Origin of the sequence: Bradyrhizobium sp. S3.12.5, assembly GCF_040548225.1 — a bacterium.
Classification (GTDB): Bacteria; Pseudomonadota; Alphaproteobacteria; order Rhizobiales; family Xanthobacteraceae; genus Bradyrhizobium; species Bradyrhizobium cytisi.
On the sequence record NZ_JBEPRF010000023.1, the window covers coordinates 57,672 to 115,342 of the forward strand.

The following is a 57,671-nucleotide window of genomic DNA, read 5'->3' on the forward strand; positions in this document are numbered from 1 at the left end:
AGATCGCACTCTGAGTTTCAGGATTTCTTTTCCCAATGAATGCAATCCCAAGGATGCGGATCTGCCGCTGCCGCAAAGCCTCTATCGAGAGCAGGGAGTGATTGATGGTTCCGAGTTCAGTGCTTGCGCAGAGCACGACCGGAAGCTGCCACCGCTGGAAGACGTCAATGAAGAGGGTGCCAGGAGCCAGCGGCACCATCAGCCCGCCGGCGCCCTCGATCACGAGCGGTCGTCCTCCGGACGCCGGTACACGCAGCGACTCTACATCGATGCGAATTCCGTCGATCTCCGCTGAACAATGTGGCGAGACGGGCGTTCGAAGACGGTAAAGCTCCGGCACGATCCGGTCAGCTGAGAGACCGCCAAGGCGTGTGACGAGCTCAGTATCGGTCTCTCCTTCGAGGCCCGCTTGAATCGGCTTCCAATAGTTTGCATCGAGAAGATGGGCCAGGCCTGCTGAAAACACCGTCTTTCCAATGCCGGTATCCGTACCGGTCACGACGATCCGCCGACTCATCGAGACCAGCTCCTCGTCTCGTCGACGAGGGCATCGAGCATTGCACGGATGGCATCTTCGTCGACGTTGAGTGTCAGTGAAATTCGCAAGCGGGCCGTGCCTGCCGGCACGGTCGGGGGCCGGATCCCCCGGATATCGAAGCCGCGAGCCTGCAGCGCAGAGGCGAGCTGCATCGCGCGGGCATTGTCGCCGACGATATAGGGCACGATCTGCGAGCCCGAAGAGCTCCGAATGCCGCGGGATCGGATCTCCCGGTGCGCAAACGCAATGAGATTGGCCAGACGCTGCTGTCGTTCAGGTTCCTGCTGCAGGATAAGGAGCGCCTCCCGGACAGCGACGGCCATCAATGGGGACGGCGCGGTGGCGAAAATGAATGGACGGCAGCGATTGACCAAGAAGTCGCGCAGCGCTCGTGCGCCGGTCAGCAGCGCGCCGGCAGCCCCCAGAGCCTTGCCACACGTGTGAAGCACCAGGACATTCTCCCGCTTCTCATAGGGTGCCGTCAGTCCGCGTCCCTGCTCACCGTACACGCCCGTAGCGTGGGCCTCATCGACCATCAGAAACGCGTCATACCGATCGGCTATCGCTACCAAGTCCTTGAGCGGCGCGAAATCGCCGTCCATGCTGTAGAGACTTTCGACGACGATCCAGACGCGGCCGACGCCGCCTTTCGCGCGCCACTCGCGTATCGTGCTTTCGACGGACTCTGGATCATTGTGCTCGCTGATCCGAGAGTCGGCCCGCCCGGCTCTCGCGCCTTCATGTATGCTTGCGTGCACGAGAGAATCGAGAACCAGGAGATCGTCCCGCTGTGGTAAAGTCGTCAAAACAGCAAAATTTGCGACATAACCGCCCCCGAAGAAAAGCGCCGTCTCCGCTCCGAAAAATCGAGCCGCTTCTGCTTCGAGAGCCTCGTGTTCCTCGCAATTGCCGCGCAGAAGCCGCGAGCCACCGGCTCCGATCGGCGTGCCGGCCTCGAGCGCAGCGGAGATTGCCTTTTTGATGCGCGGCGCGCTCGCCAGCGCCAGATAATCGTTCGATGTAAAATCGATCCCACCCCGGGGCTTGAGGCCGCGGAGCCGATCGTCTTCTTTCAGGGCATGCAGCGCCGCGACATAATCGCCGAATTTGGCTGCGTGGATCGACGTCATTGTTTCACTCGCGCTCTGGTTTTGCCAAGCTTGTGGCGGTCGGAAAGATCAAACGCCTCAGCAGATCTCTCAGATTTGACCGATCAGAATCCGATTTTCTCGGTCGACCCGAACCACTCGCGGCCTGAAGATCTTGGCTTCGGCCTCGTCAAAGGAGGCATATGCAACGATGATGACTTTGTCTCCAGGCAGGGCGAGTCGCGCAGCAGCACCGTTCAGGCTTGTCGTGCCGGATCCTTGGGGCGCCTCGATCGCGTAGGTGGCAAACCGGGCTCCGGTTTCGACGTTGTAGATCTCGACGCGCTCGTTGATCAGGATTCCTGCCGCCTCCAACAGTGTCCGATCGATCGAAATCGAGCCTTCATAGTGCAGATCAGCTTCGGTCACCGAGGCGCGATGGATCTTGCCCTTCATCAGGGTAATTTGCATTTTTCACCTGAACTGGAGTTTGCGCAGAGCGTATTCATTCGGCCTGTTTTGTCAGGCAAGGCCGGAGGCGATCCCGAGCCGATCCAGCAAATCTGCGTCGCGATCGGCCTTCGGGTTTCTGGTGGTCAACAGAACATCGCCGATGAAGATCGAATTCGCGCCGGCGAGAAAACACAGCGCCTGGAGTTCATCGGTCATGTACTGCCGTCCTGCGGATAAACGCACGACGCTCTTCGGCATCATGATCCGCGCCGTTGCGACCAAGCGTACCAGGGCGATCGGATCAGGACGTTCCGCAGTGTCATTGACGGGCACGCCCTCGACTTCGTTCCACAGGTTGATCGGTACGCTTTCCGGATGGCTCGGGAGGTTGGCGAGCAACACGAGCATGGCGAGGCGGTCCTCGACGCGCTCGCCCATTCCGACAATGCCGCCGCAGCAGACCTTGATACCGGCCTTCCGCACATGTTCGAGAGTTTCGATCCGATCCTGCAAGGTGCGGGTCGTGATGATCCTGCCGTAGAACTCCGGCGAGGTGTCGACGTTGTGATTATAGAAATCGAGCCCGGCCTCGGCGAGCCGTTCGGCCTGTCCGAGTGTCAGCATGCCGAGCGTGACGCAGCTTTCCAATCCGAGAGCTTTGATCGCGCTCACCATGTCACAGACCTGCGCGAGATCACGGTCCTTCGGACTACGCCAGGCCGCGGCCATGCAGAAGCGAGTTGCGCCGGCAACCTTGGCGCGTTGCGCGGCTGCCACCACATCGGCGCAATCCATCAGACGGGTGACTTTCACACCGGTGTCGTAATGCGCGCTCTGAGAACAGTAGCCGCAGTCTTCCGGACACCCGCCCGTCTTGATGCTGAGCAGGCTTGCGATCTCGACGCGATTTGAATCGAAATTTTGGCGATGAACGCTCTGTGCCCGAAACATAAGCTCGGCAAAAGGAAGCTCATAGAGCGCTACCGCCTGGGCGCCCTCCCAACCACCGCGAGCAAGCCCGCGATTGCTCCTCTTTGTTTGCTGCACTCCCGGACCAGAAACCACTCGGCACCCACGCAAATCATAGATAATCGCAATAATTATCTATAGTCATCACCCGCGAACGAATGCTAATTGAGCGCCTTCGTGAATGCACTCGTTTTTGTGGTAGATAATCTATGATCGCCGATGAGAGCGCGACCGTCGTAGCGCGCATAGCGGAGTCGGTCGGTGGGCGCATTATGAGCGGCGAGCTGCAGCCTGGTGCCCCACTCCGCCAAGACCATGTCGCCCGCGAATTCAATTCCAGCCACGTCCCGGTGCGCGAGGCCTTCCGACAACTGCAGGCCCAGCATCTGGTCGTGGCAGTGCCGCGTCGCGGCGTCCGAGTTGCCCCACTCGATATCAATTCAGTGAAGGAGATCGCCGAGATGCGAGCCGCGCTCGAAGTGGTCGCGTTGCGCAACTCGGCTCCAAAGCTCACTCCGGCCCATCTGGCACGGATCGAACTCGCCTTGACCGAGGGAGACAATGCCCAGACCATCGAGGCGTTCGAGAGGGCCAATCGCGCGTTTCACCAAGCGCTGGTGGCGCCCTGTGGGATGCCACGCCTGCTCGCCAACCTCGAGGGACTACAGCTTGCAAATTCTCGACTGGTGTTCGCCATGGCGCGGTCTGCCGGCTGGCGCCCCCGGTCCAATCAGGATCACCGCCTTATTCTGCAAGCGCTGCGGGCGCGGAACCTCGATCAGGCCTGTCACCTGCTCTCGCGTCACATTCAAACGATCGAGCGCCTCTCCCTTCCCGCCTGATGACCACGAACCACATTCGACGAGTTCGTCGCGGACCGCCTGGCTGCACGCGTGTCGAACGGCGAGGCTCTTGCCGGTCGAGGCGGTTTGCGGCGGTACGTTGCAGTCGGCTCGATCCCGAGATAGTCATGTGACCTACCTGCGAGATCAATCTGGGGCCGTCGATAATTCGTCATATCGTCTTGTTCACCGCCAAGGAGAGGGCCCATATCGACCAGATCGTCGAAGGTCTATCGGTTCTCACTACGATTCCTCATGCGCGCCGGCTCGAGATTGCTCGCAACCGCAAGACCGACCAACTCGGCAATGACATCGATGTTGTCGTCTATGGCGAGTTCGACGATGAGACCGAACTCGCGGCCTACAAAGCGCATCATCTCTATCAGGAATCCATCCGGCGGGTTCGACCACTTCGGGAGCTGCGGTTCGCGGCCGACTTCGATGTACCAATAGAAGCGCGTTCTTCTTGAACGGCATGATGACGAACTTGATCGGCGCATCGCGGTCCATTGCGGAGAACAAATAATGATCGGTTTCGCCAGCTTGCGGACTCGTGGTCAAAATCGATGTGCGCCAGATCGTACCTCAGTCAAGGCCGATTGATCCACGATGCACGTCCGCGAGCTGCCGTGGATTGACCCTGCCACAGCGATGCCAGCTCTGGCGCATCGATCGCACCTCACGTTTCTCGACAGTGCCACGAGAGACGAGGCGCTTGGGCGCTACTCATATCTGACCTGCGATCCGTTCGGGACCTATATGGTCGTGGACGGAGGAGCGAGTTGGAATGGAGAGGCTCTCGAGGGCAATCCATGGGAAGCTCTCCGAGGGCTTCTCGCCAGGTATCCGCAGGAGCATCGCCCGGATCTTCCCACGTTCCAAGGAGGCGCGGCTGGCTTCTTCGCCTACGATCTGAACAGGACATTGGAGCGATTGCCGCGGCCGGCGGCTCCGGGTCAGCATTTGCCCGAATCGATTGTGCACTTCTATGACGTCGTCATCGGCTTCGACCACCTTCACGACAGATGCTGGATTGTTTCCACTGGGTGGCCGGAGGGGGATCCCGCACGACGTATCGAGCGCGCACGCCGTCGAGCCGATGAATTTGCAGCTCTCCTCGCGAATCAAAAGTCGCCGTCGAACAACTCGACAGCCATAGCGGGCACATGGCATTCGAGCTTCGGCCGTGGGGGTTATATCGCCGCGGTACAGCGCGTGATCGACTTGATCTTGGCTGGCGAGATCTTTCAAGCGAACATTGCGCAGCGCTTCAGCGCCAGGCTATCGACCTCGTTCGATCCATTTGCCTTCTACTGCCGACTCCGGTCGATGAACCCGGCGCCCTTTGGGGCCTTGCTCCGCTACGGCAAACTGACGATTGCATCGAGCTCGCCGGAGCGATTTTTGAAGCTTGAAGGACGTCAAGTCGAAACTCGGCCGATCAAGGGCACGATTGCGCGTTCTATTGATCTCGGGGAAGACCAGAGCCGCGCAAAGATCCTACTGATTTCCGAAAAAGACCGCGCCGAGAACACGATGATCGTCGACCTGTTGCGCAACGACCTGTCGCGGGTATGCACTCCGGATTCTGTCGAGGTTCCCGCCCTTTGCAACCTTGAATCCTATGCTTCGGTGCATCACCTCGTTTCGATCGTCAGGGGGCAACTTTCAGGCGACCACGACGCGGTCAGCCTGCTTCGAGCTTGCTTTCCAGGTGGCTCCATCACCGGGGCGCCCAAGGTCAGATCGATGCAGATCATTGCGAATATCGAGGGTATCGCGCGAGAAGTCTACTGTGGCGCGATCGGCTTCATCGGATTCAGCGGTTACATGGACTCGAACATCGCGATCCGGACCGTGACGTTGGACGACAGTCAGGCTGTTTTTCATGCAGGAAGCGGGATCACCGCGATGTCGGACCCCGAGGCCGAGTATGACGAGACGCTCGCCAAGGCGCAGCGAATTTTCGACGCATTTCGTGCTTAGACATCCGGTGCATCTTGATCGTCATCATCGACAACTACGACTCCTTCGTCTTCAATATTGCGCGCTATTTCCACAGACTTGGGCAAGTGACGGAGGTGACCCGGAACGACGTGGTCAGCGTCAACGATATTGTTGGCCTCAACCCGCGCGCAGTGGTGATCTCCCCCGGACCATGCTCACCAACTGAGGCCGGAATATCGACCGCTGTCGTCCGCGAGCTTTCAGGTCGCGTTGCTATTCTTGGCATCTGCTTGGGGCATCAGTGCATCGGCAGCGTCTTTGGTGGACACGTGGTGCGTGCACGTCGGCCCATGCACGGCCGCTCTTCGCATGTATCGCATGATGGCCGAGAGCTATTCAAAGGGCTTCCCTCCCCACTTCGCGTCGGACGCTACCATTCTCTTGTTGTTGAACTTGATCAATCATGCGCGCCGGATCTCGCGGTGACGGCACGTTCGGACGAGGGTGAGATCATGGCCCTCGTACACCGCCGCCACCCGACATATGGCGTGCAGTTCCATCCGGAATCGATATTGACCCAGCACGGCGACGTGCTGTTTGCAAGGTTCTTGCGGCTCGCAGCCGAGTTTCTTTCTTGACTGGGGAAGAGATCGACTTCACGTACAATCAGATGCAGAACCGGATGTATATCTTCGGTGCCCGCCTTGGCTTGGTTGCGGCTCTGCATTGACCGTGTCGCTTTTGTGGAGGTGATTCTGTCCAATACTCGCCAGAAGCCCCTGCCATCCTTAAAATTCGGCGGTTCGAACGATCGATTGAAGTCGAGCAATGCCATTTGATCGCGGGTCGCTTTGACTGTCTCCTGAAGGTCAGGACATCCGACACGATAAATACAGGCGAGTTCGGGGCGAGAAGACTTCCAGTCGGGTGCCCGTGGCAAGCACCTCGATGTCGGTCGCCATGCAGTCGATAAAGGACGTATGGTGCGATCCAGGACGAACGCGAGCTTATGTCTAGCCGGACCGCCAAGCCCGCTCACTGCACATGTTTGCTCGTCTTTAGCGACATGGCGCGTACGGCCGTGTCAAAACGCATGAGATCTTCGACGTCCTTGGTGAGTGGCTCGCAATGAGATTACCTGAAGTCCTTTTCGGGCTGGCGCAGGGTGCGCAATTCCTGACACAGAAAAATGGGCCACTTCCGGGACCAGCAGCGGCCCAGTCCAAGTCGGGAGAAAGTAGCAGACGATCCGGTCTGCCAGCGGATTCTCTAAACCATCGCGCGCGATTGGGACCGTAAGAACGATATAGGGCACAATCTGGGAGCCCGAAGGGCGCCGAATACCGCGGGATCGGATCTCTCGTGCGCAAACGCTACGAGATTGGCCAGACGCTGCTGTCGTTTAGGTTCCTGCTGCAGGATAAGGAGCGCCTCCCGAACAGCGATGGCCATCAATGGGGACGGCGCGGCGGCGAAAATGAATGGACGGCAGCGATTGACCAAGAAGTCGCGCAGCGCTCGTGCGCTGGTCAGCAGCGCGCCGGCGGCCCCCAGAGCCTTGCCACACGTATGAAGCACCAGGACATTCTCCCGCTTCCCAAAGGGCGCCGTCAGTCCTCGTCCCTGCTCGCCATACACGCCCGTGGCCTCGTCGACCATCAGAAACGCGTCATACCGATCGGCTATCGTTGGGGGTACCTCGCGCCGCGCACGAGGCCCTCCCATGGACTTCGGACCAACCCACCAGCCTTGACCAGGAGACCATTTCCAGCACACACAAACCCGTCAGCCGTGTTCGCCTCCGCATCTGATCGCGATCATTGGAATCCGCGACCACCATGGCCAGGAACACCTGATCACCATCCCTGGAATGCGCATTCTGGCCAGGTATCCGCAGGAGCATCGCCCGTATCTTCCCCCGTTCCAACGAGGCGCGGCTGGCTTTGACGTGACATTCACACCGATGCGAAGCTCCTGAACCGGGCGCGCGAGAAGCTGGTGCGGCTGGCGAGGCTTCGCGGAATGGCGTTGCGCCAGTCCTATGCGCGGGTGGGCCAAGTTCGCCCTGATCCAGCATCAGCGCTATGCCCACGCCAAGCAGATCAAGCGCGCCACGTCCAGATAATACCTTTGGCACTGTCTTTTCTCTTCGTTGGAGTCACCTTTCTCAAACCATGCAGCACCCGGTTAACACGAGCGTCGCAAAACCGTTAACCGCATCAGCACGGTATTGATGTTTCGGGGATACGCTGGTGCTGCCGGACATGATTGAAGTGTACGGTTTTTGTCAGGCTGCTGGATTCACATCACCGATGTCCCGTCAAAGGCCGAGCTGAGTCGCGGAGCTACTTGAGCTGCGTCTGTAGCGAGACATGGTCGAGTTCGCCTTCCCACCAGGACACAAACACGGCGGCGACACCGTTCCCAATGATGTTGGTAAGCGCGCGCACCTCGCTCATGAACTTATCGATCGAGAATACGATCGCAATGCCCGGGACAAGCTCAGGACTGACCACCGTCAACGTTGCGGCCAGGGTGACGAAGCCGGCACCGGTAACACCGCTTGCGCCCTTCGAGGTGAGCATCGCCACAGCCAGTATCGTGAGCTGCTGGCCGAAGTTGAGGTCGACCCCAAGCGCCTGTGCGATGAACAAGGTCGCCAACGTCATGTAAATGTTGGTCCCATCCAAATTGAAAGAGTATCCGGTCGGCACCACTAGGCCCACGACCGGCTTGGAACAGCCCAGCCGTTCGAGCTTTTCCATCAAGTGCGGCAGTGCGCTCTCGGACGACGATGTTCCGAGCACGATCAGCAGCTCGTCCTTAATGTAGACGATGAACTTTATGATAGAAAAGCCGACCAAGCGCGCGATCAGGCCAAGCACAATGATCACGAAGAGCCCGGCTGTCACATAGAACAGCGCAACTAATCCGATGAGTTTACCGAGCGCGGAGGGGCCGAATTCGCCGATGGTGTAGGCCATTGCGCCGAACGCTCCGATCGGCGCGGCCTTCATCACGATCCTAATGACACCAAACACCGCGTGCGCAGCATCGTCAACCAGACCGCGCATCCGCTCACCCCGCTCGCCAAGCGCCATCAGCGAGAACCCGAATAGGATGGCAAACAGCAGCACCTGTAGCACGTCGCCTCGTGCCAGGGCGCCAACCACGCTATCAGGAATGATATTGAGGAGGAAATCGACCGCCTTCTGCCCTTCCGCCCTTTTGACGTAGTTGGCTACCGCCGCAGCATCAGCCCTGGGAGCGAGCCCATGACCGGCCTGAACGAGATTGCCCATCACGAGACCCAGGACGAGCGCGAAGGTTGATACGATCTCGAAGTAAAGCAGCGCCTTGACGCCGACTCGGCCGACCTTTCGTGCATCCTGAACATGCGCAATTCCGGACACAACAGTGCAGAAGATGATCGGCGCAATCACCATTTTTATTAGCTTGATGAAACCGTCACCAAGCGCTTTGACCCAGCTGCTCGTCCCCACAGCAGGCCACAACCAGCCAACGAGAATGCCAACCAGGATCGCGATGAGTACCTGGATGTAAAGAACTTTGTACCAGGGGCCAGATGGCTGGAACAGGGCGGCGGCTTTGACAGAACGGCACTGGCGGTGAATGTAAATCATGCTCGCCCCGGCGCCGTGGTATCAAAGAGGGGGGACAATGAAGGTACGGCTTCGCTCAGTGTTCCTTCGTTGCGGGGCGCAGGAGAATCTGACCGCCCCAGATGGCCCCGTCCATTGCCGCGGATTGGCGCCTCTCCCGAGTCGGCTTGTGGTCGAAGCGAAACGAAGTTCTGAATCGCTTCTGAGAGCAACCATAGAAACTTGAGAAAGCTTCCTTGAGAGCTGGAAAGCATCGGCGTCACCACCCATTTCTATTTTTTGTTGTTCGAAGATGCCATCCAGCATCTTCTAAGACGCCAGCCTTAGCAGCCGGCGACCACTCTTCACCTGGACAGGCACCCTCGCCGCTATCACACCCAAGCGTGGCGCATCTTGAAGAAACATTCGCCGTAAATATCTTGTGGTGGTCGGCTCGCCCGCGTTCAACCGCTCACTCGTCTTATCCTCACTTCAAGGTGAATGTCCCGACATTCCCAAGAGGCATCGATTTTGATCGCAAACCACCAGGCCGAAGAGACACGGCAAGCAGCATTGCTCACGCTGCCTCCCTTGGCGATCTCGGTTCCGGTTTCTCGGGAGCCGCGTTTTGCGCGGCTGAACAACACTTTTCGTAACAGAGCTTCTCACTCCTGTAGCTCGCCAAAGCCTGCAGAGAGCACTGCACGACATCCCGTTTCGCTACATCCGAGGCAGGCGCTGCATCCAGCCACTTCAGCGCCGCCTCGACCAATTCGATCGCGCGACCCCTTTTACCGGTCTCGTAATAGTACTGAGCGACCGCCCCGTACGACAGGAACTTCGCGCCCTCGCTGCCTTGGGGCGGATTCGCCGCCAGGATGTGTTCGGAGAGGTCCTTGCCCATGGCAAAGCGCTCGGCATGTGGGAAACCGAAGTAGTCTTTCGCGGGGTCGAACAGTTGGCGGATGGCCACGCTCATCCAAACCACCGATTTCTTCTCGATCGCGTCGCGAACCAATTGGCGCAATACCGGCAGGCCGGCCCCCATGTCGCGTATCTTGTGAAGCAACAATTCCGCATGAAGCCCACGGAAGGCGACCTCGTCCGGCATCGCACCGAGTGCCTCCTCAACCGCTGAAAGGGCTGCCGCCCAATCCTTACTCTTGATGGCGGGGTCAAGTCTGGCAAAGATCGGCTCCACCAGCGCTCGCTTCTTCGATAGTTCGCGCTTTCTGCGTCGACCCGTGTTTAAGCTCGCCGCATCCAGCGCTTTGGCTTCATCGCTCACTGCCCAGGAGCCGTTCAGAATTTTGGGCAACGCGTTATCGAGTTGCGTCGGATGGCCGATAAAGGCCAAGCGGCCGTCACGGTCGACCACGAATGACGTGGGAATTCCGACAGAAAAGCTGGGATCCATCCAAAGCTTGCTCATTTCGCCCGCGTAGTCGAATGCGATCGCGTGGTTCAGCTTCGGCACGCTCTTCGTCAACCAGGCGTCCAGGCTGGCTCGCGCTTCATCTGCCGTCAAAGCTTGTTCGTGAGCCGCGATGCCCACCACCTCAACTCCATTGTTCCTGTATTTGTCTTGCAGGATCACCAAATTCGCCATCGAGGCGATACATGCTCCGGACCACGTCGCCCAAAATTCGACGATGTATACTTTCCCAGGCTCGAACTTTGTAACCGGATGGCCACGCAGCCAGTCCTCAACTTTGATCGAGGGGGCCCGCGAACCGACGCTCAGCACATTCGCCGCACCGACTTGACTTGCGCTCTCAGTCAGACTGGTCATTGCTCAAACTCGCTTTACCTGGCTCTGCCGAGAAAAATAGCAAGTCGCATGCCAGCCAGCGCTCATTGATATTACGCATTTTTCGTATCGTCCCTGTCGACCTCGCGACGCATGTCGCAGATCCGACCAGCTGTTTGGAGCATCTCAGGCAATCAGTCGGCCGGACGTTCTTGACGCACCTGTAGACCGACGAGGCGGGAAGCCAGGCAGCGCATGGCCGAGTTCACCACTCCACATCCTGATCGGTTTCCAGGATGACCATTTCAGCGCTCGGGATCACGACGTGAACTGACCTGCTTTGGTCCGTCGCCTTGCGCTTGAGGGCGATCTGAGATTTCCAGTTCAACTCTCTGAGCCAAGGGGCGATGAACCAGATCAGCGCGGCCAGCTGCAGCAGCACATTGATACTGAACGCCGTCTGATACGCGATTGAGGCCGCCGGAAGCCGCCCGACGTGTCGCCGAATGCGAGCGAGAGACCTGTCACGATGATGATGATGACCGCGATGATCTTGGCGACGGGTCCTTCGACCGATTGCATGATCTGGTTGAGCGGCTGCTCCCAGGGCATGTTCGAGCCGGCGGCCCAGGCCGTGCTACTCACCAGGTACAGACAAGCGAATGCCGCAACTGACGTGAAACCTCGCCCGAGAGATGATCGTAGGTTCATGACTGATCTCCGATTTTCGAAAGGGTGTAGTCGCCTGATGAGCCAAGCCCGGTGACAGAAGCGAGTTCGCTCAAACGCCGTTCGGCACCACGGCCAGAGAGCACGGCGATGACGTTGATGGTCTCGGCGATCAGCGCGCGCGGGACCGTTACGACGGCCTCCTGGATGAGCTGCTCGAGCCGGCGGAGCGCGCCAAGCGCGGTGCCGGCGTGGATCGTGCCGACACCGCCGGGATGGCCCGTGCCCCAGGCCTTGAGCAAGTCGAGCGCCTCGGCCCCGCGCACCTCGCCGATCGGGATACGATCAGGGCGCAGACGAAGCGACGAGCGCACAAGCTCAGACAGCGAGATGACGCCATCCTTGGTCCGCAGCGCCACGAGGTTCGGTGCCCTGCACTGAAGCTCCCGCGTATCTTCAATGAGAACGACGCGATCCGAACCTTTGGCCACTTCCGCCAGAAGCGCATTCGTCAGCGTCGTCTTGCCGGTTGAGGTGCCGCCGGCGACCAGGATGTTCTTTCGCGCGGCAACCGCATCACGAAGCGCGTTCGCCTGCTCCAAGTTCAGGATGCCGACAGCGACATAGTCGTCCAGGCAGAAGACAGCGACCGCGGGTTTGCGGATCGCAAACGCCGGCGCGGCAACAACCGGCGGCAGCAGACCTTCGAAACGTTCTCCCGTTTCCGGCAGCTCGGCCGAGATCCGCGGCGAGCCGGGATGAACTTCCGCCCCTACATAGTGCGCAACCAGCCGGACAATTCGCTCGCCGTCGGCCGCGGAAAGGCTTTCGCCGGTTTCGGTAAGGCCGCTCGAGAGCCGGTCGATCCACAGCCGGCCATCGGGGTTCAGCATCACCTCAACGATCGACGGATCTTCCAGAAAGCCTGCGATTGCCGAGCCAAGCGCCGTGCGGAGCATGCGCGCTCCGCGCAACTCGGCTTCCGAATGAAATGAATGGATCGTCACGACTACCGCCAGTTGACTGAGGCAGCTAGCGTCTAGCCACCTCACATGAGGACAACTACAAAAAGCGGAACCTGCGCGAGAGCAACAATGGGACCATGTCAATCGTAGTCTGGCGTAGAAGAAGAAAGATTCGGGACGATCGCTTTCGACGCGACGAACATCATGACTCCGGACATCAGCCCGGCGACAAGCCGGCTTCACCACTCCACATGATCGTCCGCCTCCAGGATGGCGAGCTCGGCTGGTGCAATAACGGCCTCAACCGAGTTCCAACCACCCGCCGGTTGACGTGTGACCGAAGCGCCACCCTCCCGTTTCCGTCGCTTGAGCCACGGGACGGCGGCGAACCAGACCAGCGCTGCCAGCTGCAGCAAAACGTTCACACCGAACGCGGTCTGATAGGCCGTTACAGGATAATGCCCCGCCTCTAGAGGCCATTGCTCCAGAATCAGTCCCGTCCCGTACTGCACGACGAAAGCCCAGCCAAATTGCAGGACATTCAGACCGCCATTGGCACGCGCAACCAGCTCGGCCGGGAAATAATCCGCTATGATGGCGTAGGTCAGAGCAGTGGCTGATCCGGCCATCGACAGCACGCACCACGGCAGGAGTGATGGCCAGGGCGGATGCAGGATCAGCACCAGCTCCGCCAGAATCAACATCGCCGCGACCAAGCCAAACAGGGCCTCGGTCTTCTTAGCCCGGCGGCGCACCCAGTTGGCAAGGACGCCCAAGACCAGAGCGCCGAGACTCAGGGCGACCGCCATCACGAACAATTCGTTGACGAGTCTCGTTCGATCCAGCCGCTCCACATCGGAAAGCCAGGGCGCCGCCCATAAGGATTGCAGTGCCCAAGCGGACCCGATGCAGGTCGCCGATAAGGGCGCCATTCTCCAGAACCGCGCATCCGAGTAGACGGTTTTCAGAGTGGCGGGCGTCCTGGTGCCCTGTGGCCCAGTGGTTCGTTCGGGAACCACGAGATAGATCAAAATGGCAGCAAGCGCGCTTGCGGCGGCCAGCACGCCGAATAGACCCCGCCATCCGATCCAGTCCAGGAGCGCTTCGGCAGGAGCCGTTGCGGTGACCGCGCCCAATGAGCCCAGCATAATCATGTAGCCATTGATCAGCGCCAAACGTTCTCTTGGAAACCAGAGGACGATTATTTTCAGCCCGGACATCAGGGCTGCTGCACTCCCAAGTCCGACCATGGCGCGAGCAAAAAGAAGCGACAGGAATCCCGTCGATAGCCCAAAGAGCGCGGCACCCCCTGCAGCAACAGCCAAGAGCACGCTCTGGACCCGGCGCGGCCCGAAGCGATCAAGTAACATGCCGATGGGAATCTGGGCCGCCATAACGACCAGAAAATAGATTGACGTGAGCAGCCCGACATCGGCAGCGCCAAGCCCGAGATCAGAGGCGAGGCGCCCAGCAATGAGCGTATTGATGGTCCGGAACAGGTACGAAAGGTAGTACCCGGCCGCGAAGGGAAGAAACACGCACGCGATGAGCCCCCACAAGGGACAAGGCTCAAGGCGTTTTGCGGGCGATGTTTGCGCCCTCATTTGCTTCGGCGCGCTTCTGCCGGCCTGCTTAGTCGCCTCAACAAAAGGAATTCGGCAGGTTTCGAAAGTTTGGATTGCTGCCGCCCTCCTCGGCGGCAGCGCTCGGCTCGGAGTTTCCATCCGCCGCGACTGCGGACAGACCTTCCTTTCTCGGCTGTTCTTCTGCCGCGCGTTGTGACGCACCGCCATGAGCTTCACTGGCAGGTCGACTGCGCCTGCCCAGCCGATCGATCGTCTCCTGGATCAATGGATGACCGAGCCGTACCCGCCGTTCGACCTGCTCCGCCAATATCTTGAAACGCTGCTGCCCGAGCAGGCACGCCTCCCGCTGCCCGGATGGCAGCATGGGCGGCGTCACGGTGAGGTGATAGCGTGCATGCAGGGCTACCGTCTCGGCGATGATCGCGATCTCGCGCTCGAGCCTGGCCATCTGGCCACTTATCCGGTCCAGAGCCTCATGAACGAGCCCCTCGATGGGCGGTGCAGGATTCAGGAATCGTTCAAGCGCCGTCTCGATGACCATGCTCTTGCCGAGCCCCGGGCGTTCGGTCGCAACTTCAAGCCGCTGAAACATGCTCTCGGAGAGCTGAACTGTGACCTTCTTGGTTCGCGTTCCTTCGCTCGGGCTCGGCTGCGCATCGCAGTCGGCTTGACTCACAATCGAGCTGGGTTGGCCTCCAAGCTCTCCATCGACTTGCATTGCTTGTTCACTCCCCGATTGGCGACCGCGACCTGCCCGCGCACCGCGGCACGCGCGGCGTGGGTCTCGGAATCGAAACGGCTGAATCGCCCCCAGCGATGGACTTGACAGAAGGGCCAATCCGAATGTCACTTCAACCGCACCGACATCTGCGTCGTAGTCTGGCGTAGCCAAAGAAAGACAAGGCGGTCTCAAGAAGAGCTGGATCTGTCAGTCTGTGTCATTCGCGGGCAGCTAACAGCCTTTGCGGCGGGGCCCCGGAGCCTTGACTACGCGGCCATTGGTTGTTGCTTATTGGCGTGCTGTCGATTTGCGGATCGGCTTATCTAACCCAGCGCCGCATATTGCCATAAGCTGCGAGGGCGCATTTGGGGCGCGCGTACTGATTACTCGGGCTTCTCAGAGGCGTGCATGTCGATGCTCACCTCTTTCAGGACGGTGGATCCGCTTGCAAGCCGCCGTCCGAGCGCCTCAACAAAGCGATCGTAACGTTCCGCGCCCTTGGCGCGCGCGGCGGGCGTCGAATGTTCGGGGAGCGCCGGCGTTGAGGTCAGCCAGAAACGGATGAAGAGCGCGATGGTCTCAAGCGCGATGCCATCATTGCGCTCCAGACGTTCAAGCACGCGCGCGATCCGGTCCAGACGTTTGGCGATCGCCGCCTCGCGCCGATCGGAATCCTCGGGAGAAAAAAACGCGCCGATTGCGGCCTCGGCGACCAGCGACTTGGGCTGACCCCGACGTTGTGCGAAGGCCTCAACGGTTTTGAAAATTTCCGGATCGAGATAAATACTGAGCTGAATCTTTTTCACGCTGCCCCGATCATAGGTCCATCCCATCGTCCGCGTCGAGGCTGACGGTCCGCGCAACGCCCTGCATCGAGCGGCTCAGAGCTTGTGCCTGGACGGCATCGGCATCACCCTCATCGAGGTCGGCGTCGAACTCATGTTCGCCGAGCGGTGCCTTGATCTCGATCTCCTCATGTTCCGGCAATTCCGGCTCGCGACGCAAACCGCCGTTCGCCTCGTCACTCCTGCGCTTGCGTCTGGTCAGTAGCGCGACTGATGGCGGAATTGGAGCGCCGGCCGACCAGTCATCCGGTCCTGCGGACAAGTTACGCGGTTCGAAGCGGGGCGGCTTCAACACACGTCGCTGGAACTGCGGATCCTCATAGTAGCGAACTTTCGTGGCGCGCACCGGGTGCACCCCGGAAATCATGACGATTGCGTCTTTAGGCGAGAGTTGCATGACCTCGCCTGGCGTCAGCAGCGGCCGTGAGGTCTCCTGACGGCTGACCATGAGGTGTCCAAGCCACGGGCTCAAACGGTGCCCGGCATAGTTCTTCATGGCGCGCAATTCGGTCGCGGTTCCAAGCGCGTCGGAGACGCGCTTGGCGGTCCGCTCATCGTTGGTCGAGAAGGCGATGCGGACGTGGCAATTGTCGAGAATGGCATGGTTCGGCCCATAGGCGCGTTCGAGCTGATTGAGGCTCTGGGTGATCAGAAAGCTGCGGATGCCGTAGCCTGCCATGAAGGCGAGTTGGCTCTCGAAGAAGTCGAGCCGGCCGAGTGCTGCAAACTCATCGAGCATGAGAAGGAGTTTTCGCCGGCGCCGGTCTGGATCCAGGCTTTCGGTCAACCGCCGCCCGATCTGGTTGAGGATGAGCCGCATCAAGGGTTTGGTGCGGACGATGTCGGATGGAGGCACCACGAGATAGAGTGAGACGGGCTCGGCGGCGTCGACGAGATCGCGGATGCGCCAATCGCTTCGCGCGGTGATCTTGGCAACCACCGGATCGCGATAGAGCCCCAGGAAGCTCATCGCGGTTGAGAGCACGCCGGAGCGCTCGTTCTCGCTCTTGTTGAGAAGCTCGCGCGCGGCCGAAGCGACAACGGGATGAACGCTACCTCCAAGATGCGGGGTTGCGAGCATGGCGTTGAGCGTAGCGTCGATCGGGCGGGAGGGATCAGACAGGAAATTGGCAACGCCTGCGAGGGTCTTGTCGGCTTCAGCGTACAGGACATGCAGGATTGCGCCGACAAGGAGAGAGTGGCTGGTCTTTTCCCAGTGGTTGCGGCGTTCGAGTGCCCCTTCCGGATCGACAAGGATATCGGCGATGTTTTGGGCATCTCGCACCTCGCAATCACCACGACGGATCTCGAGAAGCGGGTTGTAGGCGGCGCTGGCCGGATTGGTCGGGTCGAATAAGAGCACTGGCCCAAATCGCGCGCGCCAGCCGGAAGTCAACTGGAAGTTCTCGCCCTTGATATCATGAACAATCGTGGAGGCCGGCCAGGTCAGAAGAGTCGGTATGACGAGGCCCACGCCCTTGCCCGAGCGCGTCGGAGCAAAGCAGAGCACATGCTCCGGTCCGTCATGCCGTAGATAACGGCCCTCAAAACGTCCGAGCACGACGCCATCAGGCCCCAAGAGCCCCGCGCGCCTGACCTCGCGCGAATCGGCCCAGCGCGCTGAGCCGTAGGTGGTGACGTCCCTCGCCTCATGGGCCCGGAACACCGAGAGCATCATTGCCAGCGCGATTGCCGCAATTCCTCCGCTTGCGGCGATGGCGCCGCCCTCAAGGAAGATCACAGGCGCGTAAGCATCGAATTTGAACCACCAGGCGAAGAAGGCAGCCGGCTGGTAGATCGGCCACCCCCCGAGGCTGAACCAGGCGGGTCCAAGCTGCGGCTGGAAGGCAAGCCGCCAAGCGGTCCATTCGGTCGCCGCCCACAGGAAGGCGAGCACGATGAGACAGACCAGGATAACTTGGTGCCAAATGATCTTTGTCGCGGACATTTTGGAGATCTGGACGGCATCCACGAGCTGCGCGCAACCACATCGCCGGGATGTCGCAGTCCCGCGCATAAAACTGTAGCGATCGGCGGGTCTGGGTGGCACGTGTTCGGAGCTGACCTCTGGGCGAGCGACTGGGAGGACACAAGTCCAGACCAAGAAACGTGATCGAGCGGCCAGAGTCTGGGAAGAACATCATTCTGTTGCACGATGCCCAGGCCTGGACCGCCGCGATGATACGGCCCTTCCTGCGTTGCCTGCATGACAAGGCCTATCGGGTTGTGGATTTGGCACCGGCGGCCTCGGCCGGGACGAACGCCGAGATGGCCCGTTGATCGTGGCCCGGGGTCACGGTGGCGCGCATACCGCGCCATCGAATTAGCGCGTCAAAGTGAAAGGCCGCTCCTGCCTGAGCTGGCGATCGCCACACGATCTCTTGTCGATGTTGGCGTCCTCGCGGGATGCGACGACGGCTCTCACTCTGGGGATGAGAAGCAGCGGCTCCAGCCGACGTTCTGGTGCGCCCCTTGTGCCGCAGCAGGAGTCTCAAAAATGGCCCACATCTTGCTTCGACGATCGCAGATGAAACGGGACTCGTGAAGGCGACCACCGAACCCAAAACGCATTTCGCATGTCTTGCAGCACGGAGACGAAAGGAATGAACGATGCAATGGCCGATCTGTTGTTTTTCGCCGCGTCGAGCGGAAACGAGGTGGCTAACCCGGTTCCGGACAAAAATCTGAATCGCGTTGCTGCCAAGGAGCGCGCGTTGAGGAAAGGCTGGATCGTGCCCAAGCGTAAGGTGAGAGATCCGGCTTGTGGTGGGCAGGTTGAGGTCTTCCGCGTGACCGACGCCGGCAGAGCGCGCCTGGAGGAGCTTGGTGCTTGCAATGGTGCCGTCGAACGCTTCAAAGCGATGTTAAACTGAGCGATTGGCCGCCAGATCACGGATTCCGCAGAGATCGTCGGATCAAATCGAAAGTCCGCGCTTCCGACCAAAGCTCCACTCCACCCCTCCGGGACCAGCAATACCGTTCACCTGGCGACCCAGTTCGTGCTCTAGCTTGGGTACCCAGGGCACGAGCTGAAAGCCGAGGCCGTTGTCGATCATGGCAAAGCGGCCCGACGCAAGCGATAATCTCTGGCGATAGATTCCCGAAACAGATTCGCCTGCCTCCGCAGGCAAGTGCGCCAGCCCCGTCTCGCAGGCCAAACGCCGGCCTACCCCCTCGATTTCGCGGCGGCGGAGTGTCTCGATCAAGTTGCGGCCAAGCGTCACCTTGTCTCCGGCCCGGCGTGCCAGCCCCTGTCCTGCCAGCACGTCGATGCGCCGATCAAGCGCATCCCGCACCTCGGCACCAAAACCGGCACGCGAGAAATCGGCAGATTGGCGCGCCACAAGCTGCCGGTCGAGCCAGGTCGCGCCTTCCGCTGCGACCTGCTGGTCAATGGCGAGTTCGGAGCGTACCGCGAGCGCGATCCGTGTTCGGCCACGCGCGTCCTCGAACCGCCGGAGCTCCACAATCCCACCGATCGGCCCATCGCCGGCCGCCTCGATCTCCGAAAGCTTCAGGTGATGCACGCGACCGTCGACACCGTCGACGATGGCAAACGCCGAGCCCTTCAGCTCGTCGTCGTGGCCGCGTGCGAGGAGACGGCCGACAATAGGCTCGCCGTGGCGTTCGCCTTCGAGCGCCCAAGTTGACGGTGCGCGCGCGGCGCCGTCGTTCGCGAGGCTCTTGTGAAGCCGCTTGATGACATCGCCGCGCTCGCCCAGGATACGCAAACGCGGTTCCGCGTCCCCGGGGAGTACCCAGCGTGCAGGCCCCGCAGGCTCCGCCAAGCCGAGCCGCTCGAGCGTCCGCATCCGCCCGATTCGTATCTCCCGTAACGGATCGCGCCCGGCATCCCGGTCTGGCCTCAAATCAATCACTCCGTCCGCCGCGCCAGCTTCCCGAGCCAGCGCCCGGTCAAGCCTGGTCCAGCGTTCGGCCGTCACCTCCGCTTCAAGGACTTGGCGGATCTCGAGCTCCGATCGCGGGCCAAGCTCGCGCGTGACGAGATCGCCAGCGCGGGCGCGCAAGCCGGTTGCGATATAGTCGCGGCTGATGACGAGGTCTTCTCCATCATCGGCCCGGCCGCGCACGAGAATATGGATGTGCGGATGCTCGGTGTTCCAATGATCGACCGCAACCCAATCAAGTCCAGTACCGAGGTCGCGAGAGGCCTGAACCATGAGCTCACGCGTGAAGCTGCGCAAACTGGCGAGTTCGCCCGCATCGTCGGGCGAGACGATGAACCGAAAATGATGCCGGTCGCTTTCACACCGCTCGGCGAAGGCACGTCCGTCTGCAGCATCTCCCCCTGCATCAAAGAGTTGGCCTGGCGCCCCATCGCGGGTCACCCCGTCGCGCTGGAGATAACCGATATGCGCCCGCAGCGCGCCCGGCGAACGCATCCGTCGCACGACCCGCGCCTTGACCATGGCGGATCGCGCACGGTTGTTGAGGAGCCGCGTCGCTGCAAGGCTCGCCGCGCGACCGCGCCCAAACTTGCTGCCACGGCTGCGGCTGCCCCGCGAGAGACCGCCGCCCTTCTGAGCAGCCTTGAGCGCCTGCGCCAAGAACGGCTTTGTCCGAGGCGCGCGCGTCGAACGGATGCGGCCTGGGCGGATGCGGAAATCGTCGTTACCGGTCATCTTGCTCAACGGAACGTGTCGAAAATCGAGCCACCACGGGGAGTTGTCGGAAATCGCAAGTTGTGTCGGCCATTCGCAATGTTTTCCGGATCATTGAAATCGATGCAGTTTCTGCCCACAACCGACCGGCCGCACCTTGCGGCTTTTATCCTGCCCTCCCCGGTCGCTCACTCTCAGCTCTCTGCCGACCACTCTCAACGTTGCGACCAGCTTCGACATCATGCGACGAAATGCGATTGCGATCATCGGGACTGCACCTCGTCTGATCGCCGCACAAACAGGCCCGTCGTCCGAGGTACGAGTGCAGTCGTACCTGCCTTAGGCGCTGCTTTCGACGAATTCATTGTGCGGACGCTAGATGCCGAGTTTCCGTCAGGGAATAAGCTCTCGGACCGCTCAACAAAAACTGGCGCTTGCTGCCACGCGGCGAAGCGTCTGGCACCCGAACCACTGCTGTTGCGCTGCTCAATGCCGATCAATGGTGCGAGTCTAGCGTTGTAGATTTGTGTTTCATCCGGAAGCGGTCGACCGGTGGCCAGGTGCTCCTCGTACCGTTTTGGTCCCGCATTGTAGGCACCGAGAAACCCTTCCGATCCGAAACGATCGAGCATCTCGCGAAGGTACGCTGCCCCAGCCATAATGTTGTCGTGTGGATCAAACGGATCGATACCGAGATCGTAGCGAACGCTCAGCTCGACCCAGGTCGCGGGCATGATTTGCATCAACCCGAGCGCTCCCCGAGGTGATATGGCGTGCGTATTCCCGCCGCTTTCGGCCTGCATGACAGCACGGATCCAACGCTCCGGGATCCCGAACCGATGCGAGGCTTCGGTCACGAAGGCGGTGTATGCAAGCCCAGGAAGCAGGTTTGAGGAGCGCGCAGCTTGTGCGCGCGATCCAGCCTCCGCTCTGCCGGCCGATGGCGCTGCGAACGTCATGAGAATTCCCAGAAAGCAAGCAGCGGCTCCCGATAGCAATGTGCGGACAGCCGCCAAGGACAACGTTCTTCCCGGCCGGCACTGAGCCGGCGCGAGACGGCCCCGACGCGCGCCGATTGCGGGCAATTTGGCCGGGATGGAGAAATGATGTTGGGATGGGCCGAATAGAGAAACCGCAAGCCATTGGAGCAATGCCGGCATTTGTCAGTCCCCCCTGGTCCACACCGGTACCGCTTGCCCGATGACGGCCGATGTCGGGAGCGGTCCGAAATATCTGCCGTCAAAGGACTCCGGCGACTGCCAGTTCATGAGAAAGACCTCGTCCTCAGCGACGACCCGGCAGCCCTGCCAGGCCGGCAATGGCCTGCCACGGCGGTCGCGCTCGCGTGCCTGGCCCATTTCGATGCCGTCGACGACGATTGTGAGTCCTGTTCTGCAGACGGTTTGCCCGGGCAACGCCAGCACGCGCTTGAGCATCGGAAGACCGCTCGGCAAATAGCCGTTGAAGTCGAGGAAGCTCGCAAGCGGCTCTGGTGGCCGAACGGCCACGAGCTCAGTGACGTGCAATCGTGCGGTCTCTTGCAAACGGTAGAGGCCGATCGGCACACTTTCGGAAGCGTTCCAGATGTACGATAGTGAGGTGTCGTTGACCGGCCAAAGCGCGAGCGTTGTGGCCCCACATATCGCAAGAATGATGCTTAGCCGTCCCATCAGAATAAAATCCTGCAGCGGCGGAGCCATGCCTGGTGGCGCGCACGCGTATAAGGTCGTGGCGTTTCGTTGACGGAAAGCCGGTTGTGGACGTGATGCCAATACTCGGAGGCTGCATCGGTAGGATCGATGCCGAGTGACTCCACGGCCTCGATCAACTGGAGAACGCGCTCGACCTTTCGCCAGCCAGCGAGCCGCAGCAGGCTTTCGCCGCCGGGGCTGACCCAAGGCACGGTCGAATACCGCTGCCCCGGCGTGATCGCGCGCAGAATGTCGATGCGAGAAAGGGTGGTTCCGAAGTCATTGGACGTCCAGCGCACGAACGCAAAGATGCTGCCTGGCACAAACGAGAGAATGCGCCTGTGATGGTCAAGGATCTTCTCCGATGCAGGCTTGCCGAACCGGATTCGGTTCTCGATCCGCTTCTCGAGCCACAAGAGTTCAACGGTTGTGAGGTCGCTCACCTGGCCGCTCCATAGTCATGAGAGGAATCTTGGACATGCCAACGGGTGCGCTGTCGCCAGCGCATCGACGTCAGAGCCTTGGTTTCGGCAGAATGGTCGTGATGAAGCGTCGATGATCGGCGTTGTCGAAGCGATGCAGCGCTCGTTGCTGCTGCCGAGGATCGCAGCCGAGTGGCTCCAATTCGTTACAAAGTATCCAAAAGATTCCAGGTTAGGCGGGGTACTGGCCGGTGCCCCCTCGGCGGCCGTGCTGCTGAGAAGATGCCTCGCAACGACCCGCGAACGGAACGCGCGGTGCGTTCCGGCGGTCGGCGGTGGAGGCGAATGATGGACTTCTATGGAAGGGTCGATGTGTCGCTGGAGAGGATGAACATTTGCGTGGTGGACGGCGATGGCAAGGTCGGCAGGGAGGCGAAGCGCGATACCGATCCGGATGCGATCGAGCTGTTCCTGGTGAAATGGGGCATTCACTTGAGACGTGTCGGTCCTGAGGCCTTCTCCTACAGCGCCTGGCTGTTCACGGCGCTTGTCGAAAAGGGCCTCTCGATGATCTGCATAGAGACCCGGCACGCCAAGGCGGCGCTGAACGCGATTCTGAACAAGACCCACGGCGCCAACGGCATTGCGCAGATAATGCGGACCGGCTGGTTCCGCGCGGTTCTTGTCAAGTCGGAGAGCGCACAGACGTTGCGGGCGCTGCTGGTCGGGCGCAAGACGACGCTGGGCAAATTGCTGGGCATGGAGAACATAATCCGCGGCCTGTTGCGCCCGTTCGGCCTCAAGGTCGGCGAGATCTCGGTCGGCCGTTTTGACGCGCGGGTGCGCGATCTCTTGGCCGGGAAGAAGGAATTGGAAGCGATCGTCGCGCCGCTGTTGGACGCCCGCAATGCGATGCGCCTGCAGCTGGCAAAACTGCACCGCATGGTCCTCACGGCGGCGCGCAGCGACAGCGCCGTACGACGGATGATGACAGTGCCCAGTGTCGGCGCGCTCGTGCCGCTGACGTTTCGCGCGACCGTCGCTAATCCGGCCCGATTCAAGAAGTCGAATAACGTAAGCGGCCATTTCGGGCTGACGCCACGGCGCTATCAGTCGGGCCAGAACGACCCGATCGGCAGCATCTCCAAATGCAGCGATGAGCTGACGCGGACGATGCTGGGCGAGGCTGCGATTGCGATCCTCACACGCATTCCGAAGAACCTTAAGCTGCGGCTGTGAGGCCTGCGGCGGGCCAGAAAGAAGGGGCTGAAGCGCGCGGCGACCGCGGTGACGCGCGCGCTCGCCGTGCTGCTGCACAAGATCGGGATCGATGGCACGACCTTCCGCTTCGGCGTCGGCGGTAAGCGCGGCCGGGTCGCTGCGGCGGCTTAAGGGCCTCCGCAACCCGGCCGCTTCGACACGCGCCTTCTCGTTCCGCCACGGCGGAGCGGCGTCTCCCGAAGGGACGGGGATGTGGGTGAGATCGCGAGCTTTCTTGCCGGCGGCTTCACGCATACCTTTGAAGTCATCAAACCTGGCGCTGGTTAGCCTGAGCGCCGATGCTCCAGATTCCGGCATGTGGTGGCCGTCGTGCCAACCACGGACGTTAGCGAGCGCTCCTCGACGAGCGAGCTGCCGCAAAAGGACATGACGCGCATCAGGCGACGAGGTCGACCCCAACGATCGCGAAGATTTGCGCGCGATCCCGTTCGCACGCGCAGATTGGAGAAAGGAATCGCATCGCAGAGAAGCTTTGCGCATGAGAGAATCCGCGCATGAGGCATCCTCGCTGCATGCACGACGGACTTGTTCACAACGCGCCGATTCACAACAAGAAGTTAGTGTCAGTACGTTAGTAAAGTTACGGGAGGAGGAAGTCTTGGCGCCGCAAAGCCTTAGGTCCGATTCCGGTCCTCGATAGCACGAGCATCGCGTCCCCGATGGCACGAGGGTTCTGGTCCCTGATAGCACGAGCGAATTCACAGCTTATCCCCAGCAGGAAGGACGAGGCCACGCTTGCGCAGTCGCTTGCTCAACGGGCCGATTGGTACTGGTGCGAAATTCAATCGCTCTTCGCCGTTCGGATCATGCGTGATGATGAGCCTATAGCCCGGCAATGCCTGACGACGGACAATCTGACGCAGGTCGTAGGCAAAGTGTTTAAGCGGCGACAGGCTCCCGGACTTGGCATGCAAGTGCACGAGATCGACGCTCCAACCGCCATTCTGACGGCCGCCGTGCTTGCGGACGAGCCGATAGGGCCAGCGCTCCAATCCACCGGTCAGATCGAAATAGGCGCGGTCAATCGTCAGCACGAGCGCTTCATCAAGAACGCCCGTGTAGAACCAATCGGGCAGGATCAGCTCAATTCCACGGGCATGCCCGTGCAGATCGGCTGTCTCTTTCCATTCGTTGATCCAGGAGAAGCGATGCCGCCGGCGTTCGCTCGGCTGCCGGATCGATGTCATCACAGTGGTCGATTGCAGCCGGTCGAGCGCAGCCTTCAGGCGGTCATAGTCGCGCACGCTGGTGCCGCGGCCGACGAAGGTCAGGATCTCGTAAGGGGTCGCTGCCATCAGCCGGGACGTTTTGAGGCCGGCATCACGGGCTTCGACAATCTGCGAGGCAACCCAGATCAGAACGTCCGCGTCCCAGATCGTCGCCATGCCATGTTCCGGCACGGCTTCGACACGAATGGTGATGGTGCCTGCGCGGAAATCGATGGGAACAATCCGCTTCGACTTTGCGAGCGAAAAGAATGGATAAGCCATCAGGTCTTGTGCGTCCCGTGGCGCCAGATCGCCAGGAAGCGCACGAAACAGATCGAGTTGGTCGCGCTCTGATCGCCGCCTCCCGCTTGCCGTGGGGTTGCTGTCCGGCATGGGTCAGCGCCGCTCCTTGCCGGCATACGGAATGGGTGTGTGCCGTTTCGCGGGCAGGACCGTGCCTGTGCCGGGATCGCTGGTGGACGTTTTGGCGCCGCGGTCAACCCACGCCTTCAGGTCCTCGAGAGCATACACAACGCGACCGCCGAGCTTGCGGTAGGTGGGGCCTGTCCCATAAGTGCGGTGCTTTTCCAGGGTTCGGCCGGAGAGTCCGAGAAAGCGCGCCGCTTCGGGCGTGCGCAGGTATCGCGGCGGCAGGCCGGCGTTTGGATCGGGCATTTGCAAGGCTCCGTGGTCGTCTGGAGCGCGGCCGGCTCGGCCCGCGCATCGACGGTCACGATGGCGCAGTAGGAGGGCTTAGGGGGATGCCGAAGATCGAGCGATGATTTTCGGCACCCCTGCTCTACTCCTTGCGAGATGAGGGACGTAGCAATGCGCGATAGCCGCCGCGCATCAGAGCCCAGCCAGCCTGCACCAGGCGGATGGTCCGGCTGCGCAATTCGTGGGTTTTCCAAGCGCGCTCAGGGATGCGTTTTCGGCCGAACAGCACCTCGGCGATGACGCGATATGACGCACCATCCATGCGTCCATCGAGCGCTCGCAGCACCAAGACGAGTCGTTCGCGCCGCTGCGCCGAAAGCTGGTGAAGGGGAGGTCCCGGCCGGCGGCCCTTGATTGCGCGCCAGAGCCGATGTGAGGCATGGGCGCGGATCTCAAAGTCCGCATCGAGCGGCAGTTCGGCCGCATAAGAGACACCAAACTGCGGCGCCTCTTTCAGCCAGAGATGATGTTGTGCCCCTTGAATGCGCAATACGGCATGCCAGCCGTCAGATGCCTGTCTGATGGTGCCCGATGAAAGGTCGGTAAGCCGTAGCCTCGCGCCGACCGCTTTTGAGCCGGACGTGCTCTGAACGAGCGGCACCACCGTCGGCAACGCCTCAGGTGCCCAGAAGATTGTCTGTTGGTAAAAGGACCCCTGAGGGTCATGAGCGAAAGCAGACGCCCCATCTCCTTCGGAATTCGGAAGTCATCTGCGATCGATTTTCACGATAGGAGGCTCGATAGTTGGGGCTGCGCCGCAGTGACTCCCAGGCGAAATCCGCCATCTCGCCCGACTTGATAGCGTGCTGATACGCCTCCGGTGAGCGCCAGTCGAACTCGGACATTGCTGTGATCCCCTGCCGTAAGTCGATTGCGGCGCAATGTCTATGAAGCTTGGGATTGTTGGGGAAGTCACCAATTATGCATTGCGTGATGCACGCAGGCGATCACTCGTCAGCGGGGAAATCTGTTCTCGAGTACGAATTCTTCATGACAGATTTTACTATTTTGGCGCGCCGCCGCGAAGCAAGTCACGGTAGCCGTGGTCTGCCATCCATTTTGCACGGGCCAGATGACTATCAAACGCATTGCGGGCGCGAGCCGGTTCGCGATCCGGATCGATGTGCAACACGATCCGAGCCACTTCTTTCCAATCGGCGCCGTCAGTCTCGGCATCAAGAAGTCGCCAATACGTTACCAGATGCTGCTCGTCATAGGTCGTCAGCACCGGCTCAATCGGTGCAACATCCGCGACGTCAGGATCTAGCTGCGGCTTCGTCATGACCATCCCAGCAAACAGCGAAGATTCTAACCTCTCTGAACGGCCGAAATTGTTTAAGCGTTCCCAATTTTAGCCCCATTTCGGGCCGGCCGGCCAGCGAGGACCGATGAATACATACTATAGGAGATAAACCTCATAGTATGTAAAGACGCAATTTGCGCTAATGGACATGCGCAAGTTGGTCGGTCGAAATTTCGCAAGACTGCGGAAGCAGAAGCGCTTCACGCAGGAGAAATTCGCCGAAGTGTCCGGTTTCACCCAACAGTATATCAGTGACCTGGAACGTGGGCGCCGCAATCCAACCGTTGTAACCTTGTTTGAACTCGCCAGCACGTTGGGCATCAGCCACGTTGATCTCGTCCTCCCGGACGAAGAGGCGCGAAATGAGCGATCGAAGCCTGCGAGGCGCAAGTAATCGGGCCTCAAATTCGGCCAAACGAGACCGGTACCTTCGCAAATCGCGCCCTAAAGATGACGCGCCGGCCTCTCATCAAATGTAGTTGCTCGTCAGCTGCGCATGAATCAAACCTAGCACAATGGCGCAACGGCCTGTCGGCCGATGCGCGGACTGGGTCGGAGTTTAGGAAGCCCCGCTCGAGGGATCGGGCGGGGCTTCGTGGAGAGATTCTTACTCGCCGTTCTTGCGGGGCCGCGACCAGAGCAAGGTGTAGCCTTCGCCGCCTTCCTCATCGAACAGGTTTGCGTAGATCGGCGCGTTGAACGAGGGGTCGTCGAGCTTGAGCGAGAGGTAGTCGCGTCCCTCTTCGGAGCGCTTCGACCACGCTGCCCCGATCTCCGCCCGGCCCACATAGATGCGGTGGCTGGGAGCGTTGTCGTTGGAGCGGTTGGTCTCGGCGACGATGCGGACGCCCTTGGCCTGCAGGCTCAGGGTGATGATCTCGCCCTGGAAATCGTTGGCGACCTTCTTGAAAGAACCGATGTTAGCCATGTCACTTCTCCTGTTGTGTTTCGAGCCCGCGACCACCGCGGCCTCGATGGCGATCTAGGGCCGAAGACGATCGGCGACGCACCCGCTCGCGGGCCGGAGCGCAGCGGAGGACGCCGTTGCGGCGACTTTCTTGCCTCGCGAGGAATGGGCGCAGCCCAGGGGAAGAAAGTCGCAGCAACGGCGTTGCGGCTCAGACGATCGAGGCGCAGCCGGTCTTCGGCCAGATCAAGCCATCAAAGAGGCCACGTGGTCTGCGTGCTGAACCGCAATCTTGAGGAGAAGACTGGCGAATCTCGGTTCTGCTGAACAAGGGGTTGCTACGGTTCAGCGCAGAAAGAGAAACAATCTGCCGCAAAGGGCGATATAGTCCCGGAAGGAATGATCGAACGCGGCGCGCCGCCCCACCGCAGCTATGTGGGCCGGACAGATTGCTAGGGCTGGCTTAAAGTGCTCCTAGGAGGGCCGCGATTACCTCTCGCTCAAGCTCGACGACACTCGCTCAACATGACGCCCTGTGCGGTCTTGCTCGACCGATGATGGCGACGAAGCATCATCGCTCATGCGTGCTGGCTGTGAGAACTGGTCGAGGCATATTCCCCGCCACCCCGCCGCCCGATTCCAAAGGGCGGAGCTCCGCAAACACGGTCACGCGCGTCCATGCCGTCCCGCCGATGCAAACCGCACTTACGCAAGCAAAGGCCTCGCGCCAAGCCAGCGAAGGCACCCCGATCTGCGACAGGGCAACCACCGCATGATAGCCGGCGATTGCCGCAGGGACGGCGAATGCGGTTGCGATCGCGATGCGCAAGGTCAAGGACCGACTACCGGCGACGGCGACTTGACCCGCGGCAAGCGTCAGCGTGCCAGAAGCAATTCCGATCAGCAGTGCGCCGATGACGCCCGCGCCATGACGAAATGCCAACATGCCTACACTGAGTGCGACGAAAAACGGTAGCGCATACACCGCGAGGGCAAAGATGGCCCAGCAGAACAAGCCAATGCCGAGTGTGTTGAGAACAAGCCCAAGCGCGAGCATGGTGGTGGCTCCATGTGCATGGATTTATGAATCGCGCCTTCCACCACCACCACGGCGCAGTTTTGGATGTAAAAACGAAACGAGGCGGAGTTGCGGCGTGCAACTTCACCTTGGCGTCTTCGAGGCGACGGCGCTCATGCGCCGCCGAACCTCCAAACGGGGATGCCGAGCCGCTTCGCCTTGTCGGCCAGGTTGTCCTGAATTCCCGTGCCCGGGAAATGCATGACGCCGATTGGCAGGAGTTCGAGCATGGCGTCGTTGCGCTTGAAGGGGGCTGCCTTGGCATGTTTCGTCCAGTCAGGCTTGAACGCGATCTGTGGCACCCTGCGATTGGTCGCCCATTTGGAGGCGATCAGTTCGGCACCCTTGGGCGAGCCGCCATGGAGCAGGACCATCTCGGGATGCTTGGCGTGAACCTTGTCGAGACGGTCCCAGATCAAGCGGTGGTCGTTGCAGTCGAAGCCACCGGTGAATGCGATTTTCGGTCCTGCTGGCAACATGACCTCAGTCTCGGAACGACGCTTGGCGGCGATGAAGTCGCGAGAGTCGATCATTGCTGCGGTAAGCGTTCGGTGATTGACCAATGATCCCGACCGCGGACGCCAGGCCGAGCCGGTGTGGACCTCAAATCGCTCGATGGCTTCATCGCGGAACAGTTCCAGGCAATTGCGGCGCTCGATCAGCGTGATGCCTTCGGCGGTCAGGCGCTCGAGTTCGACCGATCGGACTTCCGAGCCGTTCTGCTCGCGTTGGCTCTTGCGCTGCGCTTGCTCGTTGTCATCGAGTTGGCGTTCGACACGCTCGACGGCGCGATGGAAGAGGTTGACGGTCGACCAAAGCAGGTCGTCAAGGTCCGGCTCGAGCCGCGTGTCGTTTAAGGTCGCAACCAGGGCGTCAAAGATATCGGCGACAGCGCCAATGATGGCCTTGCCTTCCGGTAGCGGTCTCGGATCGGGCTGGTCGTCGAAGGGACGATAGCCGAAGAGCTGTAATTCGGTGAGGACGTAGTCGGTCGGAGAAGAATCATGCGGCGGTTCGATGTCGTCATGATCGGTCATGGCAAGCGGTCCTTTGCCGGATCGGCCGCGACCATCGCGGCCTTCGTGGCGATCCTCTGACGGCGGGCGGAACGGGCCAGCACCCGAAAGGGCCGAAGCGAGAGCGGAGGATGGCGGAGGCCGGCTATTTTGCTTCGCGATGCAAAGCGCGCCTCTCGGATTGCTCATGTGGCTTCTCATCGCCGGCGCGCGGCGGAAAATAGCCGGACGCAGCCATTGCCGGCCCGGGCCGCTTGCCGTCCGATCGCCCTCTAGAAGGCCGAGGTCGCGTCCTCTTCCGGTATTGGCCTCGCCTATGGCCGGCCTATCAACGTCGATCGAAGACCCGGAGCTATTCCGCGACCGCCACCGGCGAATTCAGGAGGCGGACGACGTCCTCTGGTGCGAGTTGAAACCGCAGGGCCGCTCGGAGGGCATCAAGACCGAAGACCTGCAGATCTTCGTTGAAGTCACCCAATCGAGGCGACAGCGCGATTGCTTCTATGCCGGCATCTGCTGCGCGCTGGGTCAGAACGGCGTGCACCGTATCGCCAGCGACATCGGCATCGCGTGCGATGTAGAGGCGACGCAGGCCGGCCGGGAGCAACATGGCCGAGAGGTGACTGGCCGAAAGCGCAGCCGCCATCGGCATAGTCGGCAGCATGTAGCGTAGCGAAAGCATGGTTTCGATACCCTCGCCGGCAGCGAGCACGTCGTCCGCCACACCGAAGCGAACAGCGTTGCCGAGCAGGTCGCCCATCGCGCGTCGTGGTGTATCGATCGGAGCCTTGCCGAGCCGAACACGATCAAAGCCATCCGGGTCGAGCCAGGTCCGGTGCACGCCGGTTATCCGACCATCGAGATCCGTGACGCGGGCGATCATCGCCGGCCAGATTTCAGTCGGCAAATGGTCGTCGGGCCGATAGTAGCACCGTGGGTGGAAGCGCAGGCTGCCACCATGGTGGATGCGGATTATGCCGCGGCGCTGCAAGTACGTTTCAGCCACCGTCCCCTCGATCGGACTGGATATCGCAAAGAGCCGACGGGCGGCTCGGTGCGATCCGGGCGGTGCGAGTGGGGGAACAGCTCTCGGTGCAGGTTGCTGCTCAGAACGAGGAAGCTTGAGAAAGCGCCTCGCCTCCTCGGCGACCTCACGAAAGTCTCGCAAGGCCAAGCTTTCGCGGATGATGTCGAGGAGATCACCATGCTCGCCGGTTGCGGCATCGGTCCACTTGCCCGCCGCGCCCTTCAGCGATTCCTGGAGCCGCACAAATAGCGAGCGGCCCGGGGTGTTGTGGACATCGCCGACCACCCAGTACCGCCCCGCCCGCTTGCCATTGGAGAGATAATGCCGGCACACCGCCTCCGCCTCGCGCGCGAGGCGGCGTGCCAGCTCAGAGGCGTCGCGGGACATCAGGCCGCCTCCCGCTCGCTGGCACGCTCGACTGGATAGCGGTCGAGCACCTTCGCCAGGATCGCGACACCGCTCGCGTCCGTGGGCACGAACATGCGCAGCTTCCAGGAGATGATCTCCCCAAAGAGGCCATAAGCCCGCAAGCGATCACGCATCGTGTCGTTGAAGCCCGACAGTTCGATGCGGTGTGTACCCATCACCCGGACGCGGCGAAGCTGGAGCCCCTCCGCAAGATCGAGGACGGTCCGTCCCTCCATCAGCGCGGCGAAGGCAGCGTCTGGCGTCAACGCCGGCGCGTCCGCCGCAAGGATGTTCGCAACCCAGGTCGCCGAGACCTTGCGGCCGATGATCCGCTCGCCCGAATCGGTCTGCAGCCGATAGACGCGCGTCGACTCATTCGGCAGCCGCTTCCAGATCGGCAGCAGCAAGCCGGCCACGACGTGGATCGTGCTTTCCGTGAACTCAGGTACCTCGGCAAGCTCCGCCAGCCAGCTTGCGGCGAAGCGTTCGCGGTCGGCGTCCACCCAATGGCTTTCCGCCATAACGGCCAAGGGGACGGTGTGCTGCTCCATCGGCCGGATCAGGCGGACGCGCCGCTCGATCTCGCCGTCGTCGAGCATGACGCTCGCTGCCGGAACCTGCACGGCGGCCCGTCCCGAGCGTTCGTTGATCAGCAGGACGGCACGAACATCGGAAAGACGACCAAGAGCATCATCCAGGCTCACAGGATGATTGCGCTGGCGCTGGGAGATCGTGAGCAGCCGGGTTTCGGCGCCAGTGCCGGGATGAACGTAAATCGTGCGCCGGTCGGTGACGACAAAGCTCTCGACGCGGAGTGTTTCCAGCCCGAGGTCATAGGTGCCCGAGGCAACTGCGCCTTCGATCCGAGCCGTCAATAGCTGCTCGAAGACGGTGAACAGGATGTTCTGAAGCTCGATCGTGAGTGCCAGCAATCTGTTCAGGAAAGTCGTGATCGGCGGCAGGTCATCCCTGAGCCCATTAGCATCCGTCAGCTTCAGGCCGGTCGCATCCTCAAATCTCTCGAGCGAGCAGCCCTCGACTTTGCCGCGCGCCAGCAACGTGTAGAGTTGGCGCAAAGCGTCGCGGCCGTACTGGCTTTCGAGATTGTCCTCGGGCCGGAACAGACCCTGCCCTCCGGTCTGACGCTGGCCGCGCGTGATCGCTCCCAACGTGTCGAGCCGGCGGGCAATGGTGCTGAGAAAGCGCTTTTCGGCCTTCACATCGGTGCCAATGGGCCGAAACAGCGGCGGCTGCGCCTGGTTGGTGCGGTTGGTGCGGCCGAGGCCCTGGATCGCGGCGTCGGCCTTCCAGCCGGGCTCGAGCAGGTAATGGACCCGCAAGCGGCGATTCCGGGCCGACAGCTCGGCATGGTAGCTCCTCCCCGTGCCGCCCGCGTCGGAGAACACGAGGATGCGCTTGACGTCATCCATGAAGGCCGCCGTCTCGGCGAGGTTTGCCGAACCGGCGCGCTTTTCGACGACCAGCCGGTCTCCCTTGGGAACGATGCGGCGCGAACGGCCGGTCACCTCGGCGACCATGTCGGTGCCGAAGCGCTGGACGACCTGGTCCAGCGCTCCCGATACCGGCGGCAGCGACGCAAGCTTGTCGATGAGGCGGTCGCGGCGAGCGACGGCTTCCCGGCTCTCGACTGGTTGGCCGTCGCGATAGACAGGCCGGGAGCAGAGATTGCCTTCCTGATCGGTGAAGGGCTCGTAGAGCTGGACCGGAAAGGAATGGGCGAGATAGTCGAGGACATACTCGCGCGGGGTGATGTCGACCTGGACGTCGCCCCAGTCCTCCGTTGGAATCTCGGCGAGCCTGCGCTCCATCAGCGCTTCGCCCGTCGACACGATCTGGATGACAGCGGCGTGGCCGGCCTCAAGGTCGCGCTCGATCGATCGGATCAGCGATGGCGTCTTCATCGAGGTCAGGAGATGGCCAAAGAAGCGCTGCTTGGCGCTCTCGAAAGCAGATCGCGCGGCCGATTTGGCCTGGCCGTTCAGCGTGCCGGTCGCGCCGGTGATGTTGGCGGCCCGCATTGCGGTGTCGAGATTATTATGGATGACGCTGAACGCGCCAGCGTAGGCGTCATAGATCCGAACCTGCTCGGGCGTGAGCTGGTGCTCGACGAGCTCGTACGCGACGCCTTCATAAGACAGAGACCTCGCCGCGTAGAGACCGAGCGCCTTGAGGTCACGCGCCAGCACCTCCATGGCCGCGACGCCGCCCTCCTCGATCGCCTCGACGAACTCGGAGCGGGTGGCGAACGGGAAATCGGCGCCTCCCCACAGGCCCAACCGCTGGGCGTAGGCGAGATTGTGGACCGTCGTGGCACCGGTCGCGGAGACATAGACGACGCGGGCATTCGGCAAAGCGTGCTGGAGCCTTAGACCCGCACGCCCCTGCTGGGAGGCCGCCCCCGGACGATTGCAAGCAATCGCCTTGAGGTCGCCGCGCTCGCCCTTCTGGCCTGCCGCGTTCTGCATCGCGTGGCTCTCGTCGAAGACGATCACTCCGTCGAAGTCGGAGCCCAACCATTCAACGATCTGCCGCACGCGCGAAAGCTTCTCGCCACGCTCGTCGGTGCGCAGCGTGGCGTAGGTGGTAAATAGGACACCTTCCGAAAGCCTGATCGGGGTGCCCTGCCGGAAACGTGACAGCGGCGTCACGAGCAACCGCTCCATGCCGAGCGCGGACCGGTCGCGCTGCGCATCTTCGATCAGCTTGTCGGATTTGCTGATCCAGACCGCTCGGCGGCGGCCCTTGAGCCAGTTATCGAGCAGGATGCCGGCGACCTGCCGACCCTTGCCCGCGCCGGTGCCGTCGCCCAAGAACCAGCCGCGCCTAAAGCGGACAGCATCTTCTGCATCGTCGCGTGCAGCCGCCACAACGTCAAAGGTCGCATCCAGCGTCCAAGAGCCCGCAAGAAACTCGGAATGCGCCTCGCCGGCATAGATAACGCTCTCAACCTGGGCGTCGGACAGGATCCCATCGGCCAAGACATTGGCCGGCAGATGGGGCCGGTAAGACGGCTTCGGCGGCGCGACCGAGGCCATCGCTGCGGACTGCACGAGCTTGGTCGGATGTGCATGCGCGTCCGGAATACGGATCGTCTGCAGTGCGTATTCCTCATAAAGCGCGTCGCTCAGTCGAGCACCTTCCGGAGGCGTCCATCCGACCGTCTCGTAGCTGAGCTCAACGCCATCGGTCGCGCCATCTTTGGAAGTGGACGACGGCCGTGGCGCAAAGGCGCTGACTGGCCGCGAAGTCGTGGGGCGCCTGATGAGCTCGACCATGACGGGAGTGGCAGCGGGCAGCCTCGCGGGCACGTGCTGGCTTACCCAGTCAAGCAAGGTGGCGACATCGCTCGCCATGCCCGGTGAAGCGGGAAAGACTTTCGGGTCTGCAGCAGGCTGCTTGTCGATCACAAGCAGTCGTGTGTCAGTTTGCGTTCCGTGCTTGGCGTAAACAGCGCCATCGATGGCGGCAGAAAACACCACCCGCCCGCGCTGTTGGAGGCGAACAAAGCCATCGCGCCATGCCGGACTGTCCGGCGCAAGGCTCGCGCCGGTAATGGCAACCAGACGCCCACCATCGCAAAGACGCGCCAAGGAAGAGGCGATGTGCCGGAGGGCTGCGTCCGCCATCCGTCGATCGACGTTCGCCAATGCCGAGAACGGCGGGTTCATCAGGACGATGCTCGGTAAGACACCCGCATCGAGGTGATCATCGATTTGGGCGGCGTCGAACCGCGTGACCCTAGCCTTGGGAAACAGATGATCGAGCAACGCCGCTCGGGCCTCGGCCAGCTCGTTCAATACCAAGGCGCCTCCAGCGAGCTCGGCAAAGATGGCGAGCAAGCCGGTCCCCGCAGAGGGCTCCAAAACCCGATCGGACGGCGTGATGCCGGCCGCGGTACATGCGGCAAGCCCAAGCGGGATCGGGGTCGAGAATTGTTGAAAGGCCTGGCTGTCCCCGGAGCGCCGCGTGTGGGTCGGCAGCAGACTGGTGAATCTCGCGAGCATCGGCAGCATCGCGGCCGTCGAGCCGGCCTTGACGCGGATAGCCGGGCCAAACTTGCGAAGGAACAGAACGGTTGCCGCCTCGCAGACATCATAGGCGGTCTTCCAGTTCCAGACGCCGCTGGCGTCGGAAGCGCGGAAGGCAGCTTCCATGGAGCTACGCAGGACAGCGGCATCAATGCGACGGCCGCGCTCGAGATCAATCACGAGCTGTCGCGCGGCCCTGACGGCGGCGGACGTGAGAGTTGCAGCGGCACGCATCGAGAGCGGTGTGGCGGCAGCGCCGCCGGCGAGAGATTCGGTCATGACAGGGTTTCTTTCGGAGAGCAGGAACGGGTCGAACCATCAGGCGCTCTCCTTAAGACCCGACGGCTCAAACCCTTCCCGGCCCGGCTCTCCCTCTCATTCCTCGCCCATAAAAATAGGGACCGGCGCGGCACACCGATCCCCAAGCAACGGTGGGACGGCGGGAGCCATCCCGTTCTAGATGTCACTCAGCCGCGTCGAGCTGTTGCGGATCATTCTCGCCCGCGTTCTCCTGATCCTCGTCCTCGCCGAGGAATTCTGGAAGCGGGCCCGCTTCACTCTCCTGCTCACCTGACGCCGCATGGGGATCGACCAGACGCAGCGGCTCCGGCAACCAGCCCGAGCCATCGAGAAGACGCTCGGCCTCCTTGGCCATGTCGGCCTTCTTCAGGTGGTCGATCAATTGCGCGGAAGACTCGCCCTTACCTTCCCGTACTGCCTCCAGAATGCGAGGCTTGGTGACCCGGCCGAGATAGTTGTCGACGGTGGGCTCCCAACCCAGTTGAACCATGTCGAGGCCGACCGCTCGTGCCAGCACATCAGCCTGGTCGAGCCGGGTGCGGACGCCGTGGGCGGAGACGCGGCCCTGATTGTACCGGTTGGCCGGCTCAAAGACGGCGTTGACCGCAAATGACGCACAGTGAGCGAACAGCGATGCCTGTGCGGCGCTGTCGAGGGCCGTGAGCGCATCCCAGAGATCGTTCTCGCCCGTCGGCAACCGTGTTTTCCAGGATTCATGCCGCGCCTTGACGGCCTTCGCGGACGCGCTTTCCCTCAAGCCAGGCGCTTGAGCCGGAAAGGCCGGCGTCCGAAGGCCGATCTCAAGGCAGCTTCCGGACGACGCGAACCGGTAAAAGGCCGTCAGCACGAAATTGTGCAGCACCGCCTGGAATGCGATGGCAGGATTTTCTGCGAGCGCATCCCGCAATGCCAGCGTGCGATGCGCCGTCAGCTCGGTGATCAGCCGATCCGGCAAAGGTTTTGTCGCGTCCTCGTCGTCTTCTTCTGCGTCAGCAGCGCCGCCGGCCAACGCGATGACCGTGCGCTGGACGGAAGGACCAGCCGCCTTCCCCTCAATCGACAGTGTATCGGCGCCCCGCACGACATCGGGCTCGGCTGCCGACAAGTCATCCTCCGGCCGGACGTAGCCCCGGTCCACCGAGAGGCGCCCTTCGGAATCGATGCTGACGAAGACGCCGGCGCGGCCGATCTCGGCCGGATCGTAAATCATCGGCCGGTTTTCGAACGCGACCAGTGCCGTCTCGATTTCGCTGAGACGCTGATCGACCTCATCGGGCAACTCGTCGGCATCCTGATAGTCGGATTCAAGCCTGGCTTGCTCGGCGTTGAGCGCGTCGATGGTGGCCTGCTCCTCCGGGGAAAGGTCGACCGGTTTGCCCTCGATTTCGCGCAGGCCATCCGTGAGGCCGTAGGGGAACTCAACGGACACCGAAATCCACTTCCACCCCTCCGCTGCAATCGCCTCGGCTTCGGCTTTGAGCTTTTCTGCCACGAGGCGGTCGAGCAAGGCCACATCCTGCAGCCAGCCGCCGTCATCGTGCTCGAACAGATCCCGCAAAACGCCGCCACCCGCCTGCTCGTAAGCATCCAGCCCAATGAACTGAACGCGGCGATCGGACGCGCGCACGGTATTTTCCGTGAGCATTCGCCGGATCTGATAGGGCTCATCATAGCCGGATCGGCTGACGATCTCCCAGACCTGCTCCTGCCTGGCGTGGTCGGCGGTAACGGAGAAGGCCATGAGCTGCTCGAGGGTCATGCCGTCTTCGGCGTAGACGTCGTGGAGCTTTGGCGACACGGAGGCAAGCCGAAGTCGTTGCTTCACGACGGCCGCTGTCACGAAGTGCCGGGCCGCGATATCCTCGTCGGACATACCGGCGCCACTCAAGGTCTGGAAGGCTCGGAACTGATCGAGCGGATGAAGCCCTACCCGCTCGTCATTCTCTGCAAGGGAGTCATCTTCAGCGATGCCGCCCTCGCGTACGACACAAGGAACCGCCAGTGTCTTGGCCATGCGCTTCTGCTTCACGAGAAGCTCGAGTGCGCGATAGCGCCTGCCGCCGGCCGGCACCTCGAACATGCCGGTCTCATTGCCTTCGGCATCCACAACCGCCCGCACGTTGAGACTTTGCAGCAGCGTACGCTGCGCGATGCTTTCGGCGAGCTGTTCGATGGAAACGCCCGCCTTCACGCGGCGGACGTTGGACTGGCTGAGGACCAGTTTGTTGAACGGAATGTCACGTGAGGGGGACAGCGTGATCTTTTGGACAGCCTTGGTCATATCCATTCTCCACGACGGGCGGCCGGGAGCCTCTCTCTCGGCCTCCAACCCGTCGCGAAAACCACCGCTCCCCTCTCACTCTCTGTTCGAGGCAGCAGGTGAGAAACTCACGCCGCCTCCTGCTCCCCTCTCTCGGTCGTCATGTCGACAGTCCCTTCCGGCAGGAAACCAAGGAGATAATCCGCAACCTTGCTGGACTGCGAAGCAGCTCGCACGATCGCGCGATTATCCTCTCGCAGCACCTCCAGCCAGGAGCCGATATAGTCCGCGTGCCGCACCGTGGGCACAATGCCGAGAGAAGCGCAACTGAACGCAGACGAGATTTCGGCAATCAACTCCTCAAAGGCGTACTTCCTGGTACCGTAGCTGCCTGACAGGTCGCGGTTGAGGCGTGACGGATGGCCGCTGGCATGCCCCTTATGCCGATATCGGCATAAGGCGCATAATGCCGCGATCCAGATTATGCCGCATGGCCTCTGTTGGAGGCTGGATATCCCGGTGTTGGCCATGCGGCTGTTCGGCATAATCAGAGCCCTTCAAGGAACGCGAGCAGTTTGTCGTCCGGCCGGAACCGACCCGGCGGCGCGGGTGGTGCGGCGACGAGAGCGAGCGCCTTTTCCTTCATCCGCATATCGGCGTGGATGTAGATCTGGGTGGTCTCGACGTTCTCGTGACCAAGCCAGAGCGCGATCACCGCAGGATCGACGCCATGATGGAGCAGGTCCATCGCCGTGCTGTGGCGCAGCGTATGCGGTGTGACCCGCTTGGTGCCGATGCTCGGGCACGCGCGCGACGCCGTGAGGCAGTGCTTGCGGACCAGATGCTCAAGAGCGTCACGGCTCAGCCGTTCGCCCCGGATCGACGGGAACAGCGGCTTGCTCTGATCTTTGTCGTTGCCGATCCACGTCGCCAGCAGCTTGGCTGTCTCGCGGCGAAGTGGGGTGGCGCGCTCCTTGCGACCCTTGCCCATGCAACGGATGTGAGCGCCGGTTCCAAGCGCGACATCGCCCCGGGTGAGCCCGACCAGTTCGGAAGCTCGCAGGCCTGTCTGGACCGCGAGCAACAGCAGAGCATGATCGCGCCGGCCCGCCCATGTGGTGCGATCCGGAGCCGCCAGCAACGCCGCCATCTCTTCGGCATCGAGGAACGTAACTGCACGCTTCACATAGCGCTTGTTGGGCATGGCTAGGATACGCTGGCAGTGCAGTAGCCAGGTCGGATCGGTCATCGCGACGAAGCGGAAGAACGATCGGATCGCCGCGAGCCGGGTGTTGCGGCTGCGAGCGCTATTGCCCCGCGTGGTCTCGGTATGGGCGAGGAAGTCCGCGACCAGATCGGCGTCGATATCTTCGACCGTCAGGTTGACTGGCGGCTTGTTGCGGCGAGTGCTCGCGTACCTGAGCAGCAGCCGGAACGTATCGCGATAGCCAGCGACCGTATGTCGGCTCGCCTCCAGTTGCGTGCAAAGCCGCTCGGTGAAGAAGCGCTGGATCAGCGCAGGTAAGGCGATGGTGCTCATTGTGCCATCTCCCCGCCGCTCGCGGTGGCGCGGCCCATCGCTAGATCGAGCAGTTCCGGGACCGCCTCCAGATACCAATATGTTCCAGAGGGGTTGCTATGACCCAGATAGGTCGTCAGCCGGATCATCTCGCGCGCCGGGTCCTTGCCAGTCCGGTACCAGTTGATCATCGTACGCACGGCGAAGGTGTGGCGCAGGTCGTGGATGCGCGGTCCCCGGCCATGCCGCTGGTACTGCTGCTCGGATCGCAATCCGATCTGCTGGCATGCTTGCGCAAAGTTGTAGCGGGCCCCACAGTCGGTGAGCCGGGTCGCCTTGTCAGTTACGAACATCGGCTTCGCCGGATGACCGATCAACCGGTCGCGTTTGACGCGATAGTCTAGCAGTCGCTCGACGGCGCTGGGGTCGAGCGGCAGCAGCCGCTCCTTACCGTTCTTACCCTGTCGGACGCGTAACACACCATTATCGGCATCGAGGTCGTCTCCATCGAGCGCGAGCGCCTCGCTGACGCGCAGGCCCGTGATCGCGATGAGTGCGAACAGCGTCGAGCAGGTCAGCCCGCGCAATCCGCAAATCGACGGAAGTGCCATTGCGGCCGCGATGATCGAAGCGACTTCCGCATCGCTGTAGATATACGGTCGGGAGCGCATCACGGTATTCGGCAACAATCCCCGGGGCGGGGCTTCATGCGCCAGATCGAAGCTACTTAGCCACTGCGCGAAGAGGCGCACGACGGTAAGCCGCGCCGCTCGCGTCCTGCCGTTGGCCTCGTCGAGCGTAGCATGCCAGCGCAGGAACAGCGCCGTGTCGATATGCGTCGCACGCTCGCGGTCGGCAAACCGCGTGAAGCGGCGGAGGATGCGCTCGCTGGTGCTCAGGTCGTAGCCGAGGCTGCGCCGCACGGCCAGATAGCGATCGAGTTGGGAGGTGAGGCTCATTGCGCGCCTCCCACTACGGGCCAGGGCATTGCTATCGACCGCAGCCCATCTATGTCGAGACGGGCATATATCATGGTCGATGTGCGTGAGCGATGCCGCAGCACGTCGCCCACCTCGTCGAGCGATGCACCCGAGTTCACCAACTGGACCGCAAGGCTATGACGCAGCAGGTGCGATCCCACATAGGGCGTCACCGGTTTCTGGCCGGTCGCCTTCAGGGCATCCTTTAGGACGGCGTTGACGATTTGGCTGTCATTGAACGGACGGTGTGGCGCGCGATGGGTAACGAACATCATGCGGCAGGACGTGGGGCCGCGCTCCTCGCGCAGATAGCGGCTCAGCGCATCGCCAACCTCCGAGCTGATCGGTACGCGATCGTGGAGTTTGCCCTTGCCACGAACCAAGAGTTCGCCCGCGCGCCAGTCGACGTCGTCCAACCGGATCGCGATGACCTCGGCAGCACGCAAGCCAAGCCGGGCCATGATGAGCAGCATCGCATAGTCCCGAGCCCCGTGCCGCGGGTTGTCGCGCACGCAGGCGAGCACCGCCTCAACGCCCTCGGGCACCAGATGGCGCGGCAGTCGTGCTCCCCAGCGTTTCGCCGTTCTAGGCAGACTCAGCGCTAGATTGGTCGCTGTCGCGCCGCTGCCGAACAGATATTGCAGGAAGATACGAACATGCGTCGCTACCGTCTTGTCGCGCCGCGCACTTGCCATTACGTGCTCAAGGAAGCTGATCACGTCGGCGGGCCGCAACCGCCCCGGATCAACCATCGCATCGCCAAAGCGATGATCGAGGAACCGGTTGGCGAACCGCAGCGTGTGATAGATCGTCCGCGGGCTAAGGCCGCGATGCTTGACCAAATAGGTCTCGAAGTCCGCCAGTAGGGCCGCACGCGCTTGCTGCGCCTCGCTCAACGGCACTGGATGCGTCACGCCGATATCGAGGAGATGCTGCGCGAACCGGCGGGCCAACCTATACGGCCATATCGTGCCGGTTTTCTTACGCGGCACCTTGCGTCCCAGATGCTCGGCCATATCAAGCGTCAACGCTGAAGGACCGATGCCCTGGACATCCATCGCGTGACCCACCTTCCGTAGGATCGATAGGTAGGTCTTGACCGTTCCGGCGCTGTAATTCTCCGCCGCAAAACTCGCTGCGAACGAGCCAAGATGCGGCTCGATGCAGGTCTGCAAATATTGAGACATGATCTTCGTGCTCCTTGTTGTTGGAGCGACGAAGATTATGCCGAATGGGATTGGCGCGATCATGCCGCCAACCGGGCCCAGCCGAGCAGATGCGGCATAATCTGGATCGCGGCATTATGCGCCAGCTCGTGCAAGGCCGTTCGATGCCAATTGATCGGTTCGAAATAGACTTGCGGTGGCGGCACCTGCACATAATCTTCCGTCGGCGCATAGAAGGCGCGGTTACCGCCGATGCGGAAGTCGATGCCGGTCGCCTTGATCAGGTATTCGACCTGCGGCTCGATCAGGCCTGGCGGCGGGGGCGGCGCCGTTGTTGCAATCTCTGCAGGCAGGCCATCGCATTGATCACTGTTGAAGACTGTGAAGCGCTTGAGAAACGGAATGGCCTGCGCTTCCTCACCATTCTCGCTGGCGCGGCGCTTTTCGTCGACCGGCACAAAGCGGTCTGCATAGACGACGGTCGTGCCGCGCTCGCCCTTGCGGACGTGACCACCGAGCGACAGCGCCTGACGGAAGGTAAGCCAGCTCTGCCCTGTAAATCCGTGTTCGGTGGCAGCCCCCCAGAGAATTAAAATGTTTATGCCACTATACTGACGGCCGCTCGCGGCACTTTTCGGCAAGGCCAAAGCGGCCTTCGCCGCCGCCGTGCCCCAAGGCTGCACCCACGGCACTCGGCCAGCCTCCAGCTCGGCGATGATCTTGTTGGTGATGTCGTCATAAAGGCTTGCCCGGTCCTCACCGGCGCGCGCCCGAGGATAATGTCTGGACATCGCGGATCTCCGCGACGGGCGCCGCGAGCCTCTCTCGCAACCTGTAACCCGTCACGGTAAACCCGGCCGACACTCTGACTCTCGCCTCTACCTGAGAGAATGCGAAATCTGCGACGCAGCCCGCCTTCTATCGGATCGGAAGTTTATGGGAATTGTGTTGAGCTACCCAGGGCCGCAGGCCCGACCAGGCGTGCGCCATAGGCGCATCGCCTCAAGGGAAAATGGCACCCGGAGAGCGTGAGCATCGCGACCCGAAGGGGCACGCGGGTCCGAGTGCAGCGACGAGACCGGTTCAATAGCGGCACCCGGGAACGGGGCAGTGATAGCGATCGCCGCAGGCGAGCCCCTTTTCCGAGTGCCCCCGGCGAGGAGCTCCGCATCCCTTGCGCAAGGGATCGACGCCGTACGGCCGAGACGCAAAGCGGCTCGGTTCACGAGGGCCCGGTGCGGCGGCAGCCGCACGCGCGCAGGCCGAGCAACTCCGCCATGACTTGAATCAGCGGATCTGGATTTCCTCGCGCGCACTCGTCTGCGCGTCATAGATCCTGATCTGAAGCATGGGAAAACGCTTCTTCAGTTCTTCGCCACCTGCCCTGGCACCGTCTCTGGTTGTAAATTCGGCTTTGAACCGGCCGTCCACTTCAAGCGCGTAACCAGAGGCCGGCAATTCACGGGTGGCAGCAACCATTTCATTCCCATTGTGCAGTGAGGTGATTGGGAATGATGGATATCGTGAGTCGCCCAAACCGCGCCAGAGGAACCTGCCCAAGTGCGCTGATTGGCCAACGCATGTTGTGGATTCGCCTTGGCATCAAGGATGGGCATTTGCATCGTCCGAACAGGCGGACGGCTTTCCACTCGCGCGAATGCATGCACGATAGAGCCACGGCGCGACGTAACTGCCCTTCCACAGTCCTTGGCCGGCACGTTCAGCCTCGCGCTGAGCTTCGCGATATCTGCCCTTCGAATATTGAGGCCAATCCAACGCAAGACCGTTGTGCACAAGCCATTCGCCGAGGTCCGCATCACCAACCGAGCAGGTCGCGACGGTGCGGCCATATGGGTCGAGGCTGACTGGAATACAATTGACGGGACGGCGGGCAATGAAGACGTCAAGGTCGTTCGCGGCCTGCGCGCCGCAACGATATTGCAAGCTGTCGTCGCCGCGGCAAAGCTGGCTGCTCTCCGGTGCATCGATACCCCAAAGCCGGATGCGCACGCCATGCATTTCCAGTGTGTCGCCGTCGATCACGCTGGCCTTTCCGACAAAATCATCGGCCAAGGCCACGCTCGAGACAATGGCGAGAAATAATGCGACACAGGTTCGGCGCATTCCAATGACCTTGCAGCTACCGCAAATCTCGCGGATTGGATTTTGGCCAATTCTCGACTGGCTTCAGTGCCGGCGGGTTCTCTAGCGGCCCGGGAAAATGAAACTCTCTGCCACACAGCCAACGTCTCTTGAAGCGAGCCAGAACAGAATTACGTCCATCTGCCGAGTGAATTCATAGAGCTTCCAGACCCCGCCATTCTTTATAGCTTCGCCACGTCGCGTTCAACGGCACGCTGTTCAGCCGGCATAAGAGTAATTTCGTCCCGGTGCGCCCCTTGGGATGAGGGCCGGCGCTGCAGCGCCCTTTACCAGACGAGGCGCTGGAAGTCGTCATGCGCGACGCGGACAGGGAAGACGAGATTGCTGCTGGGCTGGGTTTGCACCGGGCGGCGGAACACGTGGAAAAACGCCTGCCGCGTCAACTTAGAATCCCTGCCCTGTCCTAACAGCCGGAACGACTTGAGGGCCACAAGGATTTGCCCTTCGCGCAGGAGCGACTTGCGCGAGGAAGAGCTGGCGCTGACGCGGCAAGTACAGGTGCTGATACAGCGAGCCCGCGCCAATCGGGCCCACCAAGGGATGGACGCCCCCCCTCTGCGCCGCCGTCGCTCGCCCGCTACGCTTCTGTGTGAGGCGAGCGACGGCGGCTGCGAGGGGATGGCTCGGCCGGATCCCATGATCAATTTTGCTGAACTTGACGCACAGAACTCTCTTCAGTCGCGGGGTTTCGGCTGAATATGTCTGCTACGAGTTTGGGTTCGCCTGACCTCCTGCCTCACGGCCTTGGTTTACTGAGCTGCCTTAGTGGCAAACCACGGCCCGCAATTCGCAGTCCTCGTCGCCGGTCTCATAGCATCCGCGCACCGCGCCTTGTTGCGATCGCTCCTCTTCCAATTCACCAAATGGGTGGGACGACCACCCACGTCCCAGCCCACGTCCCCTGCCTATGGCAACGGCGACGCAAGCGTTATTTTCGGAAATTTTGATTCGGCAATCCGAGCCGCCTCTGACGCGACACTCGAGCAGGGCCCACCGTCTAGCGTGCCGTTGTGATCCAAACCCGGACGAGAAACCGACCACGTCATCTGGTCTGGAGTATGCGATGGCCCCGGAGCCGGCGAACGCGGAAGTGTTTGAAATGAACAGCGCGAGGGCGCCGATTATGAGTTTACGCATCCACTTTGCTCCATTTGGATTCGAGTATCGCACCGAGCAAGAGGCCGCTTGCCCGCTGCTCCGTTTGGCGTTGGTCTGTTCTTTACTCGGCATCAGTGCTTTCTCCGTATCCAAGATCCTGTCGTGCCATTCATGTTCAGCTCAAATTGGGTCCTATTGCCCTACGGCGAGATACAGCAAGGGCCGTGCCAGCGTTCCTCGCGCGCATTAAGCCTGATTGTGCTTTGAACAGTTCGCCATGCGCAAACGGCGCACTGTGTTTTGTCTTACAGCTTTGTGCACCGCTGTCAGAAAGCGGACAAGGATCGAGGGGCTGACGCATCCAAACCTTGCCCCACGGACTTGATCTGGGTTGAAGGCAATTGCTTTTTGGCAATGCGCGCGGCGCCCTGGGAGACTTGCGGTGGGTGACCACCAACTGCTGCGAGGATTTCACGGTCCATGCCGCGCTTACAGCAAACTAGCGTGCAGACTCAATTGAGCCAATATGCGAAGAGAGCGGCGAGTGCTGAACAGCGGCTAAGAAATTCCGGGCGAGCTTGTCGTATCGTGTGGCGATGCGGCGGAAGTCCTTGAGCCGGCAAAAGCAGCGTTCGATGACATTTCGGCCTCCGTAGGCGCGTTTGTTGAAACGATGAATGACGACACGGTTGGATTTATTGGGAATGACGGGCTTGGCGCCGCGACCAGCGATTTGGGCGCGAAGGTTGTCGCCGTCGTACCCTTTGTCTGCGACAAGCGCGCTCATGGGTGGTGCGAGCGCCAGAACATCGGGCGCGGCAGCGATGTCGGCATCCTGACCTGGGTCAGATGCAGGACGACCGGTCGACGATGCGGATCGCTCAGCGCATGGATTTTTGTCGTACGGCCTCCCCGCGAGCGGCTGATTGCCTGATTGTGCCCCCCCTTTTCCGCCGCAGGCCCACCGATGAGCTTTGATCGAAGTGGAGTCGAGCGACAGCACGACGGCATCTTAGCCAAGTTTGGCCAGTGCTTGAAAGATTGCGCACCATCGTTCGCGCTTGGCCCAGCGATGGAAGCGATTGTAGGTCGTCGTGTAAGGACCGTATTGGCGCGGACAATCACGCCATCCCGCACCCGATTGCAGCATGTGAACAATACCGCTGATGATGCGCCGATCGTCGGCCCGATCCGGCCCCGTCAGTCCCGTCGGCAGATGAGGTTCGATACGAGCCCATTGCCTGTCATTCAACCAAAACAAACCCGCGCGCATCCTCTCGCCTCCGAATCAAGAACGCTGAGGCAAGAGACTCACGTGGCGCTATTTAGGTGCAGACCCTGGTGCAAACGAGCTCCAGCTTACCACCCCGAGCTGATTGTGACGGTCATATTGCGCTCATGACGACATAGGCCGGTTCGACGCAAACACTGGTACCGTTGGATCGAGTTCTTCCTGTTCCAGCATCCTCGCCGCTTCGCTCCGAAGCCACCAGGCCAATCGTCCGATTTCGCCTGAGCGCATAGCAAGCCTATCGAGACCTTTCTGCGACTGCAGCGGCGAGCCGAAGGCCAATGCGAGTTTTGACTCCATTTGATGCAGTCGAACATGAGCTCCGAAGGCATCTTCGAGATGCGCGGCGATCCTCAAGCCGCCGGCGTCGATATCGCCCCAATGGTATACCGGCGTTGTTGGCGCCAAGAGAAGAGCGTGCCGAACGAGATGGACCATGCTCGAGAGCACATCGCGCGCGGGAAACCCGTCGGTCAGAAGGGCAAGATAGTTTCCGTTTATCTCCGTGCTGTAACGCCAAAAGCTGGTCGGATTTTCGATCGTGATCACGTAGTCGACGGCGTGAGCCAACACGGCCTGCTTAACGGCCGGCCAAGGCAAGCCGATAAATGCGTCTCCGGTACCGTTGATAATCAGGGAATCGGAGGAGAGCCGGAGCGGACCCCTGACCTGCAGGAGGTGAGCCCGACGCACGATACCGCTCGCCTCCAAAACCTCCCGCGGCTCCTCGCCGACCAGATTCGGATCATGACGTCTGAGCAACTGGGCGACGCGTCCTTCCATCCGTTCCAGGGCTTTGCTGTCCTTTACGGTTCGGCGTGAAAAGGTTCGATGGTCGATATCGCGGCCCGACAGATTTATGACCCCGTAGGTGAGACGGAGAATGGTGAGGAACGTGTCGATCTCGCCCACCGAGAGCCCGAGGAAGCTCTTGTTACCTCGCCAGGCAGCAATCGCCTCTTGTTCGATGTCCCGAAAGAAGGCATCGGCCAGGATCTCCGGGATGGCGGCCAGTATCACTTGGTGCGCGGTCTCGGCCGTCGCTCTTGCGGGCGCTCTGACGAGGAAGCTATAAAGCTTGTCGGGATCGACAAGACGTACCCGCGCGAACTCTCCGGTGAAGCGGCCAAGGCGATCCTGCTCGAGCGCGACACCACCAGCTCGTTCCGCATCCCGCAGCGCACGATGAAACTCGTCCTGCGCGGCGGGGCCGCCGACCAGGGTGTAGTCGATCGTCTGCGTGATCTCGCGCGTGCGAGCCACTGGCGCCTCAAAGCGGTCGAGCAGCCGATTCAGCAGTGTCTCGGCGGTGTATTGGTTATTCCGCGGCATGCCTCCGCTCCTCGCGGACACGCTCTTCGAAGAAGCTTCGCGGCTGATGCATCGGATTCTCTTTGCGCAGGAGAATGTGCGCCTCTTGATGGAAATGTTGTGGGACCGCCTGGATCGCGCGGCCGACCCGGATGATCGAAATCAACGTATCGAACGTCTCCTGATAGAGGGCCTGATGCGTTTTTGGCGCAGCCATAATGAGCTGCAGTCCGAGCTGATGGTAGAACCGGATGACCTTGTAGATATTGTCCGGATCGAGTTTCTCGAACGCCTCGTCCATCAGCATAAGGGCCGATTGGGGCGGCGCATCGCGACTGCCACCAAGGTGATTGAAGTACGCTGATGCAGCCGCAACGCCTAGGCAGATGTAGAACGGAACAAACTTCTGCCCTCCGCTGGCTTTGCCGCGACGTTGCTCAAGATCCGAGATTCGGCGGTAGCCTTGCTCCGGGTCGCAGATATCGATGCTGAAGCGAAAGTAGCTTCGGTAGTCGGCGAGCTCACGAATACGACGGCGATGTTGGGCATCGTCCCCATTCTCAATCGTTAGCATGTCGATCAACTCTTTGATTTTCACCTGGTCCGGATCGTTTGGATCCGGATTGCTCTGCATCAACGCGGTGGCCTTTGGCGCCACGATGTCAAGCCGATCGATCAGGTAGCGGATGGTCTCCTTGTCCTGATCACGCTCCTGGCGGATCTGATAGACTTCTCCCATAAAGACGCTGCCGCGCAACGCCCGGTTCAGATCGTCCTTGATGCGATCGACCGCATCAATATTGCCGCTGAGGCGGCTTAAGAAATCGTGCACCATCGTTTCCACAAGGGCGGCAACGGCCTTGTCAATCTGTTGCTTGAAGTTGCGCAAGATCGTCTGCGTGAGCTCTCGGTGTCGCAGGTCAATCCAGTCGTAAATTGTAGTCGTCTGTTCAGTAGCGACAAATTGGGTCCATTCGAATCCCGGATGCTGGTCCGGATTCGCCTGTACATAGTCCTGGATCGCGGCGTTCAGCCTCGCGACCCGCTGGGCCGGCGCCCTGTCCTTGAGAAGACCCTCAAAATGATTGCGGACATGGGCGGGATGCCCGCGTGTGGCGCGTTCTTGCGTGTAGGCTGTACGGGCGCGCCGGACAAACGCCTCGAGGCCGATGGCGGGGTCGTGTCTCTTCCGGCGCCGCTCGAATGGCGGGAGCAATTCGCAGGCCCGGTCAGCGGCCTTCTTGCGTTCCTCAGCATTCGCGTTCATAGCGCCTTTTCGCTGCCCGATAGCGTCGATGAGCTTCTCCTCCTTATCCTCCTCTTCCTCCCGCTCCTTCTTGTACTGGGCCAGCATTTTCTCCGTGTCGCGCTTCTCCTCCATCACCCCTTGCGGTAACTCTGCCTCGAGGTCGCGAATGAGGGCCGCCTGTCGCTCGCTTTCCCGATCCGCGGATTCGATTTTCTCGAGCAGCTGCGTTGCCGCATCCCGATTGGCAATGAGGGTAGCGTCTGCGCGCTTGACGGCCTCAAGAACCGCGAATGACCGACGCTCATTGTCCCGCGCGGTTTGCAACTTCGTCTCCAGCTCGCGTTGCTGCTCACTGAGCTGGGCGATCTGCTGCTCGCGGACCGATTGTCCCAGCCGCGGGATTTGCTTGAGCTGACGATACTCGATGCCGCGGCCATGAGCGTATTTGCCGTCGGCCGATGCCGCCAGATCGCCCTTACGGATATCATTGGCTGAGCGCGCCCGAATGATCCGACCGAGCCGGACATTGAGGAACGCGCGGGCATATGAATTATCCGTGACGACCGCCTCGGCCAGCGTGCCGGCCCGGACACTATGATCCTGAGGCAACACATTCTCCGACTGGATCAGCTTGGCCCTGGTCGCTTTATAGTGGCTGTCGAAATGCCGATAGGCCTGGTCCATGAAACGCGGCTCGATGATGAGGGCATCGGCCCAGTCGCCGAGTATTGATTCGATGATTGCGCGCCATTCGGCAAAGGCGGGCGCAATATCGGCGACCTCCGAAAGGCTTTGCGCCGGCACACGCATCTTCGCCATGTCGGCCAGGAAGTCCTGGGTGTCGTTGGACATGTAGGTACCGCCCGATCGCAGCTTCTTCAGAACACGATCCCCCTCGTCGAACTCCTTGGCGAGGCTTGCCTTGTCGGAAGCGGCGCTCTGATAGCGCTCGTCGAGCCGAAACCGCGCGTCGGACAGGCGCGGCACGGCTGTCACGAGGGCCGCGATTTGCTTGGGGGATTTAGGCCAGGTGGCATCGTAATCGCCAAGCAGGCCCGGCGTCAGGCGCGAGACAAAATCGGCGACACCGGTAAAATCAACCGGAAATGCGGGGCTCGTTGCGGCCTCGCGCAAGGCGCTGAGGGCATCGAAGATCGGCTTGGCCTCGACGGTCCCTGCCCTGCGGATCGAATCCTGACTGTTCTTCTCAGCCTGCGCCCGTTCGATCTGCTTATACGCTGGCGTTCCGTCGATCTGGTCCTTGATAGCGTCCACCCGGCGCCGGATCTGCTCGATCGCCTCGCCCAGCGTCTGCTGATAAGATTTTGTGCTGTCGAGCTGCTCCTGCATCTCGTCGATCTCTTGACGCTGTTTGGCGATGAAGGCGCCGTATCGATCGTACTCCGCGCGCTGAGCAGCGTAGTTCCACATCCGCGTGTTGAACTGATCTTCCATGACCCGCTGGCATGCCGACCGGATCGTCTCGACCGTCTTGATCTCCGTTTCGACGCGCTCGATGGTCTTTTGCATGTCGCGCCAGGTATTGTAACGCGCTTGAAAGGTCTCGATCTCGATCGGAAGGTCGTCGAGCAGGAAGCGCTTGACAAAATCGGTGACGCTGGTGATTTGTCCGATGTCAAACGACAGCGCCTGGCGCAACGCGGCGCGCGCACGATCGGGATCAAGCTGCGTGCCGCGGGCGTTGCCGTTGATGATCGCGTACAGTTCTCGCAAGAAGGCCTGGTTTTTCTGCCGCTGGAAGGTCTGAACGTTGCGGCCCTTGCGGCGCTGCTCATCCAGAAAGGTTGCCCACGCCTTCTCCTCGAAGCCCTTGGGTTTCGGATGCACGAAGTCGGCGAAGCCAAGGATCTCGCCCTCGACAATGAAGAGGCCGAGGACGTTCTCCTCACTGAGGGAGGCTTTCGCCTCGAGACAGACTCCCGCCGTGCAGCGGCGCGATCCGTCGATCGCCTCGAAACCGAGAGCGATGTACGTCAAGCAGGCGTCGCGCTCATAGCCTGCTCCGTCGTCGAGGAGACCGAGACAGGCTTCGCGCACGGTTCTGGTGCTGCGCCCACCTTCGGAAACGCGGCTGTTGAGGTCGAGGTAACGCCGGTTCATGCCTGTCATGACGATCTGGATCGCGTCGAGCAGAACCGATTTGCCGGACCCATTCCCACCGAGGAAGACCGCATTGCCGCCCCCGGAGATAGGAAAGTCCTGGGCGTAGAGATAGAAGTTGACGGCGGCGATATTGCGCAGCACGAAAGCCGGAATCATGATGGCGAGTTCTCCGGCATAACCTCAGAGTCGTCATCTGCGGCATCATTTTCGCCATCCACCGTGTCAGTGGCGCGCACCGGCTGACCCGCCCAAACCTCGATACGGGCGAGGAATGAACCATCCACCACCTCGGTGATGGTTGGGCGAATGAGTATGTCGGCTGACACCTGCAGCGAATGATTTTGGTCGAAGGTGACCAAGCCCTTGCGCTTGAACGTTGTCAGAATCGCTCGCAATTCCCCAGGCTTGAGGCTGCGGGAGCCCATGGAGGAGAAGACGGTCTGGATCTCCTCTTCCTCGACGAGGATCTGCGCGCTCGAATCGACGAAATAGCCCTTCTCGGCACCCTCGTTGTAGAGCATACGAAGGCAAAGAAGGACGATGGTTTCCTGGGTCGGCACCCGCGCATTGCTATAGGCAACAGGGCTGACAAATCCTGCATAACCCCAGGTATCGTTGAAGACAAACCTGAAGCCGAAGCTCGCGAACAAATCTTTGAAGTAATCGATGTTGCTCGCGATGCGGTCGAAATGAGTAGCTCCGCCGAAATCGCCGCGGGCGACGAACTGCCGATGCAGGAGGCGGTTTGCGGTCTCTGTCAGCTGCTCGGCGCTGAAATTAGGATCCTGGGCGGCTTGCCGTGTTGCCCAACGCGAGAAGTAGGTCATGCTTTGCCCTGTCTGCGGCGCACCAGCACGCCGGGTCCAGAAATAAACCGGTTCACAGTCCGAGACGCGCTCGTTCGCACTTCGAATTCGGGGTTCGAAGCGAGCGCGCCGGCCCGAGCCTCGTAAAGGATGGCGATATCGCGCGCGGATTCGGGCTCGAACCGGTCAAGATCGTAGAAGCCGCCGTCATCGGGCACCAGCATCCGCATACGTTCGGCGACCGCACGTGGCGTAACGTCCATGGCAGCGACATAACCATCGATCATCTGCTCGCGCTTGACATCGGCCGGATCAACCATTCTTGGCTCACGCGTCTGCGGCTCGACCGGCTCGCGCGCTTTCTTCGCTAGAGCCAGGGTCGCTGTCGAGTACGGGACCGGGATTTCAACGAGCGGCGTTACACATTCCGCATTGCCGGCGCTCCAATGGGTGAACGCGAGGCGGATCGCATCCCGCAGCCGCTCCTCGCGGACGTTTCGAGCCGTCTCCTGGTACCGCACGGTCGTCGCAATCCGCCGCTCGAGCCGGTGCGAAAAGCGGTCGATGACGTCGAGCTTTTCCCCGAGGCCAGCAAACACAGCGCGGATACGCATGAGATCCTGGATGATCTGGGACTCGGCCGTAGCAATGTCGGCGACCAATCCCTGATCCGCAAGCGCAACGGCGGCACGCGCCACCTGGCCCTCGTCATGGATGAATCGGTCGGTATTCGTCTGGATGCTGCGCTGGAAGCGCATCGGGTTGTACGCAGATGCCTTGAGCGCGCGATAGTTATCCAGCAGTATCTTCTCGACAAAACGCTCCATGAATCTGGCCAACAGGTCTGCAAGGCCTTCGGACCGCATCAAGTCTTCTTCGATCCGGTGGAGTGATGTCAGAACACCGTCGATCGAACGCCGCAGCTGTACCGCTTGCCGGCGCGCGCTCGCAATGTTCATGACCTTGCCGACGGGGTCCTGGTAGGCCGCGATGATGCCGCTGTCGATCAGGCTCGCCTCGGCCGAGATATCGACCTTTAGCTCTTCCTTGAGCGTGATTAGCGAGGAAAGCAGAGCGTGGGCCTCACGGGGCATGTAGACCTCGGAGGCCTTCCGGTTCGCGACTTCCATGATCCAGCCATCGTCACGCAATCGCCCATAGATGACGTAATCGGCGGTTTCCGGAGTTGGACTTGTCTCATCGTCATCGGAGACACTCCGGAAATCGGGATTCTCAAGCACCTGCCGAATGACTTGCAGCACTTCAGATTTCTTCGGGGCAAAAGCAAAATCATCGAAGAACTGTTCAAAAATGGCTTCCAATATTGCGACGTTCCGGACATGCGCCGGAGACGAGAGCAGGCGAAACAACGTGTGGGGAATGACATCAAGAAAGCTCATTCGGGCCTTTCATCGAGCTGGAGTCCATATAAATAAGTTAGCACAAACATGACAAACCCCTTGTCTCGTCCGCAGAAATACACCGATTCGGAAATTGTGGCAGCCGCGCAAGCATTGAAGAGGGAGAAGAAATCAATCCGATGCGGGGCCGGATGCGATTGGGAGGCGGAAACGTCAATCGAATAAAGGCCATCATTGCCGGAATGCCTCGGGCGCGCGTCCCGAGCCAACCCGCGCCGCCGATCTCTCCCATTTGAATTGAAACGTGAGCTGCAGCACCTGACGACCGAAGCCTCCCGGCAAATCTTAACTGTTCTCGCCAAATATTGGGCGGCCACACGACATCAACCAGTACGATGGGGGATGAGAACGGGAGCCTTCGGAATCGCGTTGAGGCGCTGGAGAATGGCGCGCTTGCCGGCTCGGAGAGAACCGCCCTCTCCGAAAGCGAGCGGAAAGAGAAGGACACTGCCCTGAAGCAGCTGACGATTGAGAGGGACGATCTTGTCCGGAGGCTTGGTACCCTTCAATCGGCGCTGCGCAACGCCGGGGCCGAGCTTCGCGCTGCACAACGCACCATCGACGGCTTCGAGCGCAATCGACGCGAGGACCGGGAGCAGATTCGAGACCTTCAGAAGCGGATAGAGGATATGATCGGCAAGATCGCGCAGCTGAAGGCAAAAGCGGCCTGCGTCCCGCAACAGAAACGACGGCGTGGGGCCGGATCCGCCTGATCCTGCGCCGACCGAGCCATCCGCCGCTGCCACCTCGCTCATCCTGGCCTGCAGCGCATCTGCTCGCGTTGCAGGCAACAGCAGAGCAGGTGAATCATGCGCCATCGCCGCTCGCCCGCCTCTGCCAATACGCTTGTCTTCACGTGCCGATACTTGCCGTGGCTGAGCGCCGATCAGAACGCAGGTACTCCGGACTTGCCGCGTAGGTCTGAAGATTTTCAGTGCAGACTGAATGGCGAGAACTCCGCAACTCAATCACGGCCTGCCTACTTCTCACCTCACTTGGCGGCCGGCGAGCCGAAGTGTCGAGAATTCGTCGTCCGCGCGCAATTTTTAGCCCAGCGGCTCGTGCTTTGGCCATGAGCAAATCGAAGCCGCTTTTGAGTCCTGCTGCACCAGCTGGCAACGGCCGATACGATGCGCGCGTGGGCTGCACCAAGCGATTTAAGACTCGACATTTTGTTCTTGATATGTTCTATTGCTTATCAACAATCACAGAGAGCTGGCGCTGCAAGTGGAGAGCTTAAGCGTGTCGGGCTGCACGGGCAGCGAATGGTACGAAGAGGACGGCTACTAGCCCCGTTCGAGTAGCTGCCGGCGAATCGCCCGTTCGGACACTGAGCGCCGCTCGCGCAGGAGTTCGGTGACACGCGGGAGATGACGATTCTCGACGACAATCTGGCGAAACTCGCGCTCGCAACTCCACCAGTTCTAGTGGAAAAATCGCCTGAGTCTTAACCAGAGTTCGACCGGAGTATGGAAATTGCAGTAAATCTGCATCGCAAGCTTGGCTGCTGCAGCCCGGTGCCAGCACGAACCTGGAGAGGTCATGAACTTCGCAGCAACTTTCACCGGCGTCGCGCATGAGCCTACCCTGCAATGTCCGCATTGCAGGAATGAGATCAGGCTGACGGAGTCGCTCGCAGCTCCCCTGCTTGAAGAAACGCGCCAGCGGTTCCAGGAGCAGCTGGCGAGCAAAGATGCGGAGGTCGCTCGCAGGGTCGAAGCACTGTGCGAGGAACGCGAGCAGCTCGCGAGGGCGCGCGAGGACTTAGAGGGCCAGGTAGCGAAACGGCTTTCCGCGGAGCGAAACGTGCTCGTCGCGGCGGAAGCTAAGAAGGCTCGCGAGGCGGCCGCTGCGGAATTGCACGCTAAGGAAGCGGAAGCCAGCGAACTTCGCCAAAGCCTACTGGCAAACAATGCTAAACTCGCCGAGGCGCAACAGGCCCAAGCTGAGTTGATGCGAAAGCAACGTGCGCTCGACGAAGAAAAGCGCGAACTCGATCTTACGATCGAGAAGCGCGTTCAGGCCTCGATCTCGCACATCCAAGCCAAGGCCCGTCTGGACGCTGATGAGGCCGCCAGGTTGCGTGTCTTGGAAAAGGATCAGACGATCGAATCCATGGCGCGGACTATCGAGGAACTGAAACGCAAGGCCGAGCAGGGTTCTCAACAATCCCAAGGCGAGGTGCTCGAGCTCGAACTTGAGGCGTTGTTGCGCGGACGTTTCCCGACTGATCTTATCGAACCTGTTGGCAAGGGTGAGCTCGGGGCCGATGTCGTCCAACAGGTCAACGGTTCGGTCGGCCAACCCGCCGGCACAATACTGTGGGAATCCAAACGCACGAAAGCATGGAGCGACGGCTGGCTGGGGAAGCTGCGAGACGACCAGCGACGCTGTGCGGCTGATGTTGCTCTAATCATCTCCCAGGCGCTTCCAAGACATATCGAACACTTTGACTTGGTTGATGGAGTCTGGGTGGCGCATCCGCGCTACGCCCTGCCCGTAGCTGTCGCCCTTCGTCAGACCCTCATCGAGGTCAGCGGGTCACGAATGGCACAGCAGGGGCAGCAGACCAAGATGGAGCAGGTTTATCAATATCTGACCGGCATCAAATTCCGGCAGCGGGTGGAAGCTGTTGTCGAGAAGTTCAATGACATGCGAGAAGACCTGGACAGGGAACGCAAGTTCATGGGCCGCCAGTGGGCCAAGCGCGAGACCCAGATCCTTTCTGTAGTCGAATCTACAGTAGGGATGGTTGGTGACCTACAGGCCATCGCCGGCAAGTCGATGCCGGAGATCCCGAGCCTCGATATGCCGCTATTGGAGGGGTCGGCCGAAGCAGAGCGCCAGGCTAGCTGATCATTGAGCGCCGCAAACATGAGTGAGCGGGTCGGCTTCTGAGCCATTGGTCTATTCAGACTTCCGCTTGCAGTTGCACGCCTCGCTGCTAATCTATTTCCGGGGCGTCGAGCAAACATCACTCCGGCACGGTACCGGAGCCGCGCCCCATATTGCTGGGGGTATCAATTTGAATTTCGAAATCGGTTCTATTTGGAGAAGATGGGATCCTCACATTCACACCCCGGGCAGCATTCTGGCTGCAATTTTGTCGGAGGTTGGGCCCCCTACCTAGCAGCGCTTGAGACACAGCGCGACGTTCATGTGCTCGGAATAACCGACTGCATGAGCATCGCCAACTATCGTCGCATGCGCAAATTCAAGCTAGAGGGGCGGCTTGCAAACATCAGCATGATGTTTCCAAATGTTGAGTTTCGGATTACTCCGAAGACGCGCGACGGCAGGGCAATCAACATACATCTGTTGATATCGCCCGACGATCCAAACCATGAAAACGAAAATTGACAATGCTCTGGGGCGGCTCTCGATTGAGTACAACGACCGGACCTATTCGTGCCAACATGCTCAGCTGATTGCCCTCGGGAAAACAGTCAAACCGGAAATATCCAGCGATGCGGCAGCACTCCGAGAAGGAGTTAACCAATTCAAGGTTGAGTTCGAAGGATTCAGAGCGTGGTACAAAGATGAAGGTTGGCTGCGGCGAAATGCGATAGTTGCAATAGCAGATGGTAGCAACGACGGCGCGAGCGGCATTCAGCACGACAACGGATTCAAAGCATTTAGGGAGGAACTTTACCGGTTCTCCGACGTAATTCTCTCCGGCAATCCTGCCAACAGAGATTACTGGCTCGGAAAGACCTACGAAGGGCAAGCTGTCGGCGTTTATGGCAGTCCCAAGCCGTGCATCCATGGATCGGACGCTCACGCCTTAGACAAACTGTTCAAGCCGGACAAGAATCGATTTTGCTGGATAAAGGCCGACCTCACATTTGAAGGGCTCCGCCAAGTCATCTTCGAGCCTGAAGACCGCGTGTGGATCGGAGAAGAACCGCCCACCCTACATGACAAGTCTCGCACCCTTGCGGCAGTAAAGCTTTCCGGCACTGACTGGTTCGGTACGGTAAGTTATCCCTTCAATCCTGGACTGGTTGCCGTGATTGGGCAAAAGGGCATGGGAAAGTCCGCGATCAATGATCTCATTGCGTACGCGGCCGGTAGTTGGCAAGACGGAGATAGAGACTCCTTTATCGATCGGGCCCGTCAACACATCAAGGGGATGTCAATTGGGCTTGTCTGGGGAGATGGACGCGAGGCCATAGTCAATGTCTCGGCCAAAGGCGCAGCATCCGACAAAAACGAGGTGCGATATCTCTCTCAAAAATTCGTTGAGCGATTGTGTGCTGATCATGCAGCGAGTGGAGAG

General features: G+C 61.0%; 48 protein-coding genes and 6 pseudogenes (2 of these 54 cut by a window edge). 11 read left to right on the top strand and 43 right to left on the bottom strand.

All coding sequences use genetic code 11. From position 1 onward, the window contains the following. From bioD to bioB, 4 genes are all read right to left on the bottom strand, one after another. Nucleotides 1-517, bottom strand: the 5' portion of a protein-coding gene (gene bioD, locus ABIC09_RS28920) for a dethiobiotin synthase (protein ID WP_354111374.1). 119 nt of this gene lie to the left of the window's left edge; the window shows 517 of its 636 coding nt (coding positions 1-517); its start codon is at nt 515-517; its stop codon lies beyond the left edge, outside the window. Beyond that, nucleotides 514-1,668, bottom strand: coding sequence for an 8-amino-7-oxononanoate synthase (locus tag ABIC09_RS28925; RefSeq protein ID WP_354111375.1), 1,155 nt, complete (start codon nt 1,666-1,668; stop codon nt 514-516). Before ABIC09_RS28925 ends, bioD begins: the two co-directional genes overlap by 4 nt. Nucleotides 1,669-1,737: 69 nt before the next feature. After that, nucleotides 1,738-2,097 carry an aspartate 1-decarboxylase gene (gene panD, locus ABIC09_RS28930; protein ID WP_354111376.1) on the bottom strand — a complete coding sequence of 120 codons (360 nt, stop codon included), beginning with the start codon at nt 2,095-2,097 and terminating at the stop codon, nt 1,738-1,740. A 51-nt stretch (nt 2,098-2,148) separates the two neighbouring features. After that, complete coding sequence (bioB, locus tag ABIC09_RS28935) at nt 2,149-3,126, bottom strand: biotin synthase BioB (RefSeq protein ID WP_354111377.1); 978 nt, start codon at nt 3,124-3,126, stop codon at nt 2,149-2,151. A 131-nt stretch (nt 3,127-3,257) separates the two neighbouring features. Here bioB and ABIC09_RS28940 point away from each other — a divergent pair, with 131 nt between their 5' ends. From ABIC09_RS28940 to ABIC09_RS28955, 4 genes are all read left to right on the top strand, one after another. Then, nucleotides 3,258-3,890, top strand: coding sequence for a GntR family transcriptional regulator (locus tag ABIC09_RS28940; protein WP_354111378.1), 633 nt, complete (start codon nt 3,258-3,260; stop codon nt 3,888-3,890). Between the two features lie 164 nt (nt 3,891-4,054). Further along, nucleotides 4,055-4,360, top strand: coding sequence for a Dabb family protein (locus ABIC09_RS28945; protein ID WP_354111423.1), 306 nt, complete (start codon nt 4,055-4,057; stop codon nt 4,358-4,360). A gap of 139 nt (nt 4,361-4,499) precedes the next feature. Next, nucleotides 4,500-5,876 (top strand): aminodeoxychorismate synthase component I, encoded by a 1,377-nt coding sequence (gene pabB / locus ABIC09_RS28950; RefSeq protein ID WP_354111379.1) that lies wholly within the window; start codon nt 4,500-4,502, stop codon nt 5,874-5,876. A gap of 14 nt (nt 5,877-5,890) precedes the next feature. Further along, nucleotides 5,891-6,475: an anthranilate synthase component II gene (locus ABIC09_RS28955; protein WP_354111380.1), complete on the top strand. Its 585-nt coding sequence runs from the start codon at nt 5,891-5,893 to the stop codon at nt 6,473-6,475. Between the two features lie 662 nt (nt 6,476-7,137). Here the strand turns inward: ABIC09_RS28955 and ABIC09_RS28960 are convergent. Next, nucleotides 7,138-7,607: pseudogene (locus ABIC09_RS28960) on the bottom strand (aminotransferase class I/II-fold pyridoxal phosphate-dependent enzyme); the annotation flags it as partial. Between the two features lie 189 nt (nt 7,608-7,796). Here ABIC09_RS28960 and ABIC09_RS28965 point away from each other — a divergent pair. Next, a pseudogene (locus ABIC09_RS28965) lies at nt 7,797-7,950 on the top strand (IS5/IS1182 family transposase); the annotation flags it as partial. A 232-nt stretch (nt 7,951-8,182) separates the two neighbouring features. Here ABIC09_RS28965 and dctA read toward each other — a convergent pair. The 9 genes and pseudogenes from dctA to ABIC09_RS29010 form a co-directional block, all read right to left on the bottom strand. Further along, complete coding sequence (gene dctA / locus ABIC09_RS28970) at nt 8,183-9,481, bottom strand: C4-dicarboxylate transporter DctA (RefSeq protein ID WP_502917711.1); 1,299 nt, start codon at nt 9,479-9,481, stop codon at nt 8,183-8,185. Nucleotides 9,482-10,016: 535 nt separating this feature from the next. Continuing rightward, nucleotides 10,017-11,231, bottom strand: coding sequence for a TlpA disulfide reductase family protein (locus tag ABIC09_RS28975; RefSeq protein WP_354111381.1), 1,215 nt, complete (start codon nt 11,229-11,231; stop codon nt 10,017-10,019). Between the two features lie 223 nt (nt 11,232-11,454). After that, a complete protein-coding gene (locus ABIC09_RS28980) occupies nt 11,455-11,631 on the bottom strand; it encodes a hypothetical protein (protein ID WP_354111382.1) in 177 nt (58 codons plus the stop codon). 35 nt (nt 11,632-11,666) lie between these two features. Continuing rightward, nucleotides 11,667-11,900 (bottom strand): annotated as a pseudogene (locus ABIC09_RS28985) (TrbC/VirB2 family type IV secretion system protein); the annotation flags it as partial. Further along, nucleotides 11,897-12,817, bottom strand: a complete 921-nt coding sequence (gene trbB, locus ABIC09_RS28990) for a P-type conjugative transfer ATPase TrbB (protein WP_354111425.1) — start codon at nt 12,815-12,817, stop codon at nt 11,897-11,899. The pseudogene ABIC09_RS28985 and the gene trbB, both read right to left, overlap by 4 nt. A 245-nt stretch (nt 12,818-13,062) precedes the next feature. Continuing rightward, nucleotides 13,063-14,382: an MFS transporter gene (locus ABIC09_RS28995; RefSeq protein WP_354111383.1), complete on the bottom strand. Its 1,320-nt coding sequence runs from the start codon at nt 14,380-14,382 to the stop codon at nt 13,063-13,065. Nucleotides 14,383-14,464: 82 nt separating this feature from the next. After that, nucleotides 14,465-15,127, bottom strand: a complete 663-nt coding sequence (locus ABIC09_RS29000) for a ribbon-helix-helix domain-containing protein (RefSeq protein ID WP_354111384.1) — start codon at nt 15,125-15,127, stop codon at nt 14,465-14,467. Between the two features lie 386 nt (nt 15,128-15,513). Next, nucleotides 15,514-15,936 carry a CopG family transcriptional regulator gene (locus ABIC09_RS29005; protein ID WP_354111385.1) on the bottom strand — a complete coding sequence of 141 codons (423 nt, stop codon included), beginning with the start codon at nt 15,934-15,936 and terminating at the stop codon, nt 15,514-15,516. Between the two features lie 10 nt (nt 15,937-15,946). Then, nucleotides 15,947-17,923, bottom strand: coding sequence for a conjugal transfer protein TraG (locus ABIC09_RS29010; protein ID WP_354111386.1), 1,977 nt, complete (start codon nt 17,921-17,923; stop codon nt 15,947-15,949). Nucleotides 17,924-18,578: 655 nt separating this feature from the next. Here ABIC09_RS29010 and ABIC09_RS29015 point away from each other — a divergent pair. Further along, the gene (locus tag ABIC09_RS29015) at nt 18,579-18,848 is read left to right on the top strand and encodes a hypothetical protein (RefSeq protein WP_354111387.1); all 270 of its coding nucleotides are present in this window, start codon (nt 18,579-18,581) and stop codon (nt 18,846-18,848) included. Nucleotides 18,849-18,890: 42 nt separating this feature from the next. Here ABIC09_RS29015 and ABIC09_RS29020 read toward each other — a convergent pair whose 3' ends face one another. The 4 genes from ABIC09_RS29020 to ABIC09_RS29035 all read right to left on the bottom strand — a co-directional run bounded on the left by ABIC09_RS29020 (nt 18,891) and on the right by ABIC09_RS29035 (nt 22,731). Then, nucleotides 18,891-20,618: a relaxase/mobilization nuclease domain-containing protein gene (locus ABIC09_RS29020; RefSeq protein ID WP_354111426.1), complete on the bottom strand. Its 1,728-nt coding sequence runs from the start codon at nt 20,616-20,618 to the stop codon at nt 18,891-18,893. 242 nt (nt 20,619-20,860) lie between these two features. Next, nucleotides 20,861-21,556, bottom strand: a complete 696-nt coding sequence (locus ABIC09_RS29025) for a lytic transglycosylase domain-containing protein (RefSeq protein WP_354111388.1) — start codon at nt 21,554-21,556, stop codon at nt 20,861-20,863. Between the two features lie 204 nt (nt 21,557-21,760). Further along, nucleotides 21,761-22,267, bottom strand: a complete 507-nt coding sequence (locus ABIC09_RS29030; RefSeq protein WP_354111427.1) for a S26 family signal peptidase — start codon at nt 22,265-22,267, stop codon at nt 21,761-21,763. Next, on the bottom strand, nt 22,267-22,731 hold the full coding sequence (locus tag ABIC09_RS29035) for a DUF2840 domain-containing protein (protein ID WP_354111389.1): 465 nt from the start codon (nt 22,729-22,731) through the stop codon (nt 22,267-22,269). Before ABIC09_RS29035 ends, ABIC09_RS29030 begins: the two co-directional genes overlap by 1 nt. A gap of 324 nt (nt 22,732-23,055) precedes the next feature. Here ABIC09_RS29035 and ABIC09_RS29040 point away from each other — a divergent pair, with 324 nt between their 5' ends. Further along, complete coding sequence (locus ABIC09_RS29040; protein ID WP_354111390.1) at nt 23,056-23,949, top strand: transposase; 894 nt, start codon at nt 23,056-23,058, stop codon at nt 23,947-23,949. 740 nt (nt 23,950-24,689) lie between these two features. On the opposite strand, the gene ABIC09_RS29045 is transcribed toward ABIC09_RS29040, so the two are convergent. The 5 genes from ABIC09_RS29045 to ABIC09_RS29065 all read right to left on the bottom strand — a co-directional run bounded on the left by ABIC09_RS29045 (nt 24,690) and on the right by ABIC09_RS29065 (nt 27,198). Further along, nucleotides 24,690-25,592, bottom strand: coding sequence for a replication initiator protein A (locus ABIC09_RS29045; protein ID WP_354111391.1), 903 nt, complete (start codon nt 25,590-25,592; stop codon nt 24,690-24,692). A gap of 3 nt (nt 25,593-25,595) precedes the next feature. Continuing rightward, nucleotides 25,596-25,874 carry a helix-turn-helix transcriptional regulator gene (locus ABIC09_RS29050; RefSeq protein ID WP_354062539.1) on the bottom strand — a complete coding sequence of 93 codons (279 nt, stop codon included), beginning with the start codon at nt 25,872-25,874 and terminating at the stop codon, nt 25,596-25,598. A 124-nt stretch (nt 25,875-25,998) separates the two neighbouring features. Continuing rightward, the gene (locus ABIC09_RS29055) at nt 25,999-26,520 is read right to left on the bottom strand and encodes a DUF2285 domain-containing protein (protein WP_354111392.1); all 522 of its coding nucleotides are present in this window, start codon (nt 26,518-26,520) and stop codon (nt 25,999-26,001) included. Between the two features lie 58 nt (nt 26,521-26,578). After that, nucleotides 26,579-26,761 carry a transcriptional regulator domain-containing protein gene (locus ABIC09_RS29060; protein ID WP_204513416.1) on the bottom strand — a complete coding sequence of 61 codons (183 nt, stop codon included), beginning with the start codon at nt 26,759-26,761 and terminating at the stop codon, nt 26,579-26,581. A gap of 158 nt (nt 26,762-26,919) precedes the next feature. Continuing rightward, the gene (locus tag ABIC09_RS29065; protein ID WP_354111393.1) at nt 26,920-27,198 is read right to left on the bottom strand and encodes a DNA -binding domain-containing protein; all 279 of its coding nucleotides are present in this window, start codon (nt 27,196-27,198) and stop codon (nt 26,920-26,922) included. A 169-nt stretch (nt 27,199-27,367) separates the two neighbouring features. Here ABIC09_RS29065 and ABIC09_RS29070 point away from each other — a divergent pair, with 169 nt between their 5' ends. Then, a complete protein-coding gene (locus tag ABIC09_RS29070) occupies nt 27,368-27,613 on the top strand; it encodes a helix-turn-helix domain-containing protein (RefSeq protein ID WP_246709846.1) in 246 nt (81 codons plus the stop codon). A gap of 213 nt (nt 27,614-27,826) precedes the next feature. Here the strand turns inward: ABIC09_RS29070 and ABIC09_RS29075 are convergent, their stop codons facing one another. The 20 genes and pseudogenes from ABIC09_RS29075 to ABIC09_RS29170 all read right to left on the bottom strand — a co-directional run bounded on the left by ABIC09_RS29075 (nt 27,827) and on the right by ABIC09_RS29170 (nt 54,210). Further along, nucleotides 27,827-28,147: a DUF736 domain-containing protein gene (locus ABIC09_RS29075; protein ID WP_354111394.1), complete on the bottom strand. Its 321-nt coding sequence runs from the start codon at nt 28,145-28,147 to the stop codon at nt 27,827-27,829. Between the two features lie 550 nt (nt 28,148-28,697). Further along, nucleotides 28,698-29,183 carry a hypothetical protein gene (locus ABIC09_RS29080; protein ID WP_354111395.1) on the bottom strand — a complete coding sequence of 162 codons (486 nt, stop codon included), beginning with the start codon at nt 29,181-29,183 and terminating at the stop codon, nt 28,698-28,700. A gap of 134 nt (nt 29,184-29,317) precedes the next feature. After that, entirely contained in the window at nt 29,318-30,241 is a 924-nt protein-coding gene (locus ABIC09_RS29085) for a DUF2493 domain-containing protein (RefSeq protein ID WP_354111396.1), read from the bottom strand. A gap of 331 nt (nt 30,242-30,572) precedes the next feature. Continuing rightward, the gene (locus ABIC09_RS29090) at nt 30,573-31,634 is read right to left on the bottom strand and encodes a DUF7146 domain-containing protein (RefSeq protein ID WP_354111397.1); all 1,062 of its coding nucleotides are present in this window, start codon (nt 31,632-31,634) and stop codon (nt 30,573-30,575) included. Further along, entirely contained in the window at nt 31,634-35,983 is a 4,350-nt protein-coding gene (locus ABIC09_RS29095) for a strawberry notch-like NTP hydrolase domain-containing protein (RefSeq protein WP_354111398.1), read from the bottom strand. The genes ABIC09_RS29090 and ABIC09_RS29095 overlap by 1 nt, the downstream gene beginning before the upstream one ends. A gap of 184 nt (nt 35,984-36,167) precedes the next feature. Beyond that, nucleotides 36,168-38,285: a ParB/RepB/Spo0J family partition protein gene (locus ABIC09_RS29100; protein WP_354111399.1), complete on the bottom strand. Its 2,118-nt coding sequence runs from the start codon at nt 38,283-38,285 to the stop codon at nt 36,168-36,170. A gap of 107 nt (nt 38,286-38,392) precedes the next feature. Next, nucleotides 38,393-38,698: pseudogene (locus ABIC09_RS29105) on the bottom strand (zincin-like metallopeptidase domain-containing protein); the annotation flags it as partial. Between the two features lie 113 nt (nt 38,699-38,811). After that, nucleotides 38,812-39,804, bottom strand: a complete 993-nt coding sequence (locus ABIC09_RS29110; protein WP_354111400.1) for a tyrosine-type recombinase/integrase — start codon at nt 39,802-39,804, stop codon at nt 38,812-38,814. Next, nucleotides 39,801-40,742: a tyrosine-type recombinase/integrase gene (locus ABIC09_RS29115; RefSeq protein ID WP_062314858.1), complete on the bottom strand. Its 942-nt coding sequence runs from the start codon at nt 40,740-40,742 to the stop codon at nt 39,801-39,803. The genes ABIC09_RS29110 and ABIC09_RS29115 overlap by 4 nt, the downstream gene beginning before the upstream one ends. Then, on the bottom strand, nt 40,739-41,950 hold the full coding sequence (locus tag ABIC09_RS29120) for a tyrosine-type recombinase/integrase (RefSeq protein WP_354111401.1): 1,212 nt from the start codon (nt 41,948-41,950) through the stop codon (nt 40,739-40,741). Before ABIC09_RS29120 ends, ABIC09_RS29115 begins: the two co-directional genes overlap by 4 nt. Nucleotides 41,951-42,066: 116 nt before the next feature. Then, nucleotides 42,067-42,720, bottom strand: a pseudogene (locus ABIC09_RS29125) (ArdC family protein); the annotation flags it as partial. 496 nt (nt 42,721-43,216) lie between these two features. Further along, nucleotides 43,217-43,408 carry a hypothetical protein gene (locus ABIC09_RS29130; RefSeq protein WP_354111402.1) on the bottom strand — a complete coding sequence of 64 codons (192 nt, stop codon included), beginning with the start codon at nt 43,406-43,408 and terminating at the stop codon, nt 43,217-43,219. Between the two features lie 123 nt (nt 43,409-43,531). Next, nucleotides 43,532-44,053 (bottom strand): thermonuclease family protein, encoded by a 522-nt coding sequence (locus ABIC09_RS29135; RefSeq protein ID WP_354111403.1) that lies wholly within the window; start codon nt 44,051-44,053, stop codon nt 43,532-43,534. A gap of 801 nt (nt 44,054-44,854) precedes the next feature. Continuing rightward, the gene (locus ABIC09_RS29140) at nt 44,855-45,322 is read right to left on the bottom strand and encodes a DUF4189 domain-containing protein (RefSeq protein WP_354111428.1); all 468 of its coding nucleotides are present in this window, start codon (nt 45,320-45,322) and stop codon (nt 44,855-44,857) included. Between the two features lie 380 nt (nt 45,323-45,702). Beyond that, nucleotides 45,703-46,482, bottom strand: a pseudogene (locus tag ABIC09_RS29145) (IS5 family transposase). A gap of 104 nt (nt 46,483-46,586) precedes the next feature. Then, on the bottom strand, nt 46,587-47,813 hold the full coding sequence (locus ABIC09_RS29150) for a Wadjet anti-phage system protein JetD domain-containing protein (protein ID WP_354111404.1): 1,227 nt from the start codon (nt 47,811-47,813) through the stop codon (nt 46,587-46,589). Further along, nucleotides 47,800-51,321 carry an SbcC/MukB-like Walker B domain-containing protein gene (locus ABIC09_RS29155; protein ID WP_354111405.1) on the bottom strand — a complete coding sequence of 1,174 codons (3,522 nt, stop codon included), beginning with the start codon at nt 51,319-51,321 and terminating at the stop codon, nt 47,800-47,802. Before ABIC09_RS29155 ends, ABIC09_RS29150 begins: the two co-directional genes overlap by 14 nt. Continuing rightward, on the bottom strand, nt 51,318-51,992 hold the full coding sequence (locus tag ABIC09_RS29160) for a DUF4194 domain-containing protein (RefSeq protein ID WP_354111406.1): 675 nt from the start codon (nt 51,990-51,992) through the stop codon (nt 51,318-51,320). The genes ABIC09_RS29155 and ABIC09_RS29160 overlap by 4 nt, the downstream gene beginning before the upstream one ends. Beyond that, the gene (locus ABIC09_RS29165; protein WP_354111407.1) at nt 51,989-53,371 is read right to left on the bottom strand and encodes a Wadjet anti-phage system protein JetA family protein; all 1,383 of its coding nucleotides are present in this window, start codon (nt 53,369-53,371) and stop codon (nt 51,989-51,991) included. Before ABIC09_RS29165 ends, ABIC09_RS29160 begins: the two co-directional genes overlap by 4 nt. A gap of 344 nt (nt 53,372-53,715) precedes the next feature. Continuing rightward, nucleotides 53,716-54,210, bottom strand: coding sequence for a hypothetical protein (locus tag ABIC09_RS29170; RefSeq protein WP_354111408.1), 495 nt, complete (start codon nt 54,208-54,210; stop codon nt 53,716-53,718). A 724-nt stretch (nt 54,211-54,934) separates the two neighbouring features. Here ABIC09_RS29170 and ABIC09_RS29175 point away from each other — a divergent pair. The 3 genes from ABIC09_RS29175 to ABIC09_RS29185 form a co-directional block, all read left to right on the top strand. Then, nucleotides 54,935-56,248: a DUF2130 domain-containing protein gene (locus ABIC09_RS29175; protein ID WP_354111409.1), complete on the top strand. Its 1,314-nt coding sequence runs from the start codon at nt 54,935-54,937 to the stop codon at nt 56,246-56,248. 324 nt (nt 56,249-56,572) lie between these two features. Then, entirely contained in the window at nt 56,573-56,752 is a 180-nt protein-coding gene (locus tag ABIC09_RS29180; RefSeq protein ID WP_354111410.1) for a hypothetical protein, read from the top strand. Next, nucleotides 56,736-57,671, top strand: partial view of a TrlF family AAA-like ATPase gene (locus ABIC09_RS29185; protein ID WP_354111411.1) — the 5' portion only. It continues 1,632 nt past the right edge of the window; only the first 936 of its 2,568 coding nucleotides appear in the window; the start codon lies at nt 56,736-56,738; its stop codon lies off the right edge, out of view. The genes ABIC09_RS29180 and ABIC09_RS29185 overlap by 17 nt, the downstream gene beginning before the upstream one ends.

Excerpts from the sequence above, each read along its gene's own strand:
- ABIC09_RS28925 (WP_354111375.1), bottom strand. The coding sequence starts at position 1,668 with ATGACGTCGATCCACGCAGCCAAATTCGGCGATTATGTCGCGGCGCTG.
- panD (WP_354111376.1), bottom strand. The coding sequence starts at position 2,097 with ATGCAAATTACCCTGATGAAGGGCAAGATCCATCGCGCCTCGGTGACC.
- ABIC09_RS28940 (WP_354111378.1), top strand. The coding sequence starts at position 3,258 with ATGATCGCCGATGAGAGCGCGACCGTCGTAGCGCGCATAGCGGAGTCG.
- pabB (WP_354111379.1), top strand. The coding sequence starts at position 4,500 with ATGCACGTCCGCGAGCTGCCGTGGATTGACCCTGCCACAGCGATGCCA.
- dctA (WP_502917711.1), bottom strand. The coding sequence starts at position 9,481 with ATGATTTACATTCACCGCCAGTGCCGTTCTGTCAAAGCCGCCGCCCTG.
- ABIC09_RS28975 (WP_354111381.1), bottom strand. The coding sequence starts at position 11,231 with ATGACCAGTCTGACTGAGAGCGCAAGTCAAGTCGGTGCGGCGAATGTG.
- trbB (WP_354111425.1), bottom strand. The coding sequence starts at position 12,817 with ATGCTCCGCACGGCGCTTGGCTCGGCAATCGCAGGCTTTCTGGAAGAT.
- ABIC09_RS29000 (WP_354111384.1), bottom strand. The coding sequence starts at position 15,127 with ATGCAAGTCGATGGAGAGCTTGGAGGCCAACCCAGCTCGATTGTGAGT.
- ABIC09_RS29010 (WP_354111386.1), bottom strand. The coding sequence starts at position 17,923 with ATGTCCGCGACAAAGATCATTTGGCACCAAGTTATCCTGGTCTGTCTC.
- ABIC09_RS29015 (WP_354111387.1), top strand. The coding sequence starts at position 18,579 with ATGAACGATGCAATGGCCGATCTGTTGTTTTTCGCCGCGTCGAGCGGA.
- ABIC09_RS29020 (WP_354111426.1), bottom strand. The coding sequence starts at position 20,618 with ATGACCGGTAACGACGATTTCCGCATCCGCCCAGGCCGCATCCGTTCG.
- ABIC09_RS29025 (WP_354111388.1), bottom strand. The coding sequence starts at position 21,556 with ATGACGTTCGCAGCGCCATCGGCCGGCAGAGCGGAGGCTGGATCGCGC.
- ABIC09_RS29030 (WP_354111427.1), bottom strand. The coding sequence starts at position 22,267 with ATGGGACGGCTAAGCATCATTCTTGCGATATGTGGGGCCACAACGCTC.
- ABIC09_RS29040 (WP_354111390.1), top strand. The coding sequence starts at position 23,056 with ATGATGGACTTCTATGGAAGGGTCGATGTGTCGCTGGAGAGGATGAAC.
- ABIC09_RS29045 (WP_354111391.1), bottom strand. The coding sequence starts at position 25,592 with ATGCCGGACAGCAACCCCACGGCAAGCGGGAGGCGGCGATCAGAGCGC.
- ABIC09_RS29050 (WP_354062539.1), bottom strand. The coding sequence starts at position 25,874 with ATGCCCGATCCAAACGCCGGCCTGCCGCCGCGATACCTGCGCACGCCC.
- ABIC09_RS29060 (WP_204513416.1), bottom strand. The coding sequence starts at position 26,761 with ATGTCCGAGTTCGACTGGCGCTCACCGGAGGCGTATCAGCACGCTATC.
- ABIC09_RS29065 (WP_354111393.1), bottom strand. The coding sequence starts at position 27,198 with ATGACGAAGCCGCAGCTAGATCCTGACGTCGCGGATGTTGCACCGATT.
- ABIC09_RS29070 (WP_246709846.1), top strand. The coding sequence starts at position 27,368 with ATGCGCAAGTTGGTCGGTCGAAATTTCGCAAGACTGCGGAAGCAGAAG.
- ABIC09_RS29075 (WP_354111394.1), bottom strand. The coding sequence starts at position 28,147 with ATGGCTAACATCGGTTCTTTCAAGAAGGTCGCCAACGATTTCCAGGGC.
- ABIC09_RS29080 (WP_354111395.1), bottom strand. The coding sequence starts at position 29,183 with ATGCTCGCGCTTGGGCTTGTTCTCAACACACTCGGCATTGGCTTGTTC.
- ABIC09_RS29085 (WP_354111396.1), bottom strand. The coding sequence starts at position 30,241 with ATGACCGATCATGACGACATCGAACCGCCGCATGATTCTTCTCCGACC.
- ABIC09_RS29090 (WP_354111397.1), bottom strand. The coding sequence starts at position 31,634 with ATGTCCCGCGACGCCTCTGAGCTGGCACGCCGCCTCGCGCGCGAGGCG.
- ABIC09_RS29095 (WP_354111398.1), bottom strand. The coding sequence starts at position 35,983 with ATGACCGAATCTCTCGCCGGCGGCGCTGCCGCCACACCGCTCTCGATG.
- ABIC09_RS29100 (WP_354111399.1), bottom strand. The coding sequence starts at position 38,285 with ATGACCAAGGCTGTCCAAAAGATCACGCTGTCCCCCTCACGTGACATT.
- ABIC09_RS29110 (WP_354111400.1), bottom strand. The coding sequence starts at position 39,804 with ATGAGCACCATCGCCTTACCTGCGCTGATCCAGCGCTTCTTCACCGAG.
- ABIC09_RS29115 (WP_062314858.1), bottom strand. The coding sequence starts at position 40,742 with ATGAGCCTCACCTCCCAACTCGATCGCTATCTGGCCGTGCGGCGCAGC.
- ABIC09_RS29120 (WP_354111401.1), bottom strand. The coding sequence starts at position 41,950 with ATGTCTCAATATTTGCAGACCTGCATCGAGCCGCATCTTGGCTCGTTC.
- ABIC09_RS29130 (WP_354111402.1), bottom strand. The coding sequence starts at position 43,408 with ATGGTTGCTGCCACCCGTGAATTGCCGGCCTCTGGTTACGCGCTTGAA.
- ABIC09_RS29135 (WP_354111403.1), bottom strand. The coding sequence starts at position 44,053 with ATGCGCCGAACCTGTGTCGCATTATTTCTCGCCATTGTCTCGAGCGTG.
- ABIC09_RS29140 (WP_354111428.1), bottom strand. The coding sequence starts at position 45,322 with ATGCCGAGTAAAGAACAGACCAACGCCAAACGGAGCAGCGGGCAAGCG.
- ABIC09_RS29150 (WP_354111404.1), bottom strand. The coding sequence starts at position 47,813 with ATGCCGCGGAATAACCAATACACCGCCGAGACACTGCTGAATCGGCTG.
- ABIC09_RS29155 (WP_354111405.1), bottom strand. The coding sequence starts at position 51,321 with ATGATTCCGGCTTTCGTGCTGCGCAATATCGCCGCCGTCAACTTCTAT.
- ABIC09_RS29160 (WP_354111406.1), bottom strand. The coding sequence starts at position 51,992 with ATGACCTACTTCTCGCGTTGGGCAACACGGCAAGCCGCCCAGGATCCT.
- ABIC09_RS29165 (WP_354111407.1), bottom strand. The coding sequence starts at position 53,371 with ATGAGCTTTCTTGATGTCATTCCCCACACGTTGTTTCGCCTGCTCTCG.
- ABIC09_RS29170 (WP_354111408.1), bottom strand. The coding sequence starts at position 54,210 with ATGGCGCATGATTCACCTGCTCTGCTGTTGCCTGCAACGCGAGCAGAT.
- ABIC09_RS29175 (WP_354111409.1), top strand. The coding sequence starts at position 54,935 with ATGAACTTCGCAGCAACTTTCACCGGCGTCGCGCATGAGCCTACCCTG.
- ABIC09_RS29180 (WP_354111410.1), top strand. The coding sequence starts at position 56,573 with ATGAGCATCGCCAACTATCGTCGCATGCGCAAATTCAAGCTAGAGGGG.